The organism is Idiomarina loihiensis (genome assembly GCF_024584785.1).
GTDB classification, from domain to species: Bacteria; Pseudomonadota; Gammaproteobacteria; order Enterobacterales; family Alteromonadaceae; genus Pseudidiomarina; species Pseudidiomarina fusca.
In genome coordinates, this window is sequence record NZ_CP074112.1 from 633375 (window position 1) to 691045 (window position 57671).

At 48.5% G+C, this 57671-nt stretch carries 55 protein-coding genes and 2 pseudogenes (2 of these 57 cut by a window edge); 37 read left to right on the top strand and 20 right to left on the bottom strand.

Annotated elements, in window-relative coordinates:
- On the bottom strand, positions 1–792 hold the 5' portion of the coding sequence (locus KGF88_RS02925) for a CsiV family protein (protein WP_153826026.1). Its footprint begins 435 nt before the window's first position; the window shows 792 of its 1227 coding nt (coding positions 1–792); the start codon lies at positions 790–792; the stop codon falls past the left edge of the window.
- The gene (mfd, locus tag KGF88_RS02930) at positions 789–4262 is read right to left on the bottom strand and encodes a transcription-repair coupling factor (protein WP_153826027.1); all 3474 of its coding nucleotides are present in this window, start codon (positions 4260–4262) and stop codon (positions 789–791) included. The genes KGF88_RS02925 and mfd overlap by 4 nt, the downstream gene beginning before the upstream one ends.
- A gap of 120 nt (positions 4263–4382) precedes the next feature.
- Between mfd and KGF88_RS02935 the strand changes: the two genes are divergently transcribed.
- The 3 genes from KGF88_RS02935 to KGF88_RS02945 are packed head-to-tail and all read left to right on the top strand — an operon-like array spanning position 4383 to position 7601.
- On the top strand, positions 4383–5624 hold the full coding sequence (locus KGF88_RS02935; RefSeq protein ID WP_153826028.1) for a lipoprotein-releasing ABC transporter permease subunit: 1242 nt from the start codon (positions 4383–4385) through the stop codon (positions 5622–5624).
- On the top strand, positions 5617–6372 hold the full coding sequence (gene lolD, locus KGF88_RS02940) for a lipoprotein-releasing ABC transporter ATP-binding protein LolD (protein WP_228759456.1): 756 nt from the start codon (positions 5617–5619) through the stop codon (positions 6370–6372). Before KGF88_RS02935 ends, lolD begins: the two co-directional genes overlap by 8 nt.
- Entirely contained in the window at positions 6372–7601 is a 1230-nt protein-coding gene (locus KGF88_RS02945) for a lipoprotein-releasing ABC transporter permease subunit (protein ID WP_153826029.1), read from the top strand. Before lolD ends, KGF88_RS02945 begins: the two co-directional genes overlap by 1 nt.
- A gap of 142 nt (positions 7602–7743) precedes the next feature.
- Here KGF88_RS02945 and KGF88_RS02950 read toward each other — a convergent pair.
- Positions 7744–8241: pseudogene (locus KGF88_RS02950) on the bottom strand (DUF2062 domain-containing protein); the annotation flags it as partial.
- Between the two features lie 47 nt (positions 8242–8288).
- On the opposite strand from KGF88_RS02950, the gene KGF88_RS02955 reads away from it, so the two are divergent.
- The 5 genes from KGF88_RS02955 (at position 8289) to kdsB (ending at position 14404) form a co-directional block, all read left to right on the top strand.
- A complete protein-coding gene (locus KGF88_RS02955; protein WP_153826031.1) occupies positions 8289–10571 on the top strand; it encodes a DNA internalization-related competence protein ComEC/Rec2 in 2283 nt (760 codons plus the stop codon).
- A gap of 69 nt (positions 10572–10640) precedes the next feature.
- A complete protein-coding gene (msbA, locus tag KGF88_RS02960) occupies positions 10641–12404 on the top strand; it encodes a lipid A export permease/ATP-binding protein MsbA (RefSeq protein WP_110075357.1) in 1764 nt (587 codons plus the stop codon).
- On the top strand, positions 12404–13432 hold the full coding sequence (lpxK, locus tag KGF88_RS02965) for a tetraacyldisaccharide 4'-kinase (RefSeq protein WP_153826032.1): 1029 nt from the start codon (positions 12404–12406) through the stop codon (positions 13430–13432). The genes msbA and lpxK overlap by 1 nt, the downstream gene beginning before the upstream one ends.
- Positions 13433–13457: 25 nt before the next feature.
- Complete coding sequence (locus tag KGF88_RS02970) at positions 13458–13655, top strand: Trm112 family protein (protein ID WP_153826033.1); 198 nt, start codon at positions 13458–13460, stop codon at positions 13653–13655.
- Positions 13652–14404, top strand: coding sequence for a 3-deoxy-manno-octulosonate cytidylyltransferase (gene kdsB, locus KGF88_RS02975; protein WP_153826034.1), 753 nt, complete (start codon positions 13652–13654; stop codon positions 14402–14404). Before KGF88_RS02970 ends, kdsB begins: the two co-directional genes overlap by 4 nt.
- Here the strand turns inward: kdsB and KGF88_RS02980 are convergent.
- The 3 genes and pseudogenes from KGF88_RS02980 to KGF88_RS02990 form a co-directional block, all read right to left on the bottom strand.
- Positions 14382–15086: pseudogene (locus tag KGF88_RS02980) on the bottom strand (efflux RND transporter permease subunit); the annotation flags it as partial. The gene kdsB and the pseudogene KGF88_RS02980 sit on opposite strands and share 23 nt — an antisense overlap.
- Positions 15077–15658 (bottom strand): efflux RND transporter periplasmic adaptor subunit, encoded by a 582-nt coding sequence (locus KGF88_RS02985; RefSeq protein ID WP_153826035.1) that lies wholly within the window; start codon positions 15656–15658, stop codon positions 15077–15079. The pseudogene KGF88_RS02980 and the gene KGF88_RS02985, both read right to left, overlap by 10 nt.
- Before the next feature lie 281 nt (positions 15659–15939).
- Positions 15940–17220, bottom strand: a complete 1281-nt coding sequence (locus tag KGF88_RS02990; RefSeq protein WP_110075343.1) for a citrate synthase — start codon at positions 17218–17220, stop codon at positions 15940–15942.
- Between the two features lie 563 nt (positions 17221–17783).
- On the opposite strand from KGF88_RS02990, the gene sdhC reads away from it, so the two are divergent.
- The 9 genes from sdhC to KGF88_RS03035 all read left to right on the top strand — a co-directional run bounded on the left by sdhC (position 17784) and on the right by KGF88_RS03035 (position 28684).
- Complete coding sequence (gene sdhC, locus KGF88_RS02995) at positions 17784–18158, top strand: succinate dehydrogenase, cytochrome b556 subunit (protein ID WP_162014490.1); 375 nt, start codon at positions 17784–17786, stop codon at positions 18156–18158.
- Positions 18152–18508 carry a succinate dehydrogenase, hydrophobic membrane anchor protein gene (gene sdhD / locus KGF88_RS03000; protein WP_110075341.1) on the top strand — a complete coding sequence of 119 codons (357 nt, stop codon included), beginning with the start codon at positions 18152–18154 and terminating at the stop codon, positions 18506–18508. The genes sdhC and sdhD overlap by 7 nt, the downstream gene beginning before the upstream one ends.
- Positions 18509–20275 (top strand): succinate dehydrogenase flavoprotein subunit, encoded by a 1767-nt coding sequence (gene sdhA, locus KGF88_RS03005; RefSeq protein WP_162014491.1) that lies wholly within the window; start codon positions 18509–18511, stop codon positions 20273–20275.
- A gap of 14 nt (positions 20276–20289) precedes the next feature.
- Positions 20290–21009, top strand: a complete 720-nt coding sequence (locus tag KGF88_RS03010) for a succinate dehydrogenase iron-sulfur subunit (protein ID WP_110075339.1) — start codon at positions 20290–20292, stop codon at positions 21007–21009.
- A 101-nt stretch (positions 21010–21110) separates the two neighbouring features.
- Positions 21111–23918, top strand: a complete 2808-nt coding sequence (gene sucA, locus KGF88_RS03015; RefSeq protein WP_153826036.1) for a 2-oxoglutarate dehydrogenase E1 component — start codon at positions 21111–21113, stop codon at positions 23916–23918.
- A 13-nt stretch (positions 23919–23931) separates the two neighbouring features.
- Positions 23932–25461 (top strand): 2-oxoglutarate dehydrogenase complex dihydrolipoyllysine-residue succinyltransferase, encoded by a 1530-nt coding sequence (gene odhB, locus KGF88_RS03020; RefSeq protein WP_162014492.1) that lies wholly within the window; start codon positions 23932–23934, stop codon positions 25459–25461.
- Positions 25462–25607: 146 nt separating this feature from the next.
- The gene (gene sucC / locus KGF88_RS03025; protein ID WP_110075446.1) at positions 25608–26774 is read left to right on the top strand and encodes an ADP-forming succinate--CoA ligase subunit beta; all 1167 of its coding nucleotides are present in this window, start codon (positions 25608–25610) and stop codon (positions 26772–26774) included.
- Positions 26774–27646, top strand: coding sequence for a succinate--CoA ligase subunit alpha (sucD, locus tag KGF88_RS03030; protein ID WP_110075336.1), 873 nt, complete (start codon positions 26774–26776; stop codon positions 27644–27646). Before sucC ends, sucD begins: the two co-directional genes overlap by 1 nt.
- A 177-nt stretch (positions 27647–27823) precedes the next feature.
- Positions 27824–28684: a DMT family transporter gene (locus tag KGF88_RS03035; protein WP_153826038.1), complete on the top strand. Its 861-nt coding sequence runs from the start codon at positions 27824–27826 to the stop codon at positions 28682–28684.
- An 87-nt stretch (positions 28685–28771) separates the two neighbouring features.
- Here the strand turns inward: KGF88_RS03035 and KGF88_RS03040 are convergent, their stop codons facing one another.
- The gene (locus tag KGF88_RS03040; RefSeq protein ID WP_153826039.1) at positions 28772–29335 is read right to left on the bottom strand and encodes an FMN-dependent NADH-azoreductase; all 564 of its coding nucleotides are present in this window, start codon (positions 29333–29335) and stop codon (positions 28772–28774) included.
- A 142-nt stretch (positions 29336–29477) separates the two neighbouring features.
- Here KGF88_RS03040 and KGF88_RS03045 point away from each other — a divergent pair, with 142 nt between their 5' ends.
- From KGF88_RS03045 to KGF88_RS03060, 4 genes are all read left to right on the top strand, one after another.
- Positions 29478–30413: a LysR family transcriptional regulator gene (locus KGF88_RS03045; protein WP_153826040.1), complete on the top strand. Its 936-nt coding sequence runs from the start codon at positions 29478–29480 to the stop codon at positions 30411–30413.
- 99 nt (positions 30414–30512) lie between these two features.
- On the top strand, positions 30513–31739 hold the full coding sequence (locus tag KGF88_RS03050) for an acyl-CoA dehydrogenase family protein (RefSeq protein WP_153826041.1): 1227 nt from the start codon (positions 30513–30515) through the stop codon (positions 31737–31739).
- The gene (locus KGF88_RS03055; protein ID WP_257119961.1) at positions 31740–32828 is read left to right on the top strand and encodes a phosphotransferase family protein; all 1089 of its coding nucleotides are present in this window, start codon (positions 31740–31742) and stop codon (positions 32826–32828) included.
- A 3-nt stretch (positions 32829–32831) separates the two neighbouring features.
- Positions 32832–33584, top strand: a complete 753-nt coding sequence (locus KGF88_RS03060) for an SDR family oxidoreductase (protein ID WP_110075332.1) — start codon at positions 32832–32834, stop codon at positions 33582–33584.
- A 12-nt stretch (positions 33585–33596) separates the two neighbouring features.
- On the opposite strand, the gene KGF88_RS03065 is transcribed toward KGF88_RS03060, so the two are convergent.
- Positions 33597–34082 carry a hypothetical protein gene (locus KGF88_RS03065; protein ID WP_110075331.1) on the bottom strand — a complete coding sequence of 162 codons (486 nt, stop codon included), beginning with the start codon at positions 34080–34082 and terminating at the stop codon, positions 33597–33599.
- A gap of 17 nt (positions 34083–34099) precedes the next feature.
- Complete coding sequence (locus KGF88_RS03070) at positions 34100–35023, bottom strand: pirin family protein (RefSeq protein ID WP_162014493.1); 924 nt, start codon at positions 35021–35023, stop codon at positions 34100–34102.
- Positions 35024–35163: 140 nt separating this feature from the next.
- On the opposite strand from KGF88_RS03070, the gene KGF88_RS03075 reads away from it, so the two are divergent.
- From KGF88_RS03075 to KGF88_RS03110, 8 genes are all read left to right on the top strand, one after another.
- The gene (locus KGF88_RS03075) at positions 35164–35343 is read left to right on the top strand and encodes a hypothetical protein (protein WP_153826043.1); all 180 of its coding nucleotides are present in this window, start codon (positions 35164–35166) and stop codon (positions 35341–35343) included.
- On the top strand, positions 35333–35617 hold the full coding sequence (locus KGF88_RS03080) for a hypothetical protein (RefSeq protein WP_153826044.1): 285 nt from the start codon (positions 35333–35335) through the stop codon (positions 35615–35617). The genes KGF88_RS03075 and KGF88_RS03080 overlap by 11 nt, the downstream gene beginning before the upstream one ends.
- Before the next feature lie 89 nt (positions 35618–35706).
- A complete protein-coding gene (locus KGF88_RS03085) occupies positions 35707–36114 on the top strand; it encodes a hypothetical protein (protein ID WP_153826045.1) in 408 nt (135 codons plus the stop codon).
- On the top strand, positions 36114–36917 hold the full coding sequence (locus KGF88_RS03090; RefSeq protein ID WP_153826046.1) for a 5-oxoprolinase subunit PxpA: 804 nt from the start codon (positions 36114–36116) through the stop codon (positions 36915–36917). The genes KGF88_RS03085 and KGF88_RS03090 overlap by 1 nt, the downstream gene beginning before the upstream one ends.
- A complete protein-coding gene (locus tag KGF88_RS03095; protein ID WP_153826047.1) occupies positions 36914–37657 on the top strand; it encodes a 5-oxoprolinase subunit B family protein in 744 nt (247 codons plus the stop codon). The genes KGF88_RS03090 and KGF88_RS03095 overlap by 4 nt, the downstream gene beginning before the upstream one ends.
- A complete protein-coding gene (locus KGF88_RS03100) occupies positions 37654–38616 on the top strand; it encodes a biotin-dependent carboxyltransferase family protein (RefSeq protein ID WP_153826048.1) in 963 nt (320 codons plus the stop codon). The genes KGF88_RS03095 and KGF88_RS03100 overlap by 4 nt, the downstream gene beginning before the upstream one ends.
- A 75-nt stretch (positions 38617–38691) precedes the next feature.
- Positions 38692–40356 (top strand): glutamine--tRNA ligase, encoded by a 1665-nt coding sequence (gene glnS / locus KGF88_RS03105; protein ID WP_153826049.1) that lies wholly within the window; start codon positions 38692–38694, stop codon positions 40354–40356.
- 90 nt (positions 40357–40446) lie between these two features.
- On the top strand, positions 40447–42159 hold the full coding sequence (locus KGF88_RS03110) for a sensor domain-containing diguanylate cyclase (RefSeq protein WP_153826050.1): 1713 nt from the start codon (positions 40447–40449) through the stop codon (positions 42157–42159).
- Here the strand turns inward: KGF88_RS03110 and KGF88_RS03115 are convergent.
- From KGF88_RS03115 to KGF88_RS03135, 5 genes are all read right to left on the bottom strand, one after another.
- Positions 42119–43336 carry a DEAD/DEAH box helicase gene (locus tag KGF88_RS03115; RefSeq protein WP_153826051.1) on the bottom strand — a complete coding sequence of 406 codons (1218 nt, stop codon included), beginning with the start codon at positions 43334–43336 and terminating at the stop codon, positions 42119–42121. The two genes, KGF88_RS03110 and KGF88_RS03115, sit on opposite strands and share 41 nt — an antisense overlap.
- A gap of 72 nt (positions 43337–43408) precedes the next feature.
- Positions 43409–43852 (bottom strand): ferric iron uptake transcriptional regulator, encoded by a 444-nt coding sequence (fur, locus tag KGF88_RS03120; protein ID WP_110075319.1) that lies wholly within the window; start codon positions 43850–43852, stop codon positions 43409–43411.
- 17 nt (positions 43853–43869) lie between these two features.
- Positions 43870–44394, bottom strand: a complete 525-nt coding sequence (fldA, locus tag KGF88_RS03125; RefSeq protein ID WP_110075318.1) for a flavodoxin FldA — start codon at positions 44392–44394, stop codon at positions 43870–43872.
- 29 nt (positions 44395–44423) lie between these two features.
- A complete protein-coding gene (locus tag KGF88_RS03130; protein WP_153826052.1) occupies positions 44424–44639 on the bottom strand; it encodes a DUF2788 domain-containing protein in 216 nt (71 codons plus the stop codon).
- 60 nt (positions 44640–44699) lie between these two features.
- On the bottom strand, positions 44700–45503 hold the full coding sequence (locus tag KGF88_RS03135; RefSeq protein WP_153826053.1) for an alpha/beta fold hydrolase: 804 nt from the start codon (positions 45501–45503) through the stop codon (positions 44700–44702).
- A gap of 93 nt (positions 45504–45596) precedes the next feature.
- Between KGF88_RS03135 and seqA the strand changes: the two genes are divergently transcribed.
- Both seqA and pgm read left to right on the top strand, forming a co-directional pair.
- Positions 45597–46184 carry a replication initiation negative regulator SeqA gene (seqA, locus tag KGF88_RS03140; protein ID WP_153826054.1) on the top strand — a complete coding sequence of 196 codons (588 nt, stop codon included), beginning with the start codon at positions 45597–45599 and terminating at the stop codon, positions 46182–46184.
- Positions 46184–47824, top strand: coding sequence for a phosphoglucomutase (alpha-D-glucose-1,6-bisphosphate-dependent) (gene pgm / locus KGF88_RS03145; protein ID WP_153826055.1), 1641 nt, complete (start codon positions 46184–46186; stop codon positions 47822–47824). The genes seqA and pgm overlap by 1 nt, the downstream gene beginning before the upstream one ends.
- On the opposite strand, the gene KGF88_RS03150 is transcribed toward pgm, so the two are convergent.
- Positions 47821–49086 (bottom strand): MFS transporter, encoded by a 1266-nt coding sequence (locus KGF88_RS03150; RefSeq protein ID WP_153826056.1) that lies wholly within the window; start codon positions 49084–49086, stop codon positions 47821–47823. The two genes, pgm and KGF88_RS03150, sit on opposite strands and share 4 nt — an antisense overlap.
- 131 nt (positions 49087–49217) lie before the next feature.
- On the opposite strand from KGF88_RS03150, the gene KGF88_RS03155 reads away from it, so the two are divergent.
- Together KGF88_RS03155 and hda are read left to right on the top strand one after the other, a co-directional pair.
- Positions 49218–50513 (top strand): DUF2066 domain-containing protein, encoded by a 1296-nt coding sequence (locus tag KGF88_RS03155; protein WP_162014494.1) that lies wholly within the window; start codon positions 49218–49220, stop codon positions 50511–50513.
- Positions 50510–51208 (top strand): DnaA regulatory inactivator Hda, encoded by a 699-nt coding sequence (gene hda / locus KGF88_RS03160; protein ID WP_110075311.1) that lies wholly within the window; start codon positions 50510–50512, stop codon positions 51206–51208. The genes KGF88_RS03155 and hda overlap by 4 nt, the downstream gene beginning before the upstream one ends.
- On the opposite strand, the gene KGF88_RS03165 is transcribed toward hda, so the two are convergent.
- The 3 genes from KGF88_RS03165 to arsC are packed head-to-tail and all read right to left on the bottom strand — an operon-like array spanning position 51205 to position 52611.
- Positions 51205–51627, bottom strand: coding sequence for a DUF2069 domain-containing protein (locus KGF88_RS03165; protein WP_228759457.1), 423 nt, complete (start codon positions 51625–51627; stop codon positions 51205–51207). The two genes, hda and KGF88_RS03165, sit on opposite strands and share 4 nt — an antisense overlap.
- Before the next feature lie 37 nt (positions 51628–51664).
- Positions 51665–52246 (bottom strand): flavodoxin family protein, encoded by a 582-nt coding sequence (locus KGF88_RS03170; protein WP_153826058.1) that lies wholly within the window; start codon positions 52244–52246, stop codon positions 51665–51667.
- 11 nt (positions 52247–52257) lie between these two features.
- Complete coding sequence (gene arsC, locus KGF88_RS03175; protein ID WP_110075309.1) at positions 52258–52611, bottom strand: arsenate reductase (glutaredoxin); 354 nt, start codon at positions 52609–52611, stop codon at positions 52258–52260.
- Positions 52612–52688: 77 nt separating this feature from the next.
- Here arsC and KGF88_RS03180 point away from each other — a divergent pair, with 77 nt between their 5' ends.
- A complete protein-coding gene (locus KGF88_RS03180) occupies positions 52689–53165 on the top strand; it encodes a TlpA family protein disulfide reductase (RefSeq protein WP_110075308.1) in 477 nt (158 codons plus the stop codon).
- Here KGF88_RS03180 and KGF88_RS03185 read toward each other — a convergent pair.
- Positions 53162–54676 (bottom strand): M48 family metalloprotease, encoded by a 1515-nt coding sequence (locus KGF88_RS03185; RefSeq protein WP_153826059.1) that lies wholly within the window; start codon positions 54674–54676, stop codon positions 53162–53164. The genes KGF88_RS03180 and KGF88_RS03185 overlap by 4 nt on opposite strands.
- Positions 54677–54836: 160 nt before the next feature.
- Here KGF88_RS03185 and KGF88_RS03190 point away from each other — a divergent pair, with 160 nt between their 5' ends.
- On the top strand, positions 54837–55931 hold the full coding sequence (locus KGF88_RS03190; protein ID WP_153826060.1) for an AI-2E family transporter: 1095 nt from the start codon (positions 54837–54839) through the stop codon (positions 55929–55931).
- Here KGF88_RS03190 and bcp read toward each other — a convergent pair.
- Positions 55928–56398, bottom strand: a complete 471-nt coding sequence (gene bcp / locus KGF88_RS03195; protein ID WP_110075305.1) for a thioredoxin-dependent thiol peroxidase — start codon at positions 56396–56398, stop codon at positions 55928–55930. The genes KGF88_RS03190 and bcp overlap by 4 nt on opposite strands.
- Positions 56399–56554: 156 nt before the next feature.
- Here bcp and dapA point away from each other — a divergent pair, with 156 nt between their 5' ends.
- Both dapA and bamC read left to right on the top strand, forming a co-directional pair.
- Positions 56555–57439, top strand: coding sequence for a 4-hydroxy-tetrahydrodipicolinate synthase (gene dapA / locus KGF88_RS03200; protein WP_153826061.1), 885 nt, complete (start codon positions 56555–56557; stop codon positions 57437–57439).
- 2 nt (positions 57440–57441) lie between these two features.
- Positions 57442–57671: the 5' end (the start) of an outer membrane protein assembly factor BamC gene (bamC, locus tag KGF88_RS03205; RefSeq protein ID WP_153826062.1), read on the top strand. The gene runs 838 nt beyond the window's last position; only the first 230 of its 1068 coding nucleotides appear in the window; the start codon lies at positions 57442–57444; the stop codon falls past the right edge of the window.

The following is a 57671-nucleotide window of genomic DNA, read 5'->3' on the forward strand; positions in this document are numbered from 1 at the left end:
CTCGCTCGCCGGCGCAGTTGCTTCGCTGCCAGTCAGCGCAGCTTCAGGTTGCGATGGTAGGTCAGTAGCACTGACTATCGGTGGTAGTTGATAGCCCGAAGGTGCATACTCATGTCCGTAATTTTTGCCACCAAACAGGCGTAGGCTGTAATTCTGATTACGAGTAAAGACCGGGGTGCGGTAGGTAACATGGAGTAAAGGTGTTCCCACCCGCCGACGTTCTAGTTGCTCACGCATCTCAGTTAACTGGTGTTGGCCTGCATCGAGCAAAAAGGGTCGCGTTGCCGTATTGATATCGCCGTTATAACCGCTGACCACCTTGGTTGGTGCTTGCGCTAAGCTCCGGAGCATCAGCTCGGGCTGATACCAGGGCCGGCGCTGCTCTAAATCTAATTCAGCTTGCTGCGCACACCAGAGGCTTGGAGTGCGAATCGCAGGGCTTTCAGCTTCAGTTTCAGCTTCAGGGCAAACGGGTAAATCGAACAAGAGCGCCCAAAAATTAGGTGCGTAGTAGCTGCTCAACAAGTCATGCTTGGGGCGCAATTGGCGTGGTGCTAGCCACGGGAAGTTTTCACTGGTATCAGCATCGAGGTGTTTAAAAACTAAAACTTCGACTTCAAACCAGCGCCAGCTTTCGGGGTCACTTAGTTTACTTTGGGCAACCGCAGTGGGAGCCAACATGCTACTGGTGATAATTACCGCTAACGGCACCAACCATACTGCTAGTGAGCCTAAGGGTTTTGCTAGGGGACGAAGTGAATGGCTGTTACTTAGCCTAGTTAAAAGCCTCATTCTGTGCCTCGTAATAATTGCTCCAACAGAGACTCTACCAGTTTCAACCGTGCTTGAGTATCTTCAGTTTTCATAAGAATGCGTAAACGATTAGGACCGTCTAGTTTATAGACATTCGGTTGGCTTTGGATAAGCTCAATCAGTTGTGCTGGTTGTACCTTGTTATCTGGACCAAACTCTAAACTAATTCCCTGTTGACTGCCTTCTATTCTGCGCAGTCCCAGCAACGCAGCTTGGTGACGAATAGCGGTTACTCGTACTAAGTTTTTAACGGGTTCTGGCAGCAGACCAAAGCGGTCAATTAACTCAACTTGAATCTCATCTAACTCGCGTGGGCCGTTGGCGCTGGCAATACGCTTGTACAGGCTTAATCGAATATTCACATCGCCGATATAATCTTCCGGCAGCAACGCAGGAACACGTAACTCAACCTCTGCTTGGGCTTTTAACAATTGCTCAAGTGCTGGTTCTTTACCATCACGCATGGCTTGCACGGCCTGCTCGAGCATCTCCATGTATAAGGTAAAGCCGATGCTTTCAATTTGGCCACTTTGCTCGTCACCTAATAGTTCACCAGCGCCACGAATTTCCAAATCATGAGTAGCTAGCATAAAGCCAGCACCAAGATCTTCAAGCTGCGAAATAGCCTCTAAGCGTTTCAAGGCATCTTTGGTCATGCGTTTTGGATGCGGCGTTAACAAATAGGCATAAGCTTGATGATGGGAGCGCCCGACGCGGCCACGTAACTGGTGCATCTGCGCCAAGCCCAAATGATCAGCGCGGTCCATAATGATGGTATTGGCCGTAGGCACATCAATGCCTGTTTCAACAATGGTGGTACAAACCAAGACATTGAAACGCTGATGATAAAAATCAGACATGATACGTTCAAGTTCACGTTCTCGCATCTGTCCATGCGCCACAGTGATGCGTGCTTCGGGCACTAATTCTGCCAATTCGCGCGCAGTTTTTTCAATGGTTTCAACATTATTGTGGAGGAAATACACTTGTCCTCCGCGCAAAATTTCGCGTAACACAGCTTCGCGAATAGTGGGTTCATCATATTCGCGCACGAAGGTCTTAACAGCCAAACGTTTGGCGGGTGGGGTCGCAATAATGGATAAATCTCGCACCCCATGCATGGCCATATTTAAAGTTCTTGGGATGGGCGTTGCGGTTAAGGTCAGAATATCAACATCAGCGCGTAAACGCTTAATCGCTTCTTTTTGGCGAACGCCGAAGCGATGTTCTTCATCGACAATCAGCAAACCAAGATCGTGAAAGGCCACATCGGCGCTCAGTAATTTGTGGGTGCCAATCACCAAATCAATCTTACCAGCGGCGAGGTCTGCTAGGATTTGTTTGGTTTGTTTGCTGGTTTTAAAACGTGACAGTACTTCTACGCGGATGGGCCAATCGGCAAAGCGGTCTTTAAAGTTCTCAAAATGTTGTTGTGCCAATAGGGTCGTAGGCACTAATACTGCCACTTGTTTGCCATCGTTTACCGCAACAAAAGCAGCGCGCATGGCTACTTCTGTTTTACCGAAACCTACATCGCCACACACCAGCCTATCCATAGCTCGGTTACTTTGCATGTCATCGAGCACGCCAGCGATGGCTTGTTGTTGATCGTCCGTTTCTTCAAATGGAAAGCTCGCCGCAAACCGGCGATAATCGTCTTGGTTAAGCTGAAAAGCATAGCCTGGCTTGGCTTCGCGTTTAGCATAAACATCCAGTAACTCAGCGGCCACATCACGAATTTTTTCTGCCGCTTTGCGTTTGGCTTTTTCCCACTGGTCGTTGCCTAATTTGTGCAGTGGAGCTGACGCTTCTTCACCGCCGCTGTACCGGCTCAGAACATGGAGTGAGGCTACCGGAACATATAAAATGCTTTGTTGGGCATACTCAATAGTCACAAACTCGGTTGTGATACCACCAGCCTCGAGGGTTTTCAGCCCCTGATAACGACCTACACCATGATCAATGTGCACCACCGGTTGGCCGATACGTAACTCAGCTAAGTTACGCACCATATTTTCGGCGTTGATGCCAGTTTGTGACTCTTTGCGGCGACGCTGGCTAATGCGGTGCCCTAGCAACTCAGTTTCAGTAATAATGGCAAGTTGTTGGGCTGGGAGGAGAAACGAGTGCACGACCGGAGCAATGCTAATGGCTGTACGCGCGCTGCCATCGACAAATTGTTGCAGATCATCTACTTCGGCGAGCGCCAACTTAAGTGGTGCCAATAGTTCTCGTAAGCTTTCACGGCGACCTGCAGATTCAACTAAAAATAGCACGCGGTACTGTTGCTGTTGTAGCTGGGTGAGCTTGTTGCGTAAGTTTTGCAGCGGATCTTTGAGCTGGTGATTAACTGCGATATCGGCAAGGGCTTCGGTAGCAAAGTGCTGTGGCCCCGGCTGAGCTTTATCGCTGGGTACCATGGCACGCACCCGCGGCAATTGCTTAAAGCCGGCATGTAGTTGATCGACCGTCATGAACACCTGATGCGGAGCCAACAGTGGACGCAAAGGATCATAGCGGCGTTGTTCATAACGTTGCTGAATGTCATGCCAGAGGCTGTCTAAACTGCCTTGGATATCACCAAAAGTGACCAGCAGGGCATTGTCCGGTAGATAATCAAATAAGGTCGCCATCTGCTCAAAAAACAGCGGTTGGTAATACTCGATACCGCCCGGGAATTGTTTATTAGAGACCTGGTAATACACTGAATCGCGCTCATTTGAGGCATTAAACAAGTCGCGGTAGCGAGCCCGAAACCCCTCAATTGCGGTCTCGTTAGTAGGAAACTCGTGAGCCGGCAGTAAATTGATTGCGTCTATTTCGGTTGCCGACAGTTGGGTATCTGGATCAAACAGTCGAATAGAGTCTAATTCGTCGTCAAAAAAATCAAGCCGGTAGGGCTCATCACAGCCCATCGGGAATAAATCAAGGAGCGAGCCGCGCACGCAAAACTCACCATGCTCCATGACTTGCGCCACGTGGCGGTACCCAGCCCGCTCTAGGCGTTGTCGTAGCTGGTGAATATCTAGCTGCTGCCCTTTGCTCAACTGCAATGTTTGACCGCTGACAAAATCTTTCGGTGCCACCCGGTGCAGCAAGGTATTGAGTGATACAATCAAAGCTCCGCGTTTGAGATCTGGCAATTGCGCGAGCACTTTGAGACGCTCAGAAATAATATCTTGGTGCGGTGAAAAGCTATCGTAAGGTAAGGTTTCCCAATCAGGAAACACCCACAAGTGATCACGCCAAGTTGGCGTAAAGTAGGCTATTTCTTGCTCGAGACGGTGCGCTTGTGGCGCATCAGGCGTCACTATCAAGACTGGACCGGGATGATTTTCAATGGTTTGGCCTAGGGCCATAGCAACGCTACTGCCATGTAACTCTTGCCAGGTAAGATCAATACTTGCTGAAGTTGGAGTAGGAGGGCTGAAAATTGATACCTGAGTCATGAATAAAATACGTCCGGATAGCCAACAATATAGGTTGTGATGAAGTATACCTGAACTTGCCGCTTGGATCAGTGGCGAGTTTTCTTTATGCTTGCAGCGCGTTAATTTTTAGGAACATGCATGGGCCAGTCAGCAGCAATATACCTTGGGCTTCGTTATAGTCGTGCCAAGCACGGCAGTAAGTTCACTCGTTTTATTAATCGGTTTGCGTTTGCCGGGATTGTCGTGGGCGTCGCGGCACTCATCGTGGTGAGCTCGGTCATGAATGGTTTTGAACAGCAACTGAAACAACGTATTTTAGGTGTGGTGCCGCAACTCACAGTGAGCAGTGCTAATACTGCCGGCATCAGCGCAACCGACACTTTTATTCGGCAATTGCCAGCATTACCGGGCGAGCGCGCGAAAGTGCCCCAGGTAAGTAGTGCCGGGGTGGTGCAAAGTGGCGGTCAGCTGCGTCCGGTACTTATTCAAGGGTTATTTCCTGAGGTGGCTGGCGCCGCCGTGCAATGGCAACCGCTGCAACAGCACCTACAGTTTGGCGAGATAGAACGCCTGCAAGCAGGCGGTTATGGCGTTCTGATTGGTCAAGCCTTAGCGCAACAATTGGATGTCTGGCCCGGTGATAGTATCCGCGTGATTGCAGCCGCCGGCGGGGTTTACACACCCCTAGGCTTAATGCCAGCGCAACGGCAATTTACCATTGTTGGCATTGTAGCCATGCAATCAGAAGCCGATGGTCAGCTACTGGTGATGCACGGTAGCGATGCCGCACGGCTACTGCGTTTACCTGATTCACAGGTATCTAATGTGCGTTATTATTTCACCGATCCGTTTCAGGCGATTAGCGCTGCCGAATACTTGCAGCAGCAGTTGGGGCCGGACTTTAATGTGCGAAGCTGGCGCTCTCAATACGGTGAACTGTTTGATGCCGTAAACATGGAAAAACGCATGGTCGGCTTGATGCTTGGGCTGATTATCGCCGTCGCTGCGTTTAATATTGTGTCAGCGCTGATGATGCTCATTCAAGATAAGCAGACCGATATCGCTATTCTGCAAACCATGGGCATGCGCAAAAGTGGTATCTATCAGATGTTCCTCATGCAGGGCCTTACCAATGGCGTGATTGGCAGCCTGCTGGGGCTTACAGCGGGGGTATTGCTGGCTGGTAATTTAAACCAAGTGTTGAGTTTATTACAGGTAGATTTGAGTTTTACCGGGCAAGCCGGCTTACCTGTGCTAATGCAACCGGAGCAAATTGTCACGATAGTGCTGGCAGCGTTGTTATTGACCTTGTTAGCAACGTTATATCCAGCTTGGCGCGCTAGCCAAACTCAACCAGCACGGGCGTTAACCTATGAATAACCAAGCAGATACCGCAGCTGCGGCGCTTAGAGAGGAAGTACAGATGTTAATGGAATGCCGTCAAGTAAGTCGCCATTATCAAGATGGAGACCGGCAATTACAGGTGTTGCAAGAGGTAGACTTAAAGATAGCTGCCGGTGATATGCTGGCCATTGTGGGTAGCTCAGGGTCTGGTAAATCTACCTTATTGCATTGTATGGGCGGCCTCGATCAAGTGAGTTCGGGCGAGATCCTCTATAAAAACCAAACCATTCAGCAGTGGTCGAGTGCGCAACTAGCCGATTGGCGCAATCAGCAATTGGGCTTTATTTACCAATTTCATCATTTGTTGCCAGAGTTTAATGCCCAAGAAAATGTGGCGATGCCACTGTTTATTGCTGGGGTGAAACGCGCAGAGGCACTCAAACAGGCTGCAGAATTGCTCGAACGAGTAGGGCTGCAGGCCCGTGCACGCCATCGTCCTAGCGAGCTATCGGGCGGTGAACGCCAGCGGGTGGCCATCGCACGGGCGTTGGTGAATCGACCCCAATTAGTCCTCGCTGATGAGCCCACAGGTAATTTGGATGATGCTACTGCAGCGAGTGTTTTTGCTTTGCTGCAACAGCTTAATCAAGAGCTAGCAACGGCTTTTGTGTTGGTTACACATGATCAAAGTTTGGCGGCACAACTGCCGCGCACTCTCCATTTGCAGCATGGTAAATTGGTCACGGCTAGCGCTTATGCTGCAGCGCAGCGAGAGACAAACTGATGCGAGCTTGGCAGTTATCTTGGTTATTGGCGCGACGTTTTCGTGGTAAGCGTGAGCGCAGTGGCTTCGTTAGTTTTATCTCGGCGTCTTCGACGTTAGGGATAGCCCTTGGCTGTATGGTGTTTATCACTGGTCTAAGCGTGATGAACGGCTTTGAAGAGGTGTTACAGAAGCGTTTTTTGAGCTTGGTACCGCAAGTTGAATTTAGTGCGGTTAAGGGACAGCTTAAAGACCCTCAAGGGATTATTGAGTTGGCGCTAGCTCACCCTCAGGTAGCAAGTGCGCGAGCCGTTATTCGTAGCCAAGCATTGATCCAGCAAGGCACCGAATTTGTCGGCGTGCAACTAGAAGGTATCGCTACGGAACAGCCCCATGCCATTGCGGATTACATGCCAGCTGCAACCTGGCAACAATTACAACAACAACCTCGTGGCGTCGTATTAGGTAGTCAACTAGCAGCTCGTTTAGACGTCCAAACAGGAGATAAATTAGCCTTGATGGTGGCTCAACAGGGCAGTTTCAAACAGCCTAAACGCCAAGCTTTAACCGTGGTGGGTACTTTTACCTTCGGTGGCCAAGTGGATCATCAATACGCCTATGTTGATTTAACTACTGCGCAAGCCCTGATGGGCTTCAGTGAGGGTGCGCAAGCGGTTGAATTAGCAGTGACGGATATTTTTGCGGTGCAGCAAATCGCCACGCAGTTAGGCTATCAGATTGATGATTATGTGTATCTTGACCACTGGATGCGCTCGCAAGGGCATTTGTATCGCGATATTCAATTGGTGCGCTTGGTGATGTATTTGGTGTTGGTGTTAGTGTTAGCGGTGGCCTGCTTTAATATCGTCTCAACTCTGGTGATGACGGTGCAAGAAAAACAGCGCCACATAGGTATTTTAAGGACCATGGGATTGCGCCGCGTACGCATCATGCAGGTATTCATTTGGCAAGGCCTACAAAATGGGGTGTTGGGGATTAGTCTGGGCGTGCTGGCAGGAATTGTTCTGACGAGTTCGTTGCCCTACGTGCTGCAGTGGTTTCAGCAGCTAACGGGGGATACCTTGCTGGCAAGTGACGTTTATTTTGTCACTAGTATTCCCGTGCAACTGCAAGGGTTAGATATTGTCCTCGTGGCCTTGGTTGCTTTGCTGATGAGTGGTTTAGCAACGCTTTATCCGGCTTGGCAAGCATCGCGCACAGACATCGTTAAAGCTATTAGCGCAACTTAGTCTTCGCGCTAAGGCAAACAAGTTAATCAGGATCGTTGGAATGATTCCGTTTGTCTTGTTTGTGCGTGCGCTCATGGGGACGCTGTGCGTGCGGTAAATGCTCAATTGCCCGCTCTTTGGCTGCCGCTAACATGCGTGCAGCTCTGGCGCGCCAAGCATTTACCACAGACTGTCGCCAGAGCAAACTGATACTGATATAACCGATAATACTGACCAACACAGCCACAATAAAGCAGCCCAACAAAAAGGCCGGACCAATTGTTCCTATGCTTTGCGCCAGCCAACCCCAGGATAATTCAAACGCAAACGGCTGATTGCCTTGATCCAAAACCCAAGCCCCAAGCAAGTAGCAAAAGTAAAACAGCACCGGCATGGTGATTGGATTCGACACCCACACCAAAGCTACTGAAAGTGGTAAATTAACTCGCAATGGAATGGCCGCAGCAGCAGCTAGCAGCATTTGAAACGGCACCGGGATAAAGGCAAAGAATAAGCCCACTGCAAAAGCCCCGGCGGCGGAGCGTCGGTTTAAGTGCCAGAGGTTGGCATCATGCAGCAGACTTCCAAATATCTTCAAGCTACGACTATTACGAATAGACTCATGGCTTGGCATGATGCGTTGAATAAATTTCTTCGGCATTTTTTCTCGTTCAGACCTGTTGGGTCACCAACTAAGGTACAACATCCATGGATAGGTGGTTGTGCGCCGGGCTGTTTGGGTTTGCGTTAAGCTTTACTCTAGGCAAACCGATAGCATTCTGGCAATGGCTATTAGCCTCAACTTTAGTCGTAGTGGCTACATTCTATTGGCCTGCACAGCGCCGGCATAGCATCTTGTTAGGGTGTCTATTGTGCGGTATTGGGTGGGGCTCTGGCAATGCCTATTTCAGTCAAAACTGGCAAATACCCCCAAAGTGGCAGGGGCAACATGTAACCATAAACTTAGTGATTGAAGAGCTCCCACAACATGCTGAGGATTATTGGCGTTTGGCTGGAACGCTGACCGCGATTGATGGTGAAGCAGTACCATCAGCATGGCTACAACCGAGTGTAAAAGTGCGTTTGAATTGGTATGAACCTACTGCAGAGCGTCTGCCTCAAGCTGGAGAAACTTGGCAATTGCAAGTCAAGCTGAGGGCCCCGCAAGGAGTTCGCAATGAAGGTGGTTTTCTTTACCATCGTTATTTACTGAGCCAAGGTATTGTGGCGCTTGGCAGCATCAAGCAAGGCCACTATGTAGCTGGTAGAGCAAATTTACGACAACGCCTCTTTAATCGAATCGCACAGTTAGAGTTAAGCCAAGGGGGCATTTTAGCTGCATTGTTGGTAGGCGAGCGGCAACTTATTCCTACCGAGCAGTGGCATGCTTATCAGCGCACCGGGTTAGCGCACTTGATTGCTATCTCAGGATTACATCTAAGTTTAGTTGCCGGTTTTGTGCTGCTTAGTGCCAAGCAACTGGGGCGGCGGCTGGGGCAGCAGCGCAGTAGGCGTGAACGCTTGAGCTTGGTGCTACCGAGTGCTTGGTTGGCCTTGTTAGTGGCGTTAGGCTATGCCTATTTGGCGGGGTTTGCTACCGCTACTACGCGCGCCTTTGCGATGTTGCTGGTGGTGTTATTGCACAAACAAGCTGGCCTTTACACGCCGCCCTCGCGAGTGCTGCTGCGCGCTGTGGCGCTGGTATGTTTGGTGGAGCCATTAGCACCGTTGCAGCCTGGCTTTTGGTTATCGGTGCTGGCTGTTGCGAGTATTCTATTCATGCAGTGGCGCTGGCTGCCGGCTCAAGGTAAAGGTCGGGCAATCAGAATGCTCTGGCGGTTAGAGTGGGTGTTAACCTTGTTACTATGGCCCCTTACATTAGTATGGTTTGGTGGCTTGCCGCTATTAGCTCCAGTAACAAACTTACTTTTGGTGCCTGTGTTCTCCTTGTGGGTGTTACCGTTAGCTTTACTGGCTCTGTTGGCGATGTTGCTACAACTTAGTTGGCTGAGCGAGTTGCTGTTGCGAATTGCGCAGTGGCCGATAGAGCTGGTTGAACCTGTACTCCTGTGGCTAGCACAGCAACCATGGCAATGGTTAGCAGCCGAACATTCCGCACCCCTGGAACTCTTGTTAGTGGGGTTAGTCTGTTGGTTTTTACCGTTAGCTTGGTATTGGCGTTTAACCAGTCTAGCCGCACTGCTATTGGTGTTAGCTATCCAACAGCAGTTGGTGCAGTACCAACTGCATTTGTGGGTGCATGTGTTGGATGTAGAGCAAGGCAGCGCTGTGGTTATCGAACGCCAAGGTTTTGCGCTCTTGGTGGACGTGGGCGCGCGCTGGCCTAGTGGTGGTGATATGGCAGAGCGGGTGCTACTGCCTTTTTTACAGCAGCGTAGATTAACCCCCGAACTGGCTTTTATCAGTCACACGGATAGTGATCATCGCGGCGGCAGCGCTACTGTCAAAGCTCGTTATCCGCAGGTGCGTTGGTTCGGCAGCAATGAAGGCAGTGCTTGTGTGGCTGGCCAACAGGGCGATTGGCGCGGTGTGCATTGGCAAGTACTGCACCCGCGCCAACTGTCGGATAATCAACACAACGATCAGTCCTGCGTGTTGAAAATATCCTACGGCGCATTACAGATGTTACTCCCTGGGGATATCTCCACCCGTGCCGAACGCCAATTGCTAGCCCAGCTAGCACCGGTAGAAGCCGAGGTACTGGTGTTGGCCCATCATGGCAGCAATAGCTCCAGTGAGAGCTACTTTTTGCAGGCGGTTAAACCAAGTATCAGTATCGCCAGTAGAGGCCGAAATAACGCCTATGGGATGGTTAGCCCAGCGGTAAAAGAGCGGTTACAGCAGTTACAGATCCCGTTGCTAGATACGGCCATGGGTGGGCAGATAAGCATCTATGCAGATAGTCAGCAGTGGTATGTACAACAGCCCTATGCCGCAGCTGTCAGGCCATGGTTTGACGCAGACAACTAGCCAGTTACTAGGTAAAACGGTTAGAATGGCGCTAATCTATGGCTAAATGATGGCTAAACAGCATATTACATGAGCACAGAAACTATCCCAGACGCTGTTAAACAGCGCACTTTTAAGCGCTTGTTAGCGTACATAAAACCTTATCGTGCAGCCTTTGCACTGTCGATTTTTGGCATGTTAGGTTACGCGGCAGTTGATACTTTTTTCTTCTCCCAGATAGAAACCCTGATTGATGATGGTTTAACCGAACATAACCCTAAAATTTTGCTTTACGGTGCAATTTTTGTACCTTTGGTTTTTATAGGTCGTGGCTTATTTAACTTTATTTCGACCTACTTCTTGAATTGGGTAGGTTTTCGGGTTGTGACAACCATGCGGCAACAGCTGTTTGACCACATGGTGAAGTTACCCGTTAGCTTTCACGACAACCACTCAACCGGCGAACTGCTGTCCAAAATTACTTACACCTCACAACAAGTCGCTGAGGCTAGTAGCCGTGCGGTGCTTGTCTTGATCCGTGAAGGTGCCTTTGTGATCGGCTTGTTGAGCTTGATGTTCTATCATAGCTGGCAGCTTAGTTTAGTATTTTTGGTGGTGGGACCGCTTATTGCTAAAGTGGTGTCCGTGGTTTCTAAACGTTTTCGGCAAGTATCGCGCCGTATTCAAACGGCGATGGGCAATGTCACCACCACGGCAGAACAGATGCTAAATGGGCATAAAGTGGTGGTGATGTACGAAGGCCAAAAACGCGAATCTAAACGCTTCAGTGATATTAATAATGTCACTCGTAATCAAAATATGAAGCTGGTCACCTCGCAATCTCTAAGCACCTCGGTGATTCAGCTGATCGCCTCTTTTAGTTTGTCGATGGTGTTGGTGTTGGCCAGCTTTCCAGAGATGCTCACAGAGCTCTCGGCAGGTGCCTTTACTACTTTGTTAACGTCGATGATCATGCTACTGCGTCCGCTCAAACAATTAACCACTGTCAATAGTGATTTTCAACGAGGCATTGCTGCGGCGCAGAGTATCTTTGAAGTATTAGATGAGCGTCCAGAGCAAGATACCGGCAAGTTGGTGATAGAGCGAGCGCAAGGCAATATTCGTTTTGACGATGTACAGTTTGCATATGGCGATAGCGATGCGCCGGCCTTGGATCACGTTAGCTTTGAAGTGACGGCGGGTAAAACCTTGGCCCTGGTAGGGCGTTCGGGCAGTGGTAAATCGACCATCTCGAACTTGCTGACACGTTTCTATACCCCGCAAGGGGGTAGGATCTTGCTTGATGGCGTGGATATTTACGACTACAAACTCAAATGTTTGCGGCGTCAGTTTGCGTTGGTATCTCAGCATGTGACTTTGTTTAACGATACCATCGCCAATAACATTGCCTATGGTGCGCGTAGTGAAGTAACCCCAGAACGTATCCGCGAAGTAGCAGAACAAGCCTTTATCACCGAATTTACGGATAACTTGCCACTTGGGTTAGATACCATGGTTGGTGAGAATGGGGTGATGTTATCTGGTGGTCAGCGTCAACGGATCGCTATAGCCCGCGCTTTGTTGCGTGATGCTCCGATTTTAATTTTAGATGAGGCGACATCGGCGTTGGATACTGAATCAGAACGACACATCCAAAAAGCACTGAGCCGGTTACAGCAGAATCGTACCTCGATCGTGATTGCACATCGGCTATCAACCATCGAAAATGCCGATGAGATTTTAGTGATGGAAGACGGCAAAGTTCTAGAGCGTGGCAGCCATGCCGAGCTTATTGAACGTCAAGGCGCTTATTATCAATTGCACAGCCTGCAGTTTAATGGAGGCGAGTTGTAATGGCGTTGCAGCGGGCCTGGTACCGGCCCCGCTTAACTTGGTGGCTCGTTTTGCTGCTGCCGTTACAGGCCTTATTTGTGCTTCTGAGTAACCTGCGCCGGTGGAGTTATAAAATTGGCTTAAAGCGCGCTTATCGAGCGCCAGTTCCAGTCATTGTGGTAGGTAATATTAGTGTCGGTGGCACGGGTAAAACGCCCGTCACCCAAGCGCTAATTGCCTGGCTAAAAGCCCAAGGCTGGCAGCCCGCTATCATTTCACGCGGGTACGGCGGGCAGGGGCCGTTTCCCTTATTGCTCGATAGCACTATCGACCCCGCCATTAACGCGCGTCATAGTGGTGATGAGCCTTGGTTATTAGCGCAGCGCTGCCAGGTACCGGTAGCCGTTGGCAGCAACCGTGAGCAGAGTATCAAGCTGTTACTTCAACAGCATCCCCAGATTAATCTTATTGTCAGCGATGATGGCTTGCAGCATTACGCCTTAGCTCGTGATCTTGAGCTGGCTGTGATTGATGCTGAGCGCGGCCTTGGCAATGGTTGGCGCTTACCCATGGGGCCGTTACGGGAGCCGCAGCACCGCTTACAACAGGTAGATTTAGTGGTGCAGAATGGCACGGGTGAACGCAGTTGGGGCTGGCAGTTTAGCTTGCAAGCTGGCAGGTGGCATCAAGTAGCAAGTCAGCAGCCGATGCCATTACCTCCCCCGCCTTATGTGGCTGTGGCTGGTATTGGTCATCCGCAACGCTTTTTTGCCACTTTAAAGCAGCTTCGTATCGAGCCGGCAGCTTGCTATCCTTTTGCCGACCATTATGCTTATCAAGCCAGCGACTTTGCGTCCATGCCAGCTGACCATACGGTTTTAATGACGGAAAAAGATGCCGCTAAATGCCGCTCTTTCGCCCCTGAGAACTGGTATTATTTGCCGGTGCAAGCGCACTTTGAACAAGATTTTTGGCTGCAATTGCAACAGCTGCTAGCGCCTCTAGCAGCCCAACAGCAAGTCGCCCTATCAACGGAAGCGAATGGATAGTTTGCAGGTTTTTGAGGAGTAGAGAATGGCTGTAGATAATAAAACATTAGCAATCTTGGCTTGCCCCTTATGTAAGGGGCGCTTGGTTTGGCATGCGCCAAGCCGAGAATTGATTTGCCGTGGTGATAAATTAGCATTTCCTATTCGTAACGATATTCCCATGCTGTTGACGACCGCAGCACGTGAATTAACAGCGACTGATTTGGAGCAACTTCCCTCATGAGCTTTACAGTGATTATTCCGGCGCGGTATGCCTCCACTAGGTTACCGGGTAAGCCGTTGGCGATGATTGGTAATAAATCGATGATTCAGCGGGTGTATGAGCGCGCTGCAGCAGCCGGTGCTGCGGAAGTGATTGTTGCCACCGATGATCAGCGTATCGTGGATGCGGTTGAGGCATTTGGTGGGCGCGCTATGTTAACCTCAAGTGCCCACAATTCGGGCACTGAGCGCATTGCTGAAGTGATCGAATATTTAGCGATTGCGGATGATCATGTGGTGGTTAATGTGCAAGGTGATGAGCCTTTTATACCGCCTGAGATAATCCGCCAAGTAGCAGACAATCTAGCCAATCAAAAGCAAGCACAGATGGCGACGTTAGCCGTGCCTATTCATAATTTAGAAGAAGTCACCAGCTCTCATGCAGTAAAGGTGGTCACTGATGTGAACGGCTATGCCTTGTACTTTAGTCGGGCGCCAATTCCTTACGAGCGCGATGGTTTATGCCGCGCACGCTTAGGTGAGCTTGCCGACTATCGTCGCCATATTGGCATTTATGCCTACCGGGCAGGTTTTGTTTGGCGTTATGTTGAGTGGGAGCCAAGCCCGCTTGAGCAAATCGAGTCGTTAGAGCAATTACGAGTGCTTTGGTACGGTGAACGCATTCATGTTGCGGAAGCCATTGCGTCGCCGCCGGCTGGTATTGATACACCAGCCGACCTAGCACGAGCTAATCAGGAAGTAACTGACTAACTTTTATCTGCGCGTGCTGGCACAAACGTTGCCAGCGCGCTCGCATACCTATCAAACGGGCATAGGCGTAAGGTACCAAGAACAAACTGGTGAGAGTCGAGAACACCAAACCACCTATTATGGCAATCGCCATAGGTGCATAAGGAGGACCATCGCCACCAATTTGAGTGGTGCCGAAGGCTAACGGCAACAAACCTAATACCGTGGTTGAAACCGTCATTAATATGGGCCGCAAGCGGCTGACACTTCCCTCAATGATGGCTTCTTGCAGGCTTGCTCCGCTAGCCAGTAATTGGTTGATGCGGTCGACTAAGACAATGCCATTATTCACCACAATTCCCATCAGGATCAAAATCCCGATCATGGCCATCACGGAAATCGACTGTCCGGTGATGAGTAGCGCCCAAAACACCCCAACAATAGAGAATAAGAGCGAGGTTATGACCGCTGTCGGGAGCAGGATTGACTCGAACAACGCAGCCATAACAATGTAGATCAGAGCCACGGCAAGTAGGGTATTCACCAGCATAACGCTTTCGTTTTCACGTTGCCGTTCAAAGCTACCATCTAAACTCCACAAATACCCCTGCGGTAACTGCAACTGACTCAGAGCCGCGGTGATTTCATCACGTGCTTCGTTGGTGGTAAGGTCGGTTAGGTTAGCATCAATCGTTAATGACGTACTAGGTTGCCGGGTTTAACGTAACGAAAAGCAATGTAGCCACTGATAGGTGCTCGAATCTCGGTTTCTGCGAGATTTAATGCTGCCATGTCGTATTTCGCTTGTAATATCTCGGCTTGAAAGCGCAATTTGTCATACGCATCGGCGCTGATCATGTCGCGCTCAGCCATATCCTTTACGCGTTTTAATTCTTGTTTGATGGAGTTTAGCTCGGCGCGAGCTTGGGCTACCTGAATTCGATATTCATCGTCACGCATGTGAGCGAGTAATTGTCCAGCTTCAACATAATCACCTTCCTCAACCAAAATCGTTTCAATAATGCCCGTGGCTTTACTGGTGACATCAGCTTCATCGCGCGCTTCAAGAGTTGCTGTCGATTTAAAACTTGAGGTTATTTCACCCGCCATAACCGTCTGAGTGGCCACTGGAATACGTGCCACCTGAGTTTGTTGTATGTCTACAGCGCTTTCGTTATTAGCGCCGGCATCGCTACAGGCACTGATAGGTAGTGCTAGCATTGAGAGCAAGGCTACTGCGGCAAATCGATTAGTATTTCTGTAGGTGTTCATCATCTTGTCCCGATTGAATGCGTTAATCACTCGTTATTATTAGATATTGGTTTTCGGTCAGTAGGTGTTGGTGTAACGACCAGGTACGAAGACAGATGCATAGAACGTGCCAATTTTATCACTAGCGTTTAAAAAATTGGCTTAACCCTTTGTTTTAACGGTTTTATACAGGTGCCTCGATGGTTTAGATGAAGACGAGACAGAAAAGGTTTATTGAAGAGAAAACAAAAAAAAGCACTCCGAAGAGTGCTTTTCACTAAAAAATGGCGAGTTCCACTGCGATGTTAGCGTTTCAGTGGTTTAAAATCGCGTTGTGCTGAACCTGTGTATAATTGACGTGGACGTCCAATCTTCTGATTCGCTTCACCCATCATTTCGTGCCAGTGTGAAATCCAACCGACAGTTCGCGATAAGGCAAAAATAACCGTAAACATATTAGTAGGAATACCAATAGCTTTCAGGATGATACCTGAGTAGAAGTCTACGTTCGGGTACAGTTTCTTCTCAACAAAGTACGGGTCTTCAAGAGCAATACGCTCAAGTTCCATAGCGACATCTAACAATGGATCTTGGATGTTTAACTCTTTGAGTACTTCGTGGGCACTTTCACGCATGACGGTAGCACGTGGGTCAAAGTTCTTGTAAACGCGGTGACCAAAGCCCATCAGACGGAACGGATCGTTCTTATCTTTGGCCTTTTCAACGTACTTAGGAATGTTTTCAACAGAACCAATCTCACTCAACATACGCAAGCAAGCTTCGTTGGCACCACCATGAGCTGGTCCCCACAAAGATGCGACACCCGCGGCAATACAAGCGTACGGGTTAGCGCCTGAAGAGCCGGCTAAACGTACGGTTGAGGTTGAAGCGTTTTGCTCATGATCCGCATGCAAAGTGAAAATGCGATCCATAGCTTTGGCGATGGTCGGGCTGATTTTGTAATCTTCAGCCGGTACTGAGAACATCATATTCAAGAAGTTTTCAGCATAGCTCAGGTCGTTACGAGGGTACACGAACGGTTGGCCGATGCTAAATTTATAGGCCATCGCAGCAATCGTCGGCATTTTAGCGACCAAGCGATAGCCACTACGTAAGCGCGCTTGCTCGTCGTGAATATCGAGATCAGCATGATAAAACGAAGATAAAGCTCCGGTAACGGCACATAGCATAGCCATAGGGTGCGCATCACGACGGAAGCCGTTAAAGAAATTATGCAAACCTTGGTGAACCATGGTGTGCTTGGTGATGGTTTGCTTAAACGCATCATATTCTTCACGCGTTGGTGCTTCACCGTGCAGCAACATGTAACACACTTCGAGATAGTCCGCTTGAGTCGCTAGCTGATCAATAGGATATCCGCGATGCAGAAGAATGCCTTGCTCACCATCAATGTAGGTGATCTTTGATTCACAAGATCCTGTTGCTAGGAAGCCCGGGTCGAAGGTGAAAAAACCATGCTTGCCTAAAGTACGCACGTCAATTACATCATAGCCGGCTGTACCAGATAAAACTGGCAATTCAATGGATTGGCCGTCAATCTGCAGGGTGGCTTTACGATCAGCCATAAGGAAATCTCCTTGTTTAAGTCTGCTTCATCACTAAAAAGGGCGATAGAATTTACTAGATCTTAACCCTCCGTGTCAATTCAAACAGTTGTTTGAACCACATCTTTGTATTGATTTAGGTCAACACTGAGTGTCTTGCTAGGCAACACAACCGAGTATGATTACGCAACTGTGTGACAGTTAGATTATCGCCCATTAACTTTTTCGGTGCTAGCGGTGATCGATGCACCGGGTTTGTTCGTTTGCTTGCAGTTGGCAAGAGCGTCAACTGGGATCAGCCAAACGATGACAAAAAGATCCAACTGCTGTTATACGCTCATCCCTGTGCGAGCGGTATACTACTAAGGTCGGATTGTCATTTAGTGCTGGATTTTATTGTCTTGATCTAATCTGAATTAATTTGCGTTTTTAAGCAGAAAGCCGCTGTTTGATAATTGTAATTAAGTGTTATGGCTTATATACTTTGGCGGCGATCTCACAGGGTCCTCTAGTCAATGCTCGATTATGAGGATGTTTGAAGTTCCGAGCATGTTATCAATGCTTTTCTGTAAGGCACAACAATCGTGAAAAAACAAAGACCTGTAAATTTAGAACTAAGTACTATTAGATTTCCTGCTGCGGCAATCAGTTCCATTCTCCATCGCGTGTCTGGTGTTATCATGCTAGGCGGTGTTGGCTTTTTGGTCTGGGCGCTAGCTACATCATTGCAATCAGCTGAAGGCTTTGCGCTCGTGCAAGACCTGCTTACCGGCTTCGTTGCTAAGTTTATTGCTTGGGGTATTTTAACCGCCTTGGGGTATCACTTGTTAGCAGGTGTACGTCACATGGTTATGGACCTTGGTCACTGGGAAGAGCTTGATTCAGGCCGCATCAGTGCACAAGCCGTATTCGTTTTAGCAATCCTTGTTTCAATACTGGTAGGGGTGTGGTTATGGTAAAAGCAGCTTCAACCTTCGGCCGTTCAGGCAGCCACGATTTTATTTTAATTCGTGCATCCGCCATCATCATGGCGTTATACACCATCTTTATGGTGAGCTTCCTGGTGTCAGCCGACACGTTAACGTATGCAACTTGGACTAACTTATTCGCTAACCTAGGTATGAAGATCTTTACCATGTTGGCCTTAACCGCGGTGTTAATTCACGGCTGGATTGGGATATTCCAAGTTTTAACTGACTACGTTAAAAACACCGGCTTACGAGCTTTTCTTCAATATGTGGTATGTGTTGCACTTATCGTTTACTGGTTAGCCGGTTTATTGGTAGTGTGGCCAGTGGAGGGTGTCTAAGTGAGCGTACAAACACTCGAATTTGATGCCGTAGTAATCGGCGCTGGCGGCGCAGGTATGCGCGCTGCTTTACAAATTTCTCAAGCGGGCATGACCTGTGCCTTGATGTCTAAAGTATTCCCAACTCGTTCGCACACAGTTTCAGCGCAAGGTGGTATCACCGTAGCGTTAGGAAATGCGCACGAAGATAACTGGGAATGGCACATGTTTGATACCGTGAAAGGCTCAGACTATATTGGTGACCAAGACGCGATCGAATACATGTGTAAAACAGGTCCGGAAGCCATTTTGGAACTAGAAAACATGGGCTTGCCTTTCTCACGTTTCGAGAATGGTAAAGTTTATCAGCGTCCATTCGGTGGTCAATCAAAAGCCTTTGGTGGCGAGCAGGCAGCGCGTACTGCAGCTGCTGCCGACCGTACCGGTCACGCCTTATTGCATTTGCTTTATCAGCAAAACGTCAAAAATAAAACCACCGTTTTTTCTGAGTGGTATGCACTAGATTTAGTTAAAAACGAAGACGGTGCCATTGTTGGGGTGACCACCCTGAACATCGAAACTGGCGAAATCTTCTACGTTAAAGCGAAAGCTGTCGTGTTAGCAACGGGTGGTGCGGGTCGTATTTACGCATCAACCACCAATGCTCACATCAATACCGGTGACGGTGTAGGTATGGCATTACGCGCTGGCGTACCAGTGCAAGATATGGAAATGTGGCAGTTCCACCCAACTGGTATTGCCGGTGCCGGTACCTTAGTAACTGAAGGTTGCCGTGGTGAAGGTGGTTACTTGTTGAACAAAGATGGCGAGCGCTTTATGGAGCGTTATGCTCCGAATGCTAAAGATTTAGCATCGCGTGACGTGGTAGCTCGTTCAATGATGACGGAAATTCGCGAAGGCCGTGGTTGCGATGGTCCATTAGGGCCACACTTGAAACTGAAACTAGACCACTTAGGTCGTGATGTTTTAGAAAGCCGCTTACCAGGCGTGTGCGATTTGGCTAAAACCTTTGCTCACGTTGATCCAGCCGAAGAGCCGATTCCAGTTATCCCAACCTGTCATTACATGATGGGCGGTATTCCTACCGATGTTAACGGTCAAGCATTGCAGATCGACGACCAAGGCAACCCTACGCCAATTCACGGCTTATTTGCCTGTGGTGAGATTGCGTGCGTATCGGTGCACGGTGCTAACCGTCTTGGTGGTAACTCGTTGTTAGACTTGGTGGTATTTGGTCGTGCAACAGGCTTACATTTGGCCGAGGCAATGGCATCATTGGGCGATGCGAAAGAAGCTCGTCAGGATGATATCGATGCTGCGTTGGCACGTGTTCGTCGTTGGGAAAATAACAAAGATGGCGAAGATCCGGTTCAAATTAAGAAAGATTTGCAGCGTTGCATGCAGTTAAACTTCTCGGTATTCCGTGAAGGGAAAGCGATGGCTGAAGGCTTAGAAGAGTTGAAACAGATTCGTGAGCGGCTGAAAAATGCACGTCTTGACGATACCAGTAAAGAATTCAACACCCAGCGCATTGAGTGCTTAGAGTTGGATAACTTAATGGAAACTGCCTATTCAACCGCAGTAGCAGCTAACTTCCGTACGGAAAGCCGTGGTGCGCATAGCCGTGCTGACTTCCCAGATCGCGATGATGACAACTGGTTGGTACATACCGTGTATCGCCCACAAGATGAATCTATTGTGAAGCGCGAAGTTAACATGCAGCCTAAGCTGCGCGAAGCATTCCCGCCGAAAGCGCGGACTTACTAAGGTTAGGTGAAACGATGAAGACGTTGAATATTTCAGTGTATCGTTACAACCCGGACGTTGATAACGCCCCGTACATGAAGGATTACTCCATTGAAGTGGAAGCTAATCGCGACATGATGGTGTTGGATTTATTATTGTTGCTGAAAGAGCAAGATCCAACGTTGGCGTTCCGTCGTTCATGCCGTGAAGGTGTATGTGGTTCTGACGGCCTCAACATGAATGGTAAAAACGGATTGGCTTGTATCACGCCATTGTCAGCTCTTAAAGGTGGCAACAAGAAAATCGTGATTCGTCCATTACCGGGCTTGCCAGTGATTCGTGACTTGATTGTAGATATGAGCCAGTTCTACGCTCAATATGAGAAGATTAAGCCTTATCTGATCAATGATGACAAAACTCCACCAGCGCGTGAGCGTCTGCAAACGATTGAAGAACGTGCGAAATTAGACGGTCTGTACGAGTGCATCTTGTGTGCATGTTGCTCAACCTCTTGTCCGTCGTTCTGGTGGAATCCAGATAAGTTTATCGGTCCTGCTGGCTTGTTACATGCCTATCGGTTCTTGATTGATAGTCGTGATACTGCCACCGAGCAGCGTCTTGATGACTTAGATGATGCCTTCAGCGTATTCCGCTGCCATGGCATTATGAACTGTGTCAATGTATGCCCGAAAGGGTTGAACCCAACCAAGGCTATTGGACACATCAAATCCATGCTATTGAATCGTGCGATTTAACCATTTCGCATAGATTTGCTATAGTTGTGGCCGAGCTGTATCGAAATAGCCATCCAGCTTGGGTGGCTATTTTTTTGTAAAACGAGTGTGAAGGAACAGCGATGCAAGATGGCGTAATGCAAGCCTGGCTAGAATCCTCCCACCTAGCCGGTGGTAACATGGCGTATGTCGAAGAGTTGTTTGAGTTATATCTCGACGACCCGACGTCGGTGGGTGACGAGTGGCGCACTTTCTTTGATCAGCTGCCGCGTGAAGGCAGTGCTCAAGATACTAAGCACAGTACCATTCGTGACCAATTTCGTACCCTTGCCAAGAATAAATTGAAGCAAGCAGGCACTGCTGCCGCAGGGGCTCCTGATCAAAAGCAAGTGAAGGTCTTGCAGCTGATTAATGCGTATCGTTTTCGTGGCCATCAGCACGCCAACCTAGACCCGCTTGATTTGTGGAAACAAGAGCCGGTTGCGGACTTGTCGTTAGAGCACCACGAGCTTAGCAAAGACGATTTTGACAAAGAATTTAATGTAGGTTCGCTAGCCGTTGGTCAAGAGACCATGAAGTTGGGCGAAATCTACCAAGTGTTGAACGATATTTATTGTGGCTCAGTGGGTGCTGAGTACATGCATATCGTGTCAACCGAAGAAAAACGTTGGATTCAGCAACGTCTAGAAGGCGTGCGTGGCCGTCCTAAATTTGAGCAACAGCAGCAACGTAAACTGTTACAAGAGTTAACTGCGGCTGATGGCCTGGAAAAATACTTAGGCTCAAAATTCCCAGGCGCAAAACGCTTCTCGTTAGAGGGTGGCGATGCTCTGGTACCTATGCTTAAAGAGTTGATTCATCGCAGTGGCGAGCACGGTGGCAAAGAAGTTGTTATCGGTATGGCGCACCGCGGTCGTTTAAACGTGCTGGTGAACGTCTTAGGTAAAAAGCCCCAAGATCTATTTGATGAATTTGCTGGCAAGCATGCCATCAGCAAAGGCTCTGGTGACGTGAAATACCATTCAGGCTTTTCGTCAGACTTTGCTACTAAAGGCGGTGATGTGCACTTAGCCTTAGCATTTAACCCATCGCATTTAGAAATCGTTAACCCGGTGGTGATGGGCTCAGTGCGGGCACGGATGGATCGGTTAGGCGATAAAGATGGTGCCAAAGTGCTACCTATTACCATCCATGGTGACTCTGCCATCGCTGGCCAAGGTATCGTGCAAGAAACCTTCAATATGTCTCAAACCCGCGCCTACCAGGTGGGTGGTTCGATTCGTATTGTGGTGAACAACCAAGTAGGTTTCACCACTTCTAAGCGTGAAGACACTCGTTCAACTCAGTATTGTACTGATATTGCGAAAATGGTGCAGGCGCCAATCTTCCACGTTAATTCAGATGATCCTGAAGCCGTAATTTTTGTATCTCAGCTAGCGCTTGATTTCCGTAATACGTTCAAACGCGATGTGATGATCGATTTAGTTTGTTATCGCCGCCATGGCCACAATGAGGCCGATGAACCTAGTGCAACGCAACCGCTAATGTATAGCAAGGTGAAGAAGCACCCAGTGCCTCGTGCCATCTATGCTGAGCGTTTGGTCAATGCAGGTATTGTGGCAGCGGATGAAGCAGAAAGTTTGATCAATAACTACCGTGACTTACTTGATAAAGGTGAGATCGTCGTAGACGAATGGCGTGACATGAAGAGTCACTCGTCAGATTGGAAGCCATATATTGGTAACGAGTGGGATGTTGATTACGACGCAAAAATTAGTCGCGAACAGCTAACTAAGCTTGGCGAGGCGATGAGTACTGTGCCAACAGCTCACAAGCTGCATTCACGAGTTCAAAAGGTTTACGAAGAACGCGCTAAAATGGCTGCCGGTGAAAAACCAGCAGATTGGGGTTTTGCTGAAACCTTAGCTTATGCCAGCTTGGTGGACCAAGGGGTGCATATCCGTCTTACTGGGCAAGACTCAGGCCGCGGAACCTTCTTCCATCGGCATGCCGTATTGCATAACCAAAAAGACGCAAGCACCTTTATGCCGCTAAATAATATTCGTGAAGGCCAAGGCCAAATCGAAATTTATGACTCGGTATTATCAGAAGCAGCGGTGGTGGCGTTTGAATACGGTTATGCTACCGCAGAGCCCAAATCGTTGGTGATGTGGGAAGCTCAGTTTGGTGATTTCGCTAACGGCGCACAAGTAGTTATCGACCAGTTCTTAAGCTCAGGTGAACAAAAGTGGGGCCGCTTGTGTGGTTTGACTCTATTGTTACCTCATGGCTATGAAGGACAAGGGCCAGAGCATAGTTCGGCGCGGTTAGAACGTTTCTTGCAACTGTCAGCAGATCATAACTGGTCGGTGTGTGTTCCTACCACACCTGCTCAGGTGTTCCATATGATTCGTCGACAGCAGTTACGTCCCGTGCGTCGTCCATTGATCGTGATGACGCCGAAGTCGCTGTTACGGCATCCGCTAGCGGTATCTGATCTTGAGGATATGACCAGTGGCGTGTTCCAAAATGCGATTGCTGAAATCGATTCTTTAGATCCGAAAAAAGTGAAACGCGTGGTACTCTGTTCCGGTAAGGTTTACTACGACTTGTTACAAGAGCGTCGTAAACGCGAGCAAACCGATGTAGCAATTATTCGGGTTGAGCAATTGTATCCGTTCCCAGCGGAAGAAATGGCTGAAATCATGAAAGATTATCAGCATGTAAAAGATTTTGTCTGGTGTCAGGAAGAGCCTCAGAACCAAGGTGCATGGTACAGTAGCCAGCACAATTTCTGGGCCGCAATTCCGAAGGGCGCTCAGTTAACGTATGCCGGTCGTGCTGCATCTGCTGCACCAGCGGTAGGCTATTTGTCTGAGCACAATAAACAGCAGCAACAATTAGTCGATGACGCGCTAACCATTAAATAGGTGATAATTGACCATGGCTATAGATATTAAAGTTCCACAATTACCAGAATCAGTTGCTGATGCAACTGTTGCTACTTGGCATGTTAAGCCAGGTGACAAAGTTTCACGTGACCAAAACCTTGTCGACATCGAAACCGACAAAGTGGTGTTAGAAGTCGTAGCAACGGATGACGGCGTGATGGGTGACATCATTGCTGAAGAAGGCACCACTGTAGGTGCTGACGAGGTTATCGGTAAGCTAGAAAAAGCTGATGGCAGCGCCGCTAAAGCAGAAAGTAAAGACGACAGCAAAGCTGATAAAGCTGAAGCTAAGGCCGACCAGCCAGCTGCTAAACAAGCATCAGGTTCTGGTGAAAAGCTAGAAGTTAAAGTTCCTCAGTTGCCAGAGTCAGTTGCTGATGCGACCATCGCTACTTGGCACGTTAAGGCTGGTGATGCAGTAACTCGTGACCAAAACTTAGTGGATATCGAGACCGACAAAGTGGTGCTAGAAGTAGTAGCTCCTGCTGACGGGGTTCTGGCTGAAATTAAGTTTGACGAAGGTGCCACTGTAGGCGCTGATGACGTGATCGGTATTGTTGAAGCAGGCGCAAGCGCAGCTGCAGATTCAAGCAAAGCAGACGACGCTAAAGAAGAAGCGACTGACGAAGGTGATAGTGAAGTGGCTGGCCCAGCAGTACGTCGTATGCTAGCTGAAAATGGCTTGCAAGTAGCTGATGTTAAAGGCACTGGTAAAGGCGGTCGTGTCACTAAAGAAGATGTTGAAAAGCATCTGAAAGACGGCAGCAAAAAGGCTGAGCCAGCGAAAGCAGCAAGCACCCCAACTGCGGTAGCAACCGGTGAGCGTGAACAAAAACGTGTGCCTATGACGCGTTTGCGTAAAACCATCGCTAAGCGTTTGCTAGAAGCAAAAAATGCAACCGCCATGTTAACCACTTTCAACGAAGTTAACATGAAGCCAATCATGGACTTACGTTCAAAGTACAAAGATGAATTTGAGAAGCGCCATGATACCCGTTTAGGTTTTATGGGTTTCTATGTCAAAGCTGTTACTGAAGCGTTGAAGCGTTTCCCTGAAGTGAATGCATCGATTGATGGTGATGACATTGTTTATCACAATTATTTTGATATTAGCATCGCTGTCTCTACGCCACGTGGTCTGGTAACTCCAGTATTACGTGATACTGATAAGATGAGTATTGCTGATATTGAAAATGGCATTCGTGATCTGGCACTTAAAGGTCGTGATGGCAAACTAACCATGGAAGATATGCAAGGCGGTAATTTCACCATCACGAACGGTGGCGTATTCGGCTCATTGCTTTCAACTCCAATCTTGAACCCGCCGCAAAGCGCTATCTTGGGTATGCACAAAATCCAAGATCGTCCGATGGCGGTTGATGGTAAGGTAGAAATTCTACCTATGATGTACTTGGCGTTATCATACGACCACCGCATCATTGATGGTAAAGAATCCGTTGGCTTCTTAGTAACCATCAAAGAATTGTTAGAAGATCCACAACGTCTATTGTTGGATATTTAACAAATAACACAGCCGCTTGATGTCAGTTACATGACAATGACACAAGCGGCTATTATTTTTCCGCACAAAACGTTAAAATGTGTGCGAAATTTTCGGGTAAGCAGCATGACGCTGCTTTTGTTGTTCAAACGAATCGGAAGATCATCATGAACTTGCATGAGTATCAGGCTAAACAACTCTTTAGAGAGTTCGGATTGCCAGTATCTGAAGGCTTTGCAGTAGACACTGCTGATGAAGCCGTAGAAGCTGCTAAAAAAATTGGTGGCGAGCGTTGGGTTGTTAAGGCGCAAGTACACGCAGGCGGCCGCGGTAAAGCGGGCGGCGTAAAATTGGTTTCTAGCTTAGACGAAGTACACGCATTTGCGAGTAACTGGTTAGGCAAAAACTTGGTGACTTATCAGACTGACGCAAACGGTCAGCCGGTCGCTAAAATTTTAGTAGAAAGCTTAACTGACATCGCCTCAGAACTTTACTTAGGTGCAGTTGTTGACCGTGCAACACGTAAAATTGTGTTCATGGCATCAACCGAAGGTGGCGTAGAAATCGAGAAAGTTGCAGAAGAAACTCCAGAGAAGATTCTTAAAGCAATCATCGACCCAACGGTTGGCGCACAGCCATACCAAGGTCGTGAACTTGGTTTCAAACTAGGCCTAAATCCAGAGCAAGTGAAGCAATTCACTAAAATCTTCTTGGGCTTAGCGAAGATGTTTGAACAGTACGATTTCGCATTGTTAGAAATCAACCCGTTAGTGATTACCGACCAAGGCAACTTGCATTGCTTAGACGGCAAAATCAACATCGATAGTAACGCCCTGTATCGTCAACCAAAAATCCGTGAAATGCACGATCCTTCACAAGAAGACGAGCGTGAAGCCCAAGCAGCTAAGTGGGAATTAAACTACGTAGCTCTAGATGGCAACATCGGCTGTATGGTGAACGGTGCTGGTTTGGCGATGGGTACGATGGACATCGTTAAACTTGCCGGCGGTCAGCCAGCAAACTTCTTGGATGTTGGTGGCGGCGCAACCAAAGAGCGCGTTACTGAAGCATTCAAAATCATCTTGTCTGACAACGCTGTTAAGGCTGTTTTAGTTAACATCTTCGGCGGTATCGTTCGTTGTGACATGATTGCTGAAGGCATCATGGGCGCAGTTGAAGAAGTTGGCGTGAAAGTACCTGTAGTAGTGCGTTTAGAAGGTAACAACGCAGAACTAGGTCGGCAGAAATTAGCAGAAAGTGGCCTCAACATCATTGCAGCAGAAAGTTTATCTGATGCAGCTGATAAAGTGGTTGCAGCGGCAGGAGGTCAATAATGTCTATCTTGATCGATAAAAACACCAAAGTCATCTGCCAGGGTTTTACTGGCGGTCAGGGTACATTCCACTCTGAGCAAGCTATTGCCTATGGTACGCAAATGGTTGGCGGTGTAACTCCAGGTAAAGGCGGTCAAACGCACTTGGGTTTACCAGTATTCAACACGGTACGCGAAGCTGTAGAAGCAACTGGCGCAACTGCTTCAGTTATCTACGTACCAGCTCCTTTCTGTAAAGATTCAATTGTTGAAGCTGCAGATGCTGGTATCGAGCTGATTGTATGTATCACCGAAGGTATTCCAACCATCGATATGCTGTACGTTAAAGAATATTTGACGCACAAAGGCGTTCGCATGATTGGTCCAAACTGCCCAGGCGTGATCACTCCAGGCGAATGTAAGATCGGTATTATGCCAGGTCACATTCACAAGCCAGGTAAAGTAGGTATCGTATCTCGTTCAGGTACCTTAACCTATGAAGCTGTTAAGCAAACAACTGACGAAGGTTTCGGCCAATCTACTTGCGTAGGTATTGGTGGTGACCCAATCCCAGGCTCAAACTTTATCGATATCTTAGCGATGTTCGAAAAAGATCCAGCAACTGAAGCTATCGTTATGATCGGTGAGATCGGCGGTACTGCTGAAGAAGAAGCTGCAGAGTACATCAAGCATAACGTAACCAAGCCAGTAGTATCTTACATTGCTGGTGTTACTGCTCCTCCAGGTAAGCGCATGGGCCATGCTGGTGCGATTATTTCTGGTGGTAAAGGTACTGCAGACGAGAAATTCGCAGCCTTAGAAGCAGCTGGTGTTAAAACCGTGCGTAGTCTTGCCGATATCGGTAAAGCTTTGCGTGAAAAAACGGGCTGGTAAGCTCTGCTTCGGCATCCTTGCTAACTTAAATAAAAGCCGCTCTATGGAGCGGCTTTTTTGTGCGTGCAAGATCATGGCTCTATCTACAAGGTCCATAAGGGTCGTGGTAAGGTGGGGGACAAGCTTACATCTCAATCTTTTCTCAACCGTCAAACCGCAGAGTTGCTGGAGCAGACTATGGTAAACCGTCTCAAATTAGTTGTTCTTTTTGCAATGGCACTAGTAGCGTTTGCCGGAAATTCCATTCTTAATCGCTATGCATTACTTGAGCCTGCCATAGATCCTGCTTCATTTCTTGTGATCAGAATAGTGAGTGGGGCTGTGATGTTGGTGCTGTTGGTGTGGTTACGTAGCTTCTTTCATCGGCCGCAAAAACAACCCTATAGTAAGGGCAGTTGGTGGGGTGCACTTACTCTAAGTTGGTATGCTATTGCTTTTTCTTATGCCTACGTGGAGTTGCAAACAGGATTTGGTGCGTTAGTGTTATTTACTGCGGTGCAGTTAAGTATGTTAGCTATAACCCTCTATCAAGGCACGCGGCTAAGCCGCCGAGAATGGTTGGGGGTGGTCATTGCCTTTGCCGGCTTTGTGTATTTGCTGGTGCCTAGCATGCAGCTACCATCGTCACTTTTAGCTGCTATGTTGATGGCTGGTGCCGGTGTGGCGTGGGGATTCTATTCAGTGCATGGACGCGGACGAGGTTTTCCGCTCGCCAATACTGCCTTTAATTTTGTCCGCGCTATTCCTTTTGTGTTAATCGCTTTCTGGTGGCAAGCCCCTGAGCTCATCGTATCCACCGATGGGGTGATGCTGGCCATGGTTTCTGGAGCTATTACTTCAGGCGTCGGTTACGCTATCTGGTATTTGGTGCTACCCCAAATAACTGTGACGACCGCCGCTATTGGACAATTGTTAGTACCATTAATTGCTGCCCTAGGAGGGGTTTTGTTTGCTCATGAAGTACTTACCATGCATTTGCTGATTGCAGCAGTTGCAATTATAGGTGGCATCTTAGTGGTGGTGCTTAAACGTACTTAGATGTACTGAGATACACACAGCAACCCATAGACAAAAAAAAGCGACTCGCTAGAGTCGCTCAAGAGCTTAACACACAACAAATAGATACTAGAGTGAGGCTACTGCGGTTGCCGCTGCTGCCAAGGCAGTTGTTCGCGGTTCTTCACCTAGGTTAACGCCTTCAGCACGAATGATGTGAACATCAGTAATACCAACAAAAGCTAACGCTTGTTTTAAATAGCTTTCTTGATGATCCATGGCTGCTGCCTCACCTTGGCTGTAGATACCACCGCGACCTGATGCTATGTAAACGGTTTTATTGTTAAGTAAGCCAACCGGACCCTGTTCGGTATACTTAAAGGTCACGCCAGCTTTTAAAATACGATCTAACCAAGCTTTCAGCTGAGTTGGGATAGTAAAGTTGTACATAGGAGCGCCGATGACTAACACGTCGGCCGCTTGTACCTCAGCAATCAATTGCTGAGTAAGAGCGTTGTCGCCGTCTAATAATGTGCTTGCGTCTAAATGAGGCACAGGCTGCGTGACTAAGTCACGGTACACCAACTGAGTAGGCGATTGCTTCGCACTCAGGTGCGCAACTATGTCGGCGCTTAGTTTACGGCTGACAGACTGATCAATAAAAATGCCTGAATCTATGTGTAGAATATTCATAACAACCTCTTAAAATTTTGCGCTGTATGCTTGGGTATTAATTGATGATGGCTATTCTACACTGTTCCATATATGTCGGTAGCTAGGTATATTGGAAAGCATCGTTCCATATATGGAATAGTTGAGTCGTTAAAGGAAACCTATGGCATTACCTGATCTCACTAATTATTTAATCTTTGCCAAAGTGGTCGCAGCGGGCAGCGTCAGTGCCGGAGCCCGTGATCTGAAGATGCCAAAATCGACTGTCAGTCGACGCTTAACCGAGTTAGAAGAGCAGCAGGGGGTAAGACTGCTACATCGAAGTACGCGCGGCCTTAAGCTAACCGATGTGGGCCAGGCTTTTCTGGTGCATTGTGAAACGCTAGTGGCAGCGGCCGAAGCGGCGCAACAAGTGACGCAACTGGTGATGGATACACCGCGAGGGGATATTCATGTGAGCTCTCCCTATGCTATTAGCCAAAGCATGTTGGTGGCGTTATTACCCGAATTTATGGCCTTGTATCCTGAAGTACGGGTGAATCTGATGGTGACGAATAAGCCTGTGAACCTGATTGATGAGGGCATTGATGTAGCGCTGCGGGTGCGCTCAAGTATTGAAGATTCATCGCTGATTGCAAGACCGCTGGCCGATGCTCCCTTGACCCTTTATCGAAGCCCTACGTGCGGCGACGTTGCTGCGATAGCTAAAGAGTTACAACATCCGTTAGATTTGGTGCATTTTCCACATTTAAGTTTGCACTACACCAGCGGTCAATATCGCTATGACTTAACCTCAGATACGGGCGATAAATTAGCAGTGAGTTTCCGACCTCGGTTAATCACCGACGATATGATTGTTCTCAGAGAGGCTGCAATTGCTGGGTTGGGAATGGTGGCGCTGCCAAATTATTTGTGCCAACAGGCGGTAGCTGCCGGGCAATTAGAACGCGTGTTACCCGATTGGTCATTGCCACTAGGTATTATGCATATGGTGTACCCTTACCGCCGAGGCTTGCTGCCTGCGGTGCGGGTCTTTATAGATTTTTTGGCAGCCCGACTGCCGGTGATTGCGAAACGTTCGTTAACAAATATTGATTGAGTTTTAGCGCCGCTTCACTACAATCATTTAAACAAGCGTTTAAGTTTTATCGAAAACGTACTACTAATAACGATTTCAGAACAACACAAGGCCCAGACGATGGATTTTTCTCCGAGTGCCAAGACCCTGCAATATCGGCAGCGGTTAATTGACTTTATGCGCGAGCATATTGAACCAATAGAAGCCAATTACCACAAAGAAAATCGCCGCTTGAACCCAGATGGGCAATGGCGTGATTGGCAAGTCGCCCCGATGATTCATGAGCTTAAACAACGTGCCAAAGCAGCTGGGCTATGGAATCTATTTTTGCCCGACGCGGAACTCGGGGCAGGATTAACGACCCTCGAGTATGCGCCGTTAGCCGAGGTGATGGGGCATAGTTTAATTGCACCGGAAATTTTCAACTGCAATGCACCTGATACCGGCAACATGGAGGTGTTGTATCATTTTGGCAGTGCCGCGCAAAAGCAACAATGGCTAACGCCCTTGCTTGCCGGTGAGATTCGTTCGGTTTTTTGTATGACAGAACCGGATGTTGCTTCATCAGATGCAACTAACATGCAAACGCAAATTACTGCCGATGGTGATGATATCGTTATTCATGGGCGTAAATGGTGGTCTACTGGGTTAGGTCATCCACAGGCGAAGTTTGCCATAGTGATGGGCCTCACTAACCCGGAAGCAGCTAAACATCAGCGCCATAGTATGGTCATTGTGCCGCTTGATACCCCCGGCGTCACCGTGGAACGAATGCTCCCTGCTTTTGGTGAGTATGATGCACCGTACGGTCATGGCGAAGTGCTTTTTGATCAAGTTCGAGTACCTAAGGCAAACTTAATTAGCAACTTGGGTGACGGGTTTAAGATAGCTCAGGGGCGGTTGGGGCCAGGCCGTATTCATCATTGCATGCGCGCCTTAGGGGCCGCCGAGAAGGCCCTTCAGTTATTTATGCAGCGAGGGGCTGAACGTATTGCGTTTGGCAAGCCGCTGTTGCAGCTTGGTGGTAACTTAGAACGGGTTGCCGATATGCGGATAGCTATTGATCAAGCGCGACTGCTGACCTTTTATGCAGCATGGAAAATAGATCAAGTTGGGGCGATGAAAGCCCTTGCTGAAATTTCTGCAATCAAGGTCGCGGCACCTAATGCCTTGCAGATGGTGGTAGATGAAACCATTCAATTATTTGGTGGCGCAGGTATGAGCCATGATGTGCCGCTAACTGCTTTGTTTGCCGTAGCGCGCGCCTTACGCATTGCTGATGGTCCAGATGCTGTGCATCGAGCAACCATTGCTAAAGTTGAATTAGCTAAGTATCGGGAGCGCTAAGTGCAACAAGAGCAACATGTGCAACAAGAGCAAGCATTAGAAGATAAAGCCGGTCAGGTTCGTCCCGGTGAAGAGCTACCTGAAGCTGAGCTACTAGCTTATTTACAGCAACATTTAGAGGGCCTAACTGGGCCGATGCAGGTGACCCAGTTTAGTGGTGGGGCTTCAAACTGGACTTACCGTCTAGCTTGCGCCAATGCCGATTTAATTTTGCGGCGGCCACCGGCTGGCACGAAAGCTAAATCAGCTCATGACATGGGCCGCGAGTTTCGTATTCAGCAAGCGCTGAAACCGGTTTATCCCTATGTGCCTAAAATGCGCCATTATTGTGCAGATGAAAGCATTATTGGGGCCGATTTCTATATCATGGATCGGCTGCATGGCATTATTCCACGCAAAAATATGCCGCGCAATTTAGATTTATCCACCGCGCAAACACGCACCTTATGCCAACGTGCGTTAGACTGCCTCATAGAATTACATCAAGTTGACATTCATGCGGCCGGCTTGACGGATCTTGCTAAAGGTGAAGGCTACACAGAGCGCCAAGTGAGTGGTTGGAGTGAGCGCTATCGCCGCGCTAAAACCTGGAATGTGCCATCGGGTAAAGGCATCATGCGGTGGCTAGCTGAACACATGCCAACCACCGAAACCATTTGTATGACCCATAATGACTTCCGCTTTGATAATTTGGTGCTAGATAGCCAAGAGCCCACCAACATCATTGGGGTGTTGGATTGGGAACTGGCGACTTTGGGTAATCCATTAATGGATATTGGCAACAGCTTAGCCTATTGGATTCAAGCCGATGACGATGCTATTGCCCGTTCTACCAGGCGTCAGCCAACGCATTTGCCGGGGATGTTTACCCGTCAGCAAGTGGTTGATTACTACTGTGACAAAATGCAGCTTGATGCATCAGATTTCGCTTTTTACGAGGTGTTTGGGTTGTTTCGGTTAAGTGTGATAGCGCAACAAATCTATTATCGCTATCACCATGGTCAGACTCGTAATCCAGCTTTCAAGAATTTCTGGTTTTTGGTGAATTATTTGCATTGGCGCTGCCGCAAACGAATGAAACAAGGATAATGCATGCGTAAAACAATATTGATAACCGGCGCAAGCTCTGGATTAGGTGAGGGCATGGCCCGCGAATACGCTAAACAGGGGCGTGACCTCGCCCTATGTGCCCGCCGTACGGAACGTTTAGAGCAACTTAAAAGCGAAATAGCGCAACAGTATCCGAGCGTGAAAGTGTCCGTAAAAGCCTTGGATGTAAACGATCATGATGCAGTGTTTCAGGTGTTTAAAGAGTTTCAACAGGAATTTGGTAGCATCGATAGAGTGATCGTGAATGCAGGCATGGGCAAAGGTGCATCGCTAGGAACTGGCTATTTCTATGCCAATGTGCAAACCGCACAAACTAATTTTGTAGCTGCCTTGGCCCAATGTGAGGCGGCCTTAGAGATTTTCTACCAACAACAGCATGGCCATTTGGTGACCATCAGTTCGATTAGTGCGTTACGAGGTATGCCGCGCGCCATGACCGTTTATGCCGCTACTAAAGCTGGCTTATTGGCACTGACCGAAGGGATTCGCGCTGATTTAATTAGAACCAAATCAAAGGTTAAAGTAAGCGCTATTTTACCCGGGTTTATACGCTCTGAAATTAACGAAAAAGTTAAGAACACGCCCTTTATGGTGGATACTGAAACGGGCTGTAAGGCATTGGTGAAGGCGATTGAGCGAGAGCCGGTACAAGCTTATGTGCCCGGCTGGCCATGGGCGTTGATTGGCTTTTTAATGAAGCGTCTGCCGTTAAAGTGGGTGATGAAGTTAGGTTAACTCGTGTTAGCCCTAAGGCAGCGGGCAGTCTTCAGTGCGCTCGCTGCTTACCGCTAGGGTGAAGGGTTGACCTTGTTCATTACGGTAAATCACAGAACTTTTTGCCAACTGTAGGTCACCACGGCTATGACTGTGATGAATGATGAGTTGGCCATGTTTAGCTAAGCTCACAGTCAGGCATTGGCCTTGCTCGGCAGTCGCGATACGTTGCCAATCGTTACTGAGTGGTTGGCGTAGCCAGACTTCAAAGCCTTGCCATTGCTCACGTTTACCGCGTTGGCACTGGTAGACTTGAATTTCAGCGGCTACGGCAGACTGGTCGTTGGCTTTGAGTGGTAACACCTGCAAGGCTTCGCAGGCGGCCGCGGTTGGCGGCTCTGGCTCAAAGACCCACCATTTGTATAACAATACCGACACAAACAGCACGGCTAAAGTGATCACTGCAGCAATAACCCATAACATCAGTCGGTTTGCAGCAGAACGTAATTTAGCCAGCATTGTTTATCCTTTTTTGCTCAATCAGTATTAACATCGCCAAATCTTGGGTGGCCATTATCCCAATCTTGTTGTGCTTGCTCAACCCGTGCAAGCTCGGTGCTGACAAAATTCCAGCGCATAAACAGATGTTGACCAAATGGCTCACCACCTAATACCAGCACTCGAGTATCTGCGGCAAGCTCTATTTCTAAATGGTCACGTTCACTGCCTAGATCCAGTAATTGATGGGCAGTAATGGGCTGGGTTAGTTCACTGTCCACCAGATATAAGCTGCCACTCACGATATAGATAGCATGTTCAAACGAGGGGTTAAGTGACAAGCTTAGCACTGTGGTACGAGGGGTGGTTAGGCTTAATGCCAGGCTTGGATGAAAACTTAGCGCAGGTGATTGCCAGCGCTGCTTCAGTAAACGGTCGTAATAGTCGCCAACAATTAGGGTGGCAGTGCATTCGCCTAGGGCAAACTGTGGCAAATCGCGATAGTGATCAAAGCGTGGGTAAGTTAGCTCATCAGCTGGGGGTAAGGCGGACCATAATTGCAGCCCATGCAAAGGCTGGGTGGGATTATCTTGCGCTATTTCGGCATGACTGATACCGCGGCCTGAGGTCATTAGATTTAACTCACCTGGGCGCAAGGCTTGTTGATAACCTAAGCTATCATAGTGCATGAGTTCGCCCGAATATAACCAAGTTATCGTCTGTAGCCCAATGTGCGGATGAGGCGGGATATTGAAATCCTGATAGGCGGGCGTTGTTAGAGGACCGAAATGGTCTAAAAAACACCAAGGACCAATCATTCTTAGCTCTGCTTGCGGCACCACCCGCTGCACTTGCAACTGAGCGGTTAATGGCTTGGTTTTGCTATGCAGGATCTTTAATACACCGCCGCCTGGATTAGAGTCACATTCTTGTAAGTGCTGATCGTTGGCGCTTCTACTCATGGGCTTTACTCGCAAAGGGTAGCTAATATCGATAGCCATCAGTATGGCATTGGCCACGACAATAGTCGAATATCCACCCAAGAGGCTTTATTCGGCATCCAAATTTAAGTAAGGTGAGGTCCTAACCTAAGGAGATAATCATGATTTATGCAATCTTGATTCTAGTCATCGGGTTTGCCGCTATGTTGAGCGGCGTATGGGAGCACAACCTGGTGACCATTATTATTGGTTTAGTCATGCAAGCAGGTGGTGCAATCGGATTTTTTATCAGTTGGCGCAAAGCCGCTAAGCAAGGACATATAAACAACAATGACAACTAGTATTGCGAAGCGAATTGCCGCATTGGCTGTAATTATAGTGGGGCTGTTGTTACTGGTGCTAGCACCAGCAGGCGATGCCACCTCAAGTTATCGGATTGTTGGCCTGTTAGTGGCTGCTGCCGGTGGCGCTTGGCTAGGGGCGCAACGACGAGATACCAGTGAGGTGACTGATGAACCTTATCAGCAGCCCGTATTGCGTTGGTATCAAGCACCGATTGTGTTGTTTCCCATTATCTTAGTGATTGTGGCAGGCTTAGTTTATTTGGCCATGTAGTTGTGCTGCCCGAGCTAAACTTGAGTAAAACAAAGACCTTTTGATTATTACTTTAGAGCCCTAACAGGGCTCATTTCACAGGATGAATTATGGCGTTAACAACCCGATTAGTCATTTTGGCTGGTTTAATTGGCCTGATGTTTTATAACCTCAGCGACCAGCGCCTTGCCGCACTTATTATTGATTACCAGTTAGGCTGGTACAAGCTGGGCGTGCCACTTGCTTGGGGCTTGGTGTTGGGAGCCTTGCTGCAGTTGCTTGGGCTGAAGCAACTGCATAAATTTTTAGAGCCTATTACCTTTATTGCCGTATGTGTGATGACCATCGGATTAACTGGTGCGGCTGCTATTTTCGGTGCTCACCAAACGGCGATCTTGATGTTGCCGGCACTACAAATAGCCACCATAGGTTTGGGCGTTTATCTATTTGCCTATAGCTATGCGCGCTTTGCCGGAGCACGAGAATCGTCATCAACTGCCACAGGCAAGGATGAGTGATGCTATTGAACTGCGATATGGGCGAAAGTTTTGGCGCCTGGCAGATGGGCAATGATGCGGCAGTGATGCCGTACATTGATATGGCCAATATCGCCTGTGGCTTTCATGCGGGTAGCCCGGCCATCATGGCTGAAACCGTAGCTTTGGCGAAACAGCACCAAGTATTGATTGGCGCGCATCCGGCGTATCCAGATTTAGAAGGGTTTGGGCGCCGTTCGATGAGTTTTCAGCAAAGCGAATTAGCCGCCATTTTAACCTATCAGATAGGGGCTATGGAGGCTATTTGTGCACAACAAGGGGAGACTTTAGCTTATGTTAAACCCCATGGCGCCTTGTATAACGATAAGCAAAGTCAACCGCATTTGTTTGAGACGGTCGTGCAAGTGCTAGCGGAGCGTAATCGTCATCGTCAGCAACCCTTGCGCTTAATGACCCTAGCTCCGTTAGTTTCGGCCGCAAACACCGCCGTTACTTGGCAGCAACAACTTGCTCACCGCTACGGCGTGCCGTTATGGTTTGAGGCTTTTGCTGACCGGCGTTATGAGGCCAACGGTCAGTTACGTGCGCGGCGCCATGCCGATGCAGTGTTACAGACCAGCGCTGAGATTCTCAGCCAAGCCCAAGCGCTAGCCCAGCAACACCCCATTAACGCCAGTGATGGCAGTAGCATTCAGTTGCAGGCCGACACCTTGTGTGTGCATGGCGATAATGCTGAGTCCATAGCTACGGTAGCGGCTATTCGTAAAGCCCTCACCGAGATCACGCGGTCAACCACAGGTACGACCGCAGTCAAGCCGCAATGACAGCAAGGTTATCAGACTCCCAGCAGCCCCTAGCACAGGTGGAAATAGCTGCCGCAGATGCCTTGTTGGTTCGTTTTGCGAACCGAATTGATCGCAAGATTAATGCGCAAGTATTGGCTTTGCGAGACGTACTGCAACAGCGACAGCAGAGCGGCCAGTGGCCTTGGCTGTTGGAGCTAGCACCGGCCTATCATAGTCTGCTGGTGCATTTAGATATTCGCCACATCTTGCCCGATGCCGCTCAACATCAGATCCAGCAGCTGTTAGCACAGCCCGAGCTGGTGCTGCAGTTGCAGGCCGCAATGCCAGCCAGTAAGCCTGATACAATCCACCAGATTGACGTGTGTTACCACCCCAAATTAGCGGCTGATTTGCAAGTTATTGCCAGCGCTGCGAATTTGTCAGTAGCCGAAGTGATAGCTTTGCATACCCAACCCACCTACCATGTGTATGCATTGGGGTTTGCGCCACAATTTGCTTATTTAGGAGATGTGCCTGAACCACTGCGGCTGCCGCGTTTAGCCACCCCTCGACAACAGGTTCCAGCCGGGAGCGTGGCTATTGCCAATCAGCAAACAGCGATTTATCCGCGCACCTCGCCAGGTGGATGGCAATTGATTGGACGAGCCGTAAGCTGGCCTCAGTTGCAAGCAGGTGATCAAGTTCGCTTCAGGTCGATTAGTTTAAGCCACTATCAACAAGCGGCAGCAGCCATTCACTCGGCGAGCGCGCGCGAATGAGCTTACGCATACTGCAATCTGGGCCGCTAACCACCCTGCAAGATTTTGGCAGATTTGGCTATCTACACCAGGGTATCAGTGTGGGCGGGCCTCTTGATGAGCAAGCTTTTCTGTGGGCTAATAGGTTGTTAAATAACCACTTTAATGCGGCCCAGTTAGAAATTACCTTGGGTGGCTTTCGTGCAGAATTTACCGCGGCTACGGCGTGGGTTGTGACAGGGGCTGAGCTGCCTATGAGCCTGAACGGTCAACCAGTGCCGGCGCAGCAGGTTCAACTGGCAGCGGCTGGTGACGTCCTGACGGTCGCACCGGGCGGAGTTGGCTTACGCGCTTACTTAGCTGTTGCTGGCGGCTTACTCGCCACGCCCCTCTACGGCAGCGTTGCTACCGTGGTGCGTGATGGCTTAGGAGGATTGCAGCAGCAGGGACAAGCAGTGCAAAGTGGCGATCAGATCGCTTACGCAACAGTGCCTGGTTATCGCACTCTGCTGGGGCGCCGCCCCGGGCGCAGCGTGGCGCCGCAGTTACCAACCGCAGCCACAGGCGCTCGCGACAAACCTGTTATTCTAGAGGTGATAGCTAGCGGACAGTATGCGCAGTTTGAACCGGAGCAACAGCAACTCTTTACGGATCAGCTGTACCAAGTGACGCCAGCCCAAGACCGGATGGGGGTGCGTTTAGCCGCAGCCGAGCCTTTGCAGTGGCCTCATGCACAAATCATTTCTGAGCCACTACCGGTCGGAGCTGTCCAAATTCCCCCCAACGGGCAACCGATTGTGATGCTCAAAGACCGGCAAACGCTGGGCGGTTATCCTAAACTAGCAACCCTAACGTGGCGAGCTCAGAATACGCTGGCGCAATTGCCAGCGGCTACTGAAATACAATTTCGCTGGGTTAGCGCAACCGCGGCAGCGCGCCACTTGCAGCAGGTTTATCAATTCTTTCAGGTGCAGCGTTAGGCCTTGCACCTATGCTAAGAACCTGCGATCATAGCGGTCATTTTTTCAGGTCTATTTACTGGAGACAACGAATCCATGGCAGCAGATGCGCCCCGTAGTAATTTCATTCGTCAAATTATCGATCAAGACCTAGCTTCAGGAAAGCATAACCAGGTACATACAAGGTTTCCGCCAGAGCCAAATGGTTTTTTACATATCGGTCATGCCAAATCCATCGTGTTGAACTTTGGCATTGCTGAAGACTATCAAGGCACCTGTAACTTACGCTTTGATGACACCAATCCGTTGAAAGAAAAAGTGGATTATGTGCACTCGATTCAAGCCGATGTGCAATGGCTGGGATACCACTGGAATGGTAAACCACGTTACTCATCTGATTATTTTGAGCAATTACACGGTTATGCGGTAGAGCTGATTGAAAAGGGCTTGGCTTATTGTGATTTTTCGAGCCAAGAACAAATGCGAGAAATGCGTGGCACCCTGAAGCAGCCGGGTAGCAATAGTCCTTATCGAGATACTAGCGTTGCAGAAAACCTGCAAATTTTCGCGGACATGACAGCGGGTAAGTATCAAGAAGGCGAAGTTTGTCTGCGTGCCAAAATCGATATGAGCTCACCTTTTATGTGCATGCGCGATCCGGTGATTTATCGGGTTCGGTTTGCTCATCATCACCAAACGGGTGACACTTGGTGTGTGTATCCTATGTACGATTTTACTCATTGTATTTCAGATGCTATTGAGGGGATCACCCATTCACTTTGTACCCTTGAGTTCCAAGATAACCGTCGCTTGTACGATTGGGTCTTGGATAACATCAGCATTGAATGCCACCCCCAGCAGATTGAGTTTTCGCGCTTAAGCCTGCAATACACGGTGATGAGTAAACGTAAACTAAATCAATTGGTTGAAGAGCAACGAGTGAGTGGTTGGGATGACCCTCGTATGCCAACTATTGCTGGTATGCGTCGCCGCGGCTATACGCCGGCTTCTATCCGTGAGTTCTGTCACCGCATTGGTGTCACCAAAATGGATAATCAAGTAGAGATGAGCATGCTGGAGGCTTGTATTCGTGATGAGCTAAATCAGCATGCGCCTCGTGCGATGGCGGTATTAGATCCGGTGCGTTTGGTGATTGAGAACTATCCGCAGGATCACGTTGAGCAACTGCAAGCGCCAAATCATCCGAATGATGACAGTATGGGCACTCGCACGGTACCTTTTGCGCGCGAAATATTGATTGAAGCAGATGATTTTCGTGAAGAAGCCAACAAAAAATACAAGCGTCTGGTGCTTGGAAAAGAAGTGCGGTTACGCAATGCCTATGTGATTAAAGCCGAGCGCGTTGAAAAAGACGAGCATGGCAATATCACCACTATTTTCTGTAGCTACGATGCTGATACTTTAGGCCAAGATCCTGCCGATGGACGTAAAGTAAAAGGCGTTATCCATTGGGTTGCAGCGGCTCATGCTAAACCAGCTGAGTTTAGGTTGTACGATCGCTTGTTCCAAGTGCCAAACCCAGCAGCAGAAGAAGATTTTGCGGCCACGCTTAACCCACAATCTTTAGTGGTTAAGCATGGCTTTGTGGAAGCTTCGTTAGCAGACGCTCAGGTAGAAAAAGCTTATCAGTTTGAACGTATTGGCTACTTCTGTGCCGATAGCAAAGACCACAATGCCGAGCATTTGGTCTTTAACCAAACGGTAGGTTTACGTGATACTTGGTCCGATGAAGGCGAGTAAGCTAATTTAGCAAAAAGTTAAATAGATTTGCGTTACCGCAACTTTTAATGCCACAATCCCTGCTAGTAAAACAGCAGGGATTGTTTGTTAATGCCGTTACCGAAAAACCCATACCCCGATTTAAGTGATGCCCAAGTACGTGAGCAGTTGCAATGGCTTGAGACCATGATGACGCGCTCAAAAGTAGCGACTTGGAAGTTACATCGTCCCAGCATGAAAATGTTCATCAACTCGGCCCTAGCTGAGTTGTTAGGCCAGTCATGGCAGCGAGAACAAAGCTATCCTTTTGAGTTGTTAGTGGAAGCGATGCATGCAGAGTGTCGTCATTCGGCTATGGCTGTGATGCAACAATTGTGGGCTGGCGATCTTGAGCATGCTGATGTGATCTTTCGGGTGACAGCAGCACATGGCCAAGCGCGTACCATTCGCGATACAGTATCGGTGATTAGTCACGATCGGCAAGGGCAAGCTGAATGGCTCACCGGAGTCTGGATTGATATGACAGACACAGTGATGGCCCATCATCGCTTGGAGCGAATAGCTAGTACTGTGCCTGGGGTTATCTATCAGTTCTCTATGTATCCTGATGGGCGTATGTGTTTTCCTTACGCCAGTGCGGGTATCAAAGCTATTTATGGTGTTGATGCGGACGTTGTTAGCACCGATGGCAGTGCCGTGTTTGATGCCATTCATCCGGCTGATCGTGAACGGGTACGCAGTAGCATTCAGCAATCAGCCGAAAGTCTACAGCCTTGGTTTTGCGAGTATCGTATTGTACGAGGAGAACAAACCCGTTGGGTGGCCGGTAACGCTATGCCAGAACTGGATGCCGAAGGCGTGTATCACTGGTTTGGTCAGATCGTGGATACCACGTTAGATAAACAACGTGAGTTAGAGCTGGAAGAAAGCCGAATCACCTTAAAACGAGCCCAAGAAATAGCCGAGTTAGGTTACTGGAAAGCAAATTTTGCTACCGGCGAGCTCTATTGGTCAGATAAAATTTACGACATTTTCGGGCTCGATAAAGATACCGTAAAACCTAGTATTAGTTTGTTTCAGCAAGCTGTTCACCCAGACGATTTAGCGTTGGTGTTAGCGAGTGAACAACAGGCAAAAAAATTCGGCACGCACGATGTCGTGCATCGGATTATTCGCCCGGATGGCAGTGTTCGTTGGGTGCACGAGTTAGCTGACTATAACCAGTATATCCATGAAGACATTCTGATCGGGACAGTGCGAGATATCACGGAACAAAAAATTTATGAGCAAGAGCTTGAACGCTTGTCCATTACTGATGAATTAACAGGGGTTTATAATCGGCGCTATTTTATGCAGCAACTTGAGCAGTTGGTAGTGCGCTTTACGCCTTCTACCCAAGCCGTTGTAGCTATCTTTGATATTGATTATTTTAAACAGATTAACGATAACTACGGGCACGCCGAAGGTGATGCGGTGTTACGTCGCTTAGCTCAATTCATGCAACAGCAATTACGCCCCGGTGATATCTTCGCTCGTACTGGCGGAGAGGAGTTTGGATTGTTACTGCACCGCACTAATGCGGCAGATGCCAAGCGTCGCCTTAATGCAATTCGCATCTTAGTCAATGAATTAGAATTTGTGCCTAGCACAGGGACAGAGCAGCCTTATCGAGTATCGGCAACCATTGGTTTAACCAACGTGCATGTGGATGACGACAAGGATAGTGTGTTGTATCGAGCCGATCACGCCCTTTATTTTGGTAAAAACAAAGGGCGTAATTGTGTTATTTGGGCTGACGACGAGGCTGATGCCGACGTTGTCTAGGTTGTTGGGCTGGCTTTTTAGGAGCCGGCCGACCTTTGTTTAAATCAACCGGTTGGTAGCCAGGCGCACTGATACGTTCAAGTTTTTGATCAATCAACCGCTCAATTGCCTTGAGTTGTTTCACTTCTTCCGGGCTCACTAAGCTTAAGGCATGGCCACTAGCACCAGCACGTGCCGTACGGCCAATACGATGCACGTAGTCTTCAGCAACGTTAGGTAAGTCGTAGTTTACTACCAGTGGTAGTAAATCGATATCAATACCACGTGCAGCTATATCAGTAGCAACTAATACCTGTACTCGATTATTTTTGAAGTCATCCAGCGCTTTGGTACGGGCACCTTGGCTTTTATTGCCATGAATGGCGGCGGCCAAAAAACCATGCCCATCCAACTGCTTCACTAATCGATTAGCACCGTGCTTGGTACGAGTGAAGACCAACACTTGCGGTGTATTGCGTTCACGCAAGAGTTGCGCCAACAATTGCGTCTTCTGGTTTTGTTCAACACCATAGATGGATTGTTCGACTCGCTCAGCCGTAGTGTTTGGAGGGGCGACAGAAACTTCTACAGGATCATTCACCAAACCTTTTGCTAGCGCTCTAATTTCGTCTGAAAACGTCGCTGAAAAAAGCAGGTTCTGGCGTTTCTTCGGTAAAATCCTTAAGATTTTCTTGATGTCGTGAATGAAGCCCATGTCTAGCATACGGTCTGCTTCGTCTAACACCAAAATCTCAAGCTGATTAAATTTGACGGCATTTTGTTGAAATAAATCTAATAACCGACCTGGGGTAGCAATGAGGATATCGACGCCTTTGCGAAGTTTCATCATCTGTGGGTTGATACCCACGCCGCCAAACACCACGGCAGAGGATAAACTCAGATTTCGACCGTAAGTAGCTACGCTTTCTGCCACTTGGGCAGCAAGTTCACGCGTAGGGGTCAGAATTAAAGCACGCACATGGTTTGAGCGTGCGCGCTCACCATCTTTGAGTAATTCTAAGATAGGTAAAGTAAAACCAGCGGTTTTGCCGGTTCCTGTTTGTGCTGCTGCCATCACATCTTTGCCTGCTAACACAGAAGGTATGGCTTGTTGTTGAATGGGGGTAGGGCTGGTATAACCTTGTTCGTTAAGAACACTTAAAACTTCTGGCGCTAGGCCTAAATCAGAAAAACTCATCAACGGCTGTGGTCTCTTTTTGCGTGAGGATGCTACCAGTATCACACTGGTAGCATCGGTATCTAGGTAGGATTATTCGCTACTTTGATTGTTTTCGCAGGTATCTGGTGACTGACATTCACCATACAAATACAAGCTATGATTGGTCAGTTTAACGTTATGTGCGGTAGCAATATCACGTTGACGCTGTTCAATCATTTCATCTTCAAATTCAAAAACATGACCACAGGTTAAACAGACCAGATGGTCGTGGTGGTCTTTATTGCTTAGCTCAAACAGTGAGCGACCGCCTTCAAAATGGTGACGACTTACAATACCTGCATCATCAAATTGGTTGAGAACGCGATACACGGTAGCTAAACCTATCTCTTCGTTTTTCTCCAACAAGATCTTATACACGTCTTCAGCACTTACGTGCTGATTAGCCGGGTTTTTGAGTATCTCCAGCACTTTAATCCGTGGTGAAGTTACTTTTAGTCCGGCTTTTTTCAGTTGTAATTCGTCTTTGCTGCTCATGTCTCTACATCGCTTAGTTAGGCGAGTTGGTCTAAGCCCATCTCTGTACGGATTTGCGCACACCATTGTTGCACGCGCTCTTTAGTGAGTTCAGGCTGACGATCTTCGTCGATGCCTAACCCAACAAAGTGGTCATCATCAACTAAAGCACGTGAGGCGTCAAATTGATATCCTGCGGTCGACCAGTGGCCAATGATAATTCCGCCACGTGCCTCAACGATATCGCGCACGGTTCCCATGGCATCAAGAAAATACTCAGCGTAATCTTCTTGGTCGCCACAACCAAAAATAGCAATCAGTTTGTTGTTGAAATCAATTTCTTCTAATTCAGGGAAGAAATCGTCCCAATCACATTGGGCTTCGCCGTAGTACCATGTTGGAATACCGAACATTAACAGGTCGTATGAGGCGATGTCTTCTTTGCTGGATTTGGCAATATCAAATACATCAATTAGGTTCTTACCTAATTCTTTTTGAATCATCTGTGCAACAGCTTCGGTGTTACCGGTGTCACTTCCAAAGAAAATACCAACACTAGCCATAAATTCGTTACTACCTACTTAACTGTGTATTACATGCCCGCTTCCCAAAAGACTTGAATAATGCCTTTTGCGATAAAGCCAGCACAACCTAAAAATAAAACCAACCAAACGAACCAGCGGCCATACTTGGGTACGTTGCCTTTATTTAAAACGTCTTGAATAGCTAAGCCGATCAGCAAAAACAACACAGCAATGGCAAAATTCGTCGCAAGCGTTTCAATTAATTCGTAATGTTCTGACAACATAACAGCAACACCATTTCATTAGGCCGGAAAAATAAGCGCTGATTATAGCATGCAACCGGCTCAGGTGCGAGAATGTTGCTGGATAAATGCAAGCGCCAGACGGTTGAAAATACGTGGCTTTTCAGCATGCAGCCAATGCCCAGTACCCTCAATGATTTTCATCTCTATGTTACTGAAACGAGAACGAATTTCGTCCTCGTGTTGCGCTAATAAATAATCGGAATCGCCACCTTTGATAAACAAAATCGGGCCTTCATAGTGACCGTCGCGAACGGCGCCAGAAATCGCATCGTAACAGGTATCCAAGCGCGCTAACGGTAGCCGCCACTGATAGCCTGTGTCAGTGTGCCGCAGATTTTTCAGTAAAAACTGCCGCACGCCGCGGCTGTCAATACTTTTAGCCAGCTGGCGATCGGCATCTTGACGGTTAGTCACGGCGTCTAAATCCACGCTAATAAGAGCTTCCAGAATATGCCGATGGCGCGGGTCATAAGCTACAGGAGAGATGTCCGCCGCTATGACACTAAGGGTTCTATCGGGATAGGTTAGAGCGAACTCCATCGCAATCTTACCGCCCATCGAATGCCCGACCACATGTATTTGGTGTAATTGCAAATGGTCTAAAGTGGCAGCGAGGGCTGCTGCCATACTGGCATAATCCATCTTAGCAAATTCAGGAGAATCACCGTGGTTAGGAGCATCAACTAACAGCACTGGATAATGCTCGGCTAATTCTTTTGCTAAACTTTTTAAGTTATCTAAATCGCCGAACAAACCATGCAATAGCACCACGGGGGCCTGCTGCTTAGCTGCATCTGGTGACGGGCCGAGCTGTTCAAAATTAAGAATCTGTGCGTTACTCATGTTGAATTCCTGTACCCTTGGCGTTGCTTGGGTATAATAGCGTTTTGGTGAACCTTGTAAAACCACCCACAACTTAAAAGAAGCGAACGGGGAATGACAAAACGCATTGAAATTGATGACGAATTATACCGATTTATTGCCGGTCATACACTGCATATTGGCGAGAGTGCTTCGGCTATTTTACGCCGGCTGCTAAATTTACCTGCGGTAGTAGCTACCACCAGTACCACCGAGGCTGGTAGCGAACAGCCCACTGCTGCACCGGTAGTTGCTCAGCCACCAACCACACAACAAGCGATTGTGAACGCCAGTGAGCGCACGGAAAAGTTATCTACGCCAGCCGGTCGGCAGATTTTTGATGTGATGACCCGAGCCGATTTAGCCGGGCAACGCAGCGTTGTCGCACGCTTTCTCTATATTCTTAGTATGCTTTATAAATGCCACGCTAAGCAGTTTGACCAAGTGCTGCAGATTAGCGGTCGCGACCGCCAATATTTTGCGAAATCTGAAGCTGAATTAGCGGCCAGTGGCACCAGCACTAATCCCAAGCAGATTCCGGATGCACCTTATTACGTGGTGACTAATAATAACACCACCCGCAAGAAATCGATGTTAACGCAGGTGGCACTTGAGTTAGGTTACAGCGAGCAACAGGCAGAAAAAATCAGGGACTTTTTATAATGGCGATACATGCACGGGCCGGACAGCCCGCACAAGCAGAAGATTTGACCAATATTGCGCAGTTAGTTAGCGCATATTTTGTCAATGATGTGGACCCTCGCGATCCAGCGCAACAGGTAAAATTCGGTACTTCAGGGCATCGTGGTTGTGCCTTAGACTGCTCCTTTAATGAGGCACACATTCTAGCTATCAGCCAAGCCTTGGTGCGCTATCGTGAAGAGCAGGGGATTACTGGGCCATTATTGGTGGGGCGGGATACCCATGCTTTGTCTGAAGCCGCATTTATGACGGCCCTAGAAGTTTTTATTGGTAATGGCATTGAAGTACAGGTTCAAGCCGATGATGGCTACACGCCAACGCCGGTCATCAGTCATGCAATTTTGCGTTATAACCGCGGTCGTACTCGCGATCTAGCGGACGGAGTGGTGATTACACCTTCGCACAATCCACCAACCGATGGCGGCTTCAAATACAATCCTCCACACGGTGGCCCTGCCGATACTGATGCTACCAAAGTCATTGAAAAATATGCGAATGCGTTATTATCATCAGAGCTTTTGGGCGTAGAAGCCGTGTCCTATGCTGAGGTACGAGCTAGTCGCTTACTGCAGCAAGTGGATTGGCGCCAGGCGTACATAGATAGTCTGCCTGAAGTGATTGATATGGAAGCTATCGCCAAGCAAAAGATTCGGATTGGCGTGGATGCGATGGGCGGTGCTGGCGCAAGTTATTGGGCCCTAATTGCAGAGCAATACGGCTTAGACATCGAGGTTCATAACGCCGCGGTAGATGCTAGTTTCCGGTTTATGAGCCTTGATAAAGACGGCAAAATTCGAATGGACTGTTCGTCTCCTTATGCTATGGCGTCCTTATTAAAATACAAAGATAACTACGATATCGCCGTAGGTAACGACCCTGATTATGATCGTCACGGTATAGTAACGCCTACCCATGGTTTGATGAATCCTAACCACTATTTAGCTGTTGCGATTGATTATTTGTGTTCACAGCGCCAATGGTCGTCAACTCTGGCTATTGGTAAAACCTTGGTATCTAGTGCAATGATTGATCGTGTCGTCGCTGCGCATCAACGTGAGCTGCGCGAGATGCCGGTTGGGTTTAAATGGTTTGCGCAAGAATTGCATCAGGGCATCACGGCGTTTGCCGGTGAAGAAAGTGCCGGTGCAACTTTTCTAGACAAGCAAGGGCAAGCTTGGACCACCGATAAAGACGGTATCATTTTAGCGCTATTGGCGGCTGAGATTTGTGCGGTAACAGGGCGTAACCCTAGCCAACATTACGATGATCTCTGTGCCAAGCATGGTACCAGTTATTATCAACGCGTGGATGTCAGTTCATCGAGCGAGCTGAATGCCGCTTTTGGTGATATTCGTGCCTATAAGCTAAAGATTGCTGAGCTAGCAGGTGACAGTGTGCTAGATATTACCACCAAAGCACCGGCCAACGGTGCCCTTATTGGCGGGGTTAAAGTCACCACAGCCAATGGGTGGTTTGCGGCTCGGCCATCAGGTACTGAGCCAGTGTATAAGATCTATTGTGAGAGCTTTGTCAGCGCTGAACATCTTGCTGAAATGACCAGCCAAGCTCAGCAACTGGTGCATATCTGGCTGCAGGGTTAACGCCCCGCAGCAGCTTCGTCGTCTTGATACTCTTGCTCATCAGCTAAGCTGGTGAGCAATTCATCGGAGGTTTGGGTCGGGGTTAACATCGCGTAAGCACTGTGACTTTGGTCTTCAGGTTTGGCACGGCGAGTCACACGATAGAGTGAGTAGCCGCAGACAATACTGGTGAGCACCATAATCAATAAAAAGAAGTAATCTACCGCACCAAACTGCATCAATGCTGCCACCGATGGTGCGCCTATGATTGAACCCATGCCACCTACTTTTATGATGGCCCCAGTTGCACCAACCATTTGGTCTTTATCTAAAAAGTCGTTGGTGTGAGCCATGCCGAGAGAATAGAGTGGCAGGGCGCAAGCGCCAAACAAACCTACACATAAATAGATTAACCACACCGTTTCTGAACCCAATTGTGATAACACAAAGGCCATGATGGCGGCAGTACCAGCACAGGCAGCCATAATAAAGCGTCTATCGATGCGATCTGATAATAAACCTATTGGCGCCTGTGCCAACATGCCGCCTAAAATAAAGGCGGCCATAAATAACGATACTTGCCCTACGCTTAAGCCGATATAGGTGGCGTACATCGGGCCGATGCCATAGAACATGGCATAACAAGCCTGCATGATAAAGGCACTTACCATGCCCAAAGGCACTACCTTCAGCAATGAGCGAATGGGCACTTTCTTGGCTTCGTGGGTGGTTGGTTCAACAGTCACGCTGATTAAGATCGGAATCAACGCTAAGTTGATCAGCAGGGCAACAATCGCAAAGGCAAGGAACCCAGCCGGGTCAGCAACCCCGAGAATTAATTGCCCAGCCACTAAACCACCGTAAATAAGTACTAAATAGACCGACAACAAGGTGCCACGGTTTTTATTGTCAGCCATGGTGTTAAGCCAGCTTTCCACGATCACAAAGATGGCAGAGATAGCAAAACCGGTCAAAAAGCGCATTAGGAACCAGACTACCGGATTAACCCAAATGGCTTGAATTAGAATAGAGGCAGCGGCTAAGGCTGCTAAGCCACCGAAAGCGCGAATGTAGCCAACCCGCCGAATATCTTTCGGGGCCCGCGTGGTGCCAAATAAGAAGCCGATAAAATACGCTGACATGATCACCCCGGTGGTGAGGGTACCGAAGTCTTCAATGGTAGCGCGCAAACTCAACAAGGTGCTGGTCATGCCGGTACAAATACCAATCAGGGTAATGCTGGTCAGCAGAGAGCTAATAGCGCGCAGTTGTTGTTTTAACATGGCGGCAATCCTTGTGCGTTGCGGTGTATTTTTGGGCGGCAATGATGGAAAGTTTACCACGTTGTGAAAAATTCGGAAACGTCAAGAGGTTATCCACAGCTTGTTACTTGCTCCTGGTTCGTAGGCTGTTTATGATGCACCTATTGTTCTTATCTGAGGTTGCTATGATCGCTGCAGTGATGAAACCCCTATGGCTGGCATTGACGCTAGCACTGGTCTTAGTGGCAGCTACGCCAGCGCCGGTCCAGGCGGCACTTGAGTTGACCCGCATGTATCAGGCGCAAATCGCCGTGAATGACCAATCGGTGGCACAACGTAACCAAGCGTTGCGTGAAGCACTCACCTATACCTTATTAAAAGTTTCTGGCGACGAGCAGGTGTTATCCCACGACTTAGTGCAATCGGCATTGCAAAATGTGAGTAAATTTGTGGTGCAGTATGGTTATCGGCAAGCGCCTGCAGTAACCCAGCCAAAAAGCAACTCTAGTAACCTTAGTAATGATGATACAAGTCCAGCTCCAGTGCAGGAGTTACAGCTATGGGTACAATTTGACCAACCGCAAATAGACCGTTTGTTACAAGAAGCGGGTTCTGGCGTCTGGAGTAATTTACGCCCGGAGTTGTTAATTTGGACTGTCTATGAAGACCTCAACTTGCGGCGGCGGTTACTCGGTAGTGGTGATAATCACGAGGCTAGCGAGTTCATGCAGCAGTTGGTGACACATGCCAATGCCCGCGGTTTACCCATTAAGCTGCCCTTATTAGACCTAAATGACAGTATGTCATTAAGTGTGCTTGACGTGTGGGCGCGGTTTGAGGATACCTTAGCTTTTGCCAGTAGTCGTTATAGCCCAGACGGTGTTATTACGGCTCGTGTATACCAGGCCGAGCCAACCCCCAGCGATGCCGCAATAGAAGGTGCCGCCGAGTCAGCCCCGCAATGGGTACTTGATTGGGTCTTACAATTAGGCGAGCTGCGTTGGCGGGGCGAGGTGAGTAGTTCCGAACAAGTGCAATTAGCTCAGCTTTTTATTAGTGATGTAACGGCACAATTGGCACAAAGATACCGGATCAGTAGCCATGCCGGTAGCACTCAACAATGGCAACTGCAGGTACAAAATGTCACCTCGTTAACGCAGGCTATCGCAGCCGAGCAATTCTTGTTAGCCTTGCCGTCGGTGGCAAATGTGCAAATTGAGGCTTATGGCGAGCACACCGCACAATTTAATTTATTGCTGCAAACCAATCCCGGCCAAATTCTGCAAGCTATCGATCTATCCAAGCAGATGCGACCAGTCTCGGTGCCTGGGCACGAGACTGAGCCAGCGCAACCCAATTATCGCGAACGCTTCTTGGCACCACAGACGCCAGAACAACCACCAAAAACACCGCCGATGCCGGTGTATCGTTGGGTTGGTAGCGAATGACGCAAGCCCAATTACCTCTTGCTATTCAGCTTCCTGATGATGAAACTTTTGCGACCTTTGTGGTGGGGGACAATCAGGATGCGCTAGCGCTGGCGCTTACACACACCGACACCTTACTGTACTTGTGGGGTGCTCATGGCGTGGGTAAAAGCCATTTATTACATGCCATCTGTGCAGAAACGCAAGAACCTTTGATGTACGTGTCGTTACGCGAGCTTTATGGGCAAGTGCAACCACAGGTTCTGCAGGGATTAGAGCGCTACAAGTTAATTTGTCTCGACGATATTGATAGCGTAAGCCATGATCCTGATTGGTGCTATGAGCTATTTGCCTTGTTGAATCGCTGTCGCGACCAACAAGTACAACAGCCGCAACAGGCGTCGCGATTATTGGTGACGGCGCATGCCGGGCCTGCTGCATTAGAAGTGGCCTTGGCCGATGTGCATTCGCGGTTACAGTGGGGTGTGGCACTGCAACTGAAAAGCTTAAGTGATGGCGACAAAGCGCAAGCGCTGCAACTACGAGCAAAAACCTTAGGCTTGCATTTAAGTGCAGATACTGCGCAATTTATGGTGCAGCGCTTGGGGCGTGATATGCGTACGTTGATGGCTTGCTTGAAGCAACTAGATAGAGCATCGATTGTCGCCAAACGGCGCCTAACCACGCCGTTTGTCAAACATGTCTTGGGTATTTAGGTTTGGTCTTTGAGTTTCTTCAGCCCTAAGCCCTGAGCTCGGCCTTGAGTGCGGGCGTAGCCGGTGCAGCCAACAAACGCAATACAAGTTAAGACAAGCTCGGCTACCGCTAGATATTTAGCCTCGGTAGCTACCCACAACAGCGTTAAACTATGTAAAAAATACCACATCAAAATGAAGTTGGCCCACGCATGAGTGTATGGTTTGCCGCGAATGATACCGGGCGTAGCAAACAGCAAGGGTAGTACCCAAAACAGCAACCGAAAGGTCAAACTGAGCTCGCTCGTGTGGGTGTAAAACAGTTGCCACAGCACCATAAACAATAATAATCCGATATAGCCAGTTAAAGCCATAACCCGAAACGTACGAATGGTTTCAGCAGAGGCAATAGGTTTACTGGCGTTAGCATCGTTCGTCATAGAATTCTCACCGTTGTTTGACCGTCAAGAGATGGGCTTAAGCAGCCGCTTTTAAGGTAATCGCGAGGCTGGCAACGCGCCGGCCTAGCGCAATGGCACAGGCATATTCGTCCTTACTCAACGCCGTTGCAGCATGGCTAACATGGCTGGCACCGTAAGGTGAGCCACCGGTTTGGGTGGTTTGAATAGCCGGCTCAGTGTAAGGAATACCGCATAGCATCATGCCATGATGTAACAAAGGTACCGCCATCGCTAACAAGGTTGATTCTTGCCCACTATGCATACTACTGCCAGAGGTAAACACCGCCGCAGGTTTGTCTTGTAAGCTACCTTTTAACCAAGCTCCGGCCGTGGTTTCCCAAAATTGCTGTAAATGTGCACTCATGTGACCAAAGCGAATAGGGCTACCTAAAATTAATCCGTCACATTGGTTAAGCTCATCAGCGCTAAGCTCTAAATCACGTGCGCTGGCTGGCTCACCTGGTGCTGCGACTGTGCGTAGCAGGGCAACTGCACCCGTTTGTTCAACCCCAGCAGCAATCGCATCAGCGAGTAGCTGAGTACTGCCGTTACGGCTGTAATACAAAATAATAATCTGAGTTAGGTTGGCATCTGCCATGGCTGTCGTCCTTAGGCCAGTAGCTCAAGCACAGCCTCAGGCGGACGCCCCAAGCGAGCTTGCTCAGCGCGTACCACGATGGGGCGCTCAATTAACTTCGGATGAGCCACCATAGCTTCAAGTAGAGCTTGCTCGTTGGTTTCTGCGGCCAGATTCAGCTCTTGATAAATGGCTTCTTTGGAGCGGATCAATTCCCGCGCCGAAACCATGCCGAGTTGCTTGACTAACGTAGCTAGCTGGCTTACCGTCAGCGGAGTTTTAAGGTACTCAACAATCTCAATCGATGCTCCTTGTTGCTCTAGCAACTGCAAGGTTTGTCGACTCTTCGAACAACGAGGATTGTGGTAGATGGTGACAGTAGTCATGTCTGAGTATCCTTTTGGCTAAAATCTACGTATAACAAGAATAAGAGTAAATTACGCAATAGCTTAAGGGAAAGCATATGGTTTGTCGATTATTGAAAGGCGCAGGACAACTGGCAGGTGTGGCCTTGCTTGCACTCACGTTAACGGCCTGTAGCAACGAGCCGGAGGCTGATTTCCATTCAGATCAACATGGACCAGAGCAATGGCAACAGCTGCAAGGACGTTATGTAGTGGTGAACTATTTTGCAGAATGGTGCGCGCCTTGTTTGCGCGAACTCCCTGAACTTAATGAGTTTCATCATTTGTACGGCGACCAAGTGAGCCTTTACGGGGTGAGTTTTGATGGCTTAGACAACGTCGAGCTTGCTGCCTTGCGTGAGCAATACAGTATTGAGTTTCCACTTATTCAAAATCAGCCCTTGCCGAATTTGCCGTTCGCCACCCCGAATGCGTTACCAGCTACTTATATTGTCACCCCTGCGGGTGAAGTAAAAGGGCCGTTATTAGGTGAGCAAACCATTCAATCGCTGAAAAATGCCACCGGCTTGAATTAATTACGGAGCTCGTCAACTTGCCGCTTCTGCTCCATGAGTTTATCGATGCGAGCTTGTAAGCGGCGTTTGTCGAGGTCGTGTGCGTTTTGCTTGTGGGCGCTATGGAGATAATTAATCGATTGATCGAAAGCACCATGCAGCGCTGCCAAGTCTGCTTGCACTTCGTACATGCCACTAATATTGCCATTTAATCGATAGGCCGTAGAGAGTAAATCTAAACTTACGATATCTTGCGGATTGCGTTGTAAAAAATCACGCAGTAAATCGATAGCTAGTTGAAACTTGCGCGCTTTTACCGCGGCGTTGGCAAAGTTTAAGGTAATGGTACGTTCATTAGGCTGTCGCATATAGGCTTGCTCTAGCAATCTTAAAGCCTCGTCATAGCGTTCTTGCCCTAATAAAATATCCGTTTGCACATCAAGATAGAACGTATTGCGTGGGTCTGCTTGCAGCAAAGGTGCCAGCGTTGCGGCTGCTTGCTGGTGCTGATTGTTGTCGAGATACCAAATCGCCAAACCGTAGCGAGCTGCAGTTGCATACTCAGCAACATTAGAACTCATAGCTCGTTGCAATTCAGCTTCAGATTTTTGCCGTAAATGTCTCGTTTCGGCTCGTATTTTTGCTAACCAGAATTGCTGTTCATCGCGTTTAACCACTCTTGGCATTAGCGCTACTCGCTGCCGCGTGTCAGCCACCCGTGATTCAGTATAAGGGTGGGTTTGTAAAAACTCAGGTAGGCGCGTGGCGTAGCGATACTGCTCTGCTAAGCGGCCGAAGAAATCGGGCGCGCCGTTTGGATCAAAGCCTGCTCGCGCAAGAATATCGATACCGACCCGGTCGGCTTCTTGCTCAAATTGCCGGGTGTAGTTGATTTGTACCTGTTGCGCCCCAGCCGTGGTGGTGGTCATTGCCGCCATGCCTAGGGTAGGGTTAATCACTGCCAATAATAAAGACCCTAGAAAAGCTGACATAGTGGTAGCGGAATTAGCCTGCATACGCTCCATATTTCGCACGATGTGACGTTGCGAGACGTGGGCGATTTCGTGACCTACTACCGCCGCTAATTCAGATTCAGTGCGGGCAGCAGCGATTAATCCGGTATGCACACCAATATGCCCACCAAAGAAGGCAAACGCGTTAATGGCGTCATTATTTACCCAGAAAAAAGTATAGGGGAAACGCACATTGTCGGTAACCCGAACCATACGGCTGCCCATATCATGCAGGTATTCATCTAATACCGGATCGTGAATAAGTGGCGCCGTTGCACGTATTTGTCGCATATAAAGATCGCCATAAATAAGCTCACGTTCAATCGACATGACCCCTGCGCCAGCGGTACCTATCTCTGGCAGCCGGTCTTGGGCGCAAACTGGGGTCGAGGTGGTTGCCGATAAACTTAAAAGTAAGCTTAAAGCTATCGCACTGAAAGCCCCGGCACTCGTCTTGAGCGCTGCTTTAGGAGATGTCTTTGATTTGCTAGATAGTGCTAAATGACGCTTCAACTGCATGATTTCTTACCTTAAATGATGTAGCTATGAGTCTAGTTGACTGAAAAGGTTCCGTGAATTTCAGTTCAGCTACTGTAACTCTTAGCCCGACCCAGCTATCATGTGATATCTCACAAGCAACTGCAAACGCTAACAGGCTTTTTAGCAAGGAAACTTGAACATGTTGCAATACTTAAAAGACTGGTATACCCGCAAGTTCTCAGATCCTGATGCTGTTACCTTATTCCTATTATTAGTGACTAGTTTTGCTGTCATTATCTTGTTCGGGGATATCCTAGCCCCTATCATTGTTGCCTTAGTGTTAGCCTATTTGCTTGAATGGCCGGTGCAGCGGCTACTACAAACCGGATTACCCCGGTTAACCTCGGTACTCGTGGTGTATACCGGCTTTATAGGTGTCTTTATTATCTTGTTGCTGTTCATGGTGCCAGTGATTTGGCAACAAACGGTGACGTTAGTGGCCGAGCTGCCGCAAATGCTTAGCCAACTCAAAGTATTGCTTAACCGTCTACCGGAGATGTTTCCTGGCTACATTAGCGAGGCTAATATCAATCATTATGTGCAAAGCACCACCGAGAAACTGCTCGCGTTTGGTGAGAATTTACTCAGCCAATCCCTTAGCCGTCTCGTGGGCGCCATGGCACTACTCATTTATTTGATTGTGGTGCCATTACTGGTGTTCTTTATGCTTAAGGACAAACGGCAGCTTTTGGATCACATCAACGCCATCTTGCCCAATAATCGCCGCCTTATTTCTCAAGTAAGTGATGAAATGAACCTACAGATCATGAATTACATTCGTGGTAAAGCCGTTGAGGTGGTGATAGTGGGTGTGGTGAGTTATTTATGTTTCACTTTATTTGATCTGCGCTATGCCCTATTACTCGGGGTGTTGGTTGGTTTTTCAGTGCTTATTCCTTACATAGGTGCTGCCGTAGTTACCTTACCTGTGATGCTGGTGGCCTTGTTCCAGTTTGGCTGGAGTGCCATGTTTGCTTGGGTGATGATTGCTTATCTGGTGATTCAGGCGCTCGACGGTAATGTGTTGGTGCCTTTGTTATTTTCTGAGGTGGTGAATCTCAATCCGGTTTACATCATTGCCGCAGTTTTAGTGTTTGGCGGATTTTGGGGATTCTGGGGTGTGTTTTTCGCGATTCCGCTAGCTAGTTTGGTGAAGGCGGTGATTACCGCCTTACGATCGCCGCTAACCATGGCTACTGAACCAAAGTTAGCGGACCAAGAGGCTAACAGTTAGGCACCAGCTAAGTAGTCGAGGACTACTTGGTGATGATCTTTGGTTTTAAATTTATCAAAGACATGGGCGATAGTCCCATCTTGGTTAATCAAAAAGCTCATGCGGTGAAGGCCATCATAAACCTTACCCATGAACTTTTTTTCACCCCAAACGCCAAAGGCTTCGGCCACTTGATGATCTTCATCACTAAGTAAGGTGAAATTGAGCTGATCACGTTCGGTGAATTTTGCTAAACGAGCCGGTGCATCCGTGCTAATACCTACGACGGTTAGGTTATGGGCGGCAAGTTGTTGTTGATGGTCGCGTAGTTGCTGCGCCTGCACTGTGCAACCTGGGGTCATGGCTTTTGGATAAAAATAGACTAAGACACGTTGTTGCTGCAGTAACTGCGCTAAGGCAACCTCGTTTTGTTGGGCATCAAGTAACGTAAATTGTGGGGCTTTTGCACCTGCCGCTAATGGCTTCATACTGCGCTCCTAGTTCATACATGAGTGAGAATACGATACTCATCATAAAAGATGCGCCGCAGGAGCGCAAAGAGCAATCAGCAAAGATGAACCAGCGCTTGTGTTTAGAGGGTGGTAAAAGTACCATGGAAATCAGAATGAGATTGAGGGGATAGTATGCTAACAGGCAGTATTGTTGCGCTGGTGACGCCATTTACGCAACAGGGCAATATTGATTACACAGAATTAGAAGCCTTAGTTAACTGGCATTGTGAGGCTGGTACCGATGGTATCGTTGCCATGGGTACTACGGGTGAAGCCGCGACGATGAGTCACGACGAACATGTCGATGTGGTCAGTGCAGTTGCTGAAATCGCCGCAGGGCGTATTGCAGTTATTGCTGGTAACGGCTCGAACTCTACCGCGGAAGCAGTCAATCTAACTGAGCGCATGAGCCATCTGCCTTTGGCCGGCTTTTTAAATGTGAATCCTTATTACAACAAGCCTTCGTTGCGCGGGCTTATTGCTCATTACACTGCTTGTACTCAAGCCAGCGATTTGCCACAGTTACTGTACAACGTGCCTGGGCGAACCGCGGCCGACTTGTTACCCGAACAAGTGGCTGAACTGGCTCAAATCCCGAATATTGTCGGTATCAAAGAAGCTACTGGTGATTTAACACGAGTGGCACAACTGCAAGAACTTTGCGGCAAAGATTTTATTTTATTGAGTGGTGACGATCCTACTGCCTGTGAATTCTTGTTGCGAGGTGGTCATGGGGTTATCAGTGTGACTGCGAACGTTGTGCCAGCCCAAATGAAACAGATGATTAGTGCGGCGGTAGCGGGTGAGCGCGAGCAAGCTGAGCGTATTGATAGCGAGTTGGCTGCATTGCACGAAGCTATGTTTGTACAAGCAAACCCGATACCAGTTAAGTGGGCACTAGCCTTGATGGATAAATTACGCCCAGTTTATCGATTACCGATGACTGAGCCGGAACTTCCGCAGCAACAACATATCGAACACATACTAAAACAAGCTGGATTAATCAAAGCGGAGTAAGAATGAAATTAAAATTAATCGCCTTGGCCTGCTGCAGTGCAGCCATGGCTGCTGGATGCAGTTACACCCCAGCCGGGCAAGCGCAAGGATCGTTCGAATACACAAATGTGCAGCAACGCCCAGAATTACAAGCCGCTGATGGTTTAAACAAGCCGGTTAGCACTAACCGTTACGAGATCCCACCGGTACCTGCGAGTGAGCCTATTGGTACTGAAGTCGATATTAATGCACC

Coding starts and splice junctions, on each gene's coding strand:
- mfd (WP_153826027.1), bottom strand. CDS start 4,262: ATGACTCAGGTATCAATTTTCAGCCCTCCTACTCCAACTTCAGCAAGT.
- KGF88_RS02935 (WP_153826028.1), top strand. CDS start 4,383: ATGGGCCAGTCAGCAGCAATATACCTTGGGCTTCGTTATAGTCGTGCC.
- lolD (WP_228759456.1), top strand. CDS start 5,617: ATGAATAACCAAGCAGATACCGCAGCTGCGGCGCTTAGAGAGGAAGTA.
- KGF88_RS02945 (WP_153826029.1), top strand. CDS start 6,372: ATGCGAGCTTGGCAGTTATCTTGGTTATTGGCGCGACGTTTTCGTGGT.
- KGF88_RS02955 (WP_153826031.1), top strand. CDS start 8,289: ATGGATAGGTGGTTGTGCGCCGGGCTGTTTGGGTTTGCGTTAAGCTTT.
- msbA (WP_110075357.1), top strand. CDS start 10,641: ATGAGCACAGAAACTATCCCAGACGCTGTTAAACAGCGCACTTTTAAG.
- lpxK (WP_153826032.1), top strand. CDS start 12,404: ATGGCGTTGCAGCGGGCCTGGTACCGGCCCCGCTTAACTTGGTGGCTC.
- KGF88_RS02970 (WP_153826033.1), top strand. CDS start 13,458: ATGGCTGTAGATAATAAAACATTAGCAATCTTGGCTTGCCCCTTATGT.
- kdsB (WP_153826034.1), top strand. CDS start 13,652: ATGAGCTTTACAGTGATTATTCCGGCGCGGTATGCCTCCACTAGGTTA.
- KGF88_RS02985 (WP_153826035.1), bottom strand. CDS start 15,658: ATGATGAACACCTACAGAAATACTAATCGATTTGCCGCAGTAGCCTTG.
- KGF88_RS02990 (WP_110075343.1), bottom strand. CDS start 17,220: ATGGCTGATCGTAAAGCCACCCTGCAGATTGACGGCCAATCCATTGAA.
- sdhD (WP_110075341.1), top strand. CDS start 18,152: ATGGTAAAAGCAGCTTCAACCTTCGGCCGTTCAGGCAGCCACGATTTT.
- KGF88_RS03010 (WP_110075339.1), top strand. CDS start 20,290: ATGAAGACGTTGAATATTTCAGTGTATCGTTACAACCCGGACGTTGAT.
- sucA (WP_153826036.1), top strand. CDS start 21,111: ATGCAAGATGGCGTAATGCAAGCCTGGCTAGAATCCTCCCACCTAGCC.
- odhB (WP_162014492.1), top strand. CDS start 23,932: ATGGCTATAGATATTAAAGTTCCACAATTACCAGAATCAGTTGCTGAT.
- sucC (WP_110075446.1), top strand. CDS start 25,608: ATGAACTTGCATGAGTATCAGGCTAAACAACTCTTTAGAGAGTTCGGA.
- sucD (WP_110075336.1), top strand. CDS start 26,774: ATGTCTATCTTGATCGATAAAAACACCAAAGTCATCTGCCAGGGTTTT.
- KGF88_RS03035 (WP_153826038.1), top strand. CDS start 27,824: ATGGTAAACCGTCTCAAATTAGTTGTTCTTTTTGCAATGGCACTAGTA.
- KGF88_RS03040 (WP_153826039.1), bottom strand. CDS start 29,335: ATGAATATTCTACACATAGATTCAGGCATTTTTATTGATCAGTCTGTC.
- KGF88_RS03045 (WP_153826040.1), top strand. CDS start 29,478: ATGGCATTACCTGATCTCACTAATTATTTAATCTTTGCCAAAGTGGTC.
- KGF88_RS03050 (WP_153826041.1), top strand. CDS start 30,513: ATGGATTTTTCTCCGAGTGCCAAGACCCTGCAATATCGGCAGCGGTTA.
- KGF88_RS03060 (WP_110075332.1), top strand. CDS start 32,832: ATGCGTAAAACAATATTGATAACCGGCGCAAGCTCTGGATTAGGTGAG.
- KGF88_RS03065 (WP_110075331.1), bottom strand. CDS start 34,082: ATGCTGGCTAAATTACGTTCTGCTGCAAACCGACTGATGTTATGGGTT.
- KGF88_RS03070 (WP_162014493.1), bottom strand. CDS start 35,023: ATGAGTAGAAGCGCCAACGATCAGCACTTACAAGAATGTGACTCTAAT.
- KGF88_RS03075 (WP_153826043.1), top strand. CDS start 35,164: ATGATTTATGCAATCTTGATTCTAGTCATCGGGTTTGCCGCTATGTTG.
- KGF88_RS03080 (WP_153826044.1), top strand. CDS start 35,333: ATGACAACTAGTATTGCGAAGCGAATTGCCGCATTGGCTGTAATTATA.
- KGF88_RS03085 (WP_153826045.1), top strand. CDS start 35,707: ATGGCGTTAACAACCCGATTAGTCATTTTGGCTGGTTTAATTGGCCTG.
- KGF88_RS03090 (WP_153826046.1), top strand. CDS start 36,114: ATGCTATTGAACTGCGATATGGGCGAAAGTTTTGGCGCCTGGCAGATG.
- KGF88_RS03095 (WP_153826047.1), top strand. CDS start 36,914: ATGACAGCAAGGTTATCAGACTCCCAGCAGCCCCTAGCACAGGTGGAA.
- KGF88_RS03100 (WP_153826048.1), top strand. CDS start 37,654: ATGAGCTTACGCATACTGCAATCTGGGCCGCTAACCACCCTGCAAGAT.
- glnS (WP_153826049.1), top strand. CDS start 38,692: ATGGCAGCAGATGCGCCCCGTAGTAATTTCATTCGTCAAATTATCGAT.
- KGF88_RS03110 (WP_153826050.1), top strand. CDS start 40,447: ATGCCGTTACCGAAAAACCCATACCCCGATTTAAGTGATGCCCAAGTA.
- KGF88_RS03115 (WP_153826051.1), bottom strand. CDS start 43,336: ATGAGTTTTTCTGATTTAGGCCTAGCGCCAGAAGTTTTAAGTGTTCTT.
- fur (WP_110075319.1), bottom strand. CDS start 43,852: ATGAGCAGCAAAGACGAATTACAACTGAAAAAAGCCGGACTAAAAGTA.
- fldA (WP_110075318.1), bottom strand. CDS start 44,394: ATGGCTAGTGTTGGTATTTTCTTTGGAAGTGACACCGGTAACACCGAA.
- KGF88_RS03130 (WP_153826052.1), bottom strand. CDS start 44,639: ATGTTGTCAGAACATTACGAATTAATTGAAACGCTTGCGACGAATTTT.
- KGF88_RS03135 (WP_153826053.1), bottom strand. CDS start 45,503: ATGAGTAACGCACAGATTCTTAATTTTGAACAGCTCGGCCCGTCACCA.
- seqA (WP_153826054.1), top strand. CDS start 45,597: ATGACAAAACGCATTGAAATTGATGACGAATTATACCGATTTATTGCC.
- pgm (WP_153826055.1), top strand. CDS start 46,184: ATGGCGATACATGCACGGGCCGGACAGCCCGCACAAGCAGAAGATTTG.
- KGF88_RS03150 (WP_153826056.1), bottom strand. CDS start 49,086: ATGTTAAAACAACAACTGCGCGCTATTAGCTCTCTGCTGACCAGCATT.
- KGF88_RS03155 (WP_162014494.1), top strand. CDS start 49,218: ATGATGCACCTATTGTTCTTATCTGAGGTTGCTATGATCGCTGCAGTG.
- hda (WP_110075311.1), top strand. CDS start 50,510: ATGACGCAAGCCCAATTACCTCTTGCTATTCAGCTTCCTGATGATGAA.
- KGF88_RS03165 (WP_228759457.1), bottom strand. CDS start 51,627: ATGACGAACGATGCTAACGCCAGTAAACCTATTGCCTCTGCTGAAACC.
- KGF88_RS03170 (WP_153826058.1), bottom strand. CDS start 52,246: ATGGCAGATGCCAACCTAACTCAGATTATTATTTTGTATTACAGCCGT.
- arsC (WP_110075309.1), bottom strand. CDS start 52,611: ATGACTACTGTCACCATCTACCACAATCCTCGTTGTTCGAAGAGTCGA.
- KGF88_RS03180 (WP_110075308.1), top strand. CDS start 52,689: ATGGTTTGTCGATTATTGAAAGGCGCAGGACAACTGGCAGGTGTGGCC.
- KGF88_RS03185 (WP_153826059.1), bottom strand. CDS start 54,676: ATGCAGTTGAAGCGTCATTTAGCACTATCTAGCAAATCAAAGACATCT.
- KGF88_RS03190 (WP_153826060.1), top strand. CDS start 54,837: ATGTTGCAATACTTAAAAGACTGGTATACCCGCAAGTTCTCAGATCCT.
- bcp (WP_110075305.1), bottom strand. CDS start 56,398: ATGAAGCCATTAGCGGCAGGTGCAAAAGCCCCACAATTTACGTTACTT.
- dapA (WP_153826061.1), top strand. CDS start 56,555: ATGCTAACAGGCAGTATTGTTGCGCTGGTGACGCCATTTACGCAACAG.